At 70.5% G+C, this 57671-nt stretch carries 51 protein-coding genes (2 of these 51 cut by a window edge); 26 read left to right on the forward strand and 25 right to left on the reverse strand.

All coding sequences use genetic code 11. The features are described 5' to 3' along the window. Together ABZ911_RS02950 and ABZ911_RS02955 are read right to left on the reverse strand one after the other, a co-directional pair. On the reverse strand, window positions 1–519 hold the 5' portion of the coding sequence (locus tag ABZ911_RS02950; protein WP_358051078.1) for an AmiS/UreI family transporter. Its footprint begins 99 nt before the window's first position; the window shows 519 of its 618 coding nt (coding positions 1–519); its start codon is at window positions 517–519; the stop codon falls past the left edge of the window. Between the two features lie 23 nt (window positions 520–542). Next, window positions 543–761, reverse strand: coding sequence for a zinc ribbon domain-containing protein (locus ABZ911_RS02955; RefSeq protein WP_358051081.1), 219 nt, complete (start codon window positions 759–761; stop codon window positions 543–545). 224 nt (window positions 762–985) lie between these two features. Here ABZ911_RS02955 and ABZ911_RS02960 point away from each other — a divergent pair, with 224 nt between their 5' ends. After that, entirely contained in the window at window positions 986–1360 is a 375-nt protein-coding gene (locus ABZ911_RS02960) for a MarR family transcriptional regulator (RefSeq protein ID WP_358051084.1), read from the forward strand. A gap of 3 nt (window positions 1361–1363) precedes the next feature. Here ABZ911_RS02960 and ABZ911_RS02965 read toward each other — a convergent pair whose 3' ends face one another. Next, window positions 1364–4141, reverse strand: a complete 2778-nt coding sequence (locus tag ABZ911_RS02965; RefSeq protein WP_358051087.1) for a DUF6493 family protein — start codon at window positions 4139–4141, stop codon at window positions 1364–1366. Window positions 4142–4399: 258 nt separating this feature from the next. Between ABZ911_RS02965 and ABZ911_RS02970 the strand changes: the two genes are divergently transcribed. After that, window positions 4400–4912 (forward strand): NUDIX domain-containing protein, encoded by a 513-nt coding sequence (locus ABZ911_RS02970; protein ID WP_358051090.1) that lies wholly within the window; start codon window positions 4400–4402, stop codon window positions 4910–4912. Window positions 4913–5173: 261 nt separating this feature from the next. On the opposite strand, the gene ABZ911_RS02975 is transcribed toward ABZ911_RS02970, so the two are convergent. Then, window positions 5174–6346 carry an acyl-CoA dehydrogenase family protein gene (locus ABZ911_RS02975; RefSeq protein WP_358051093.1) on the reverse strand — a complete coding sequence of 391 codons (1173 nt, stop codon included), beginning with the start codon at window positions 6344–6346 and terminating at the stop codon, window positions 5174–5176. Next, window positions 6343–7530 carry a CoA transferase gene (locus ABZ911_RS02980; RefSeq protein ID WP_358051096.1) on the reverse strand — a complete coding sequence of 396 codons (1188 nt, stop codon included), beginning with the start codon at window positions 7528–7530 and terminating at the stop codon, window positions 6343–6345. Before ABZ911_RS02980 ends, ABZ911_RS02975 begins: the two co-directional genes overlap by 4 nt. 206 nt (window positions 7531–7736) lie before the next feature. Between ABZ911_RS02980 and ABZ911_RS02985 the strand changes: the two genes are divergently transcribed. The 3 genes from ABZ911_RS02985 to ABZ911_RS02995 all read left to right on the forward strand — a co-directional run bounded on the left by ABZ911_RS02985 (window position 7737) and on the right by ABZ911_RS02995 (window position 12990). After that, a complete protein-coding gene (locus tag ABZ911_RS02985; protein ID WP_358051099.1) occupies window positions 7737–8402 on the forward strand; it encodes a GntR family transcriptional regulator in 666 nt (221 codons plus the stop codon). A gap of 662 nt (window positions 8403–9064) precedes the next feature. Further along, window positions 9065–11761 carry a hypothetical protein gene (locus ABZ911_RS02990; protein WP_358051102.1) on the forward strand — a complete coding sequence of 899 codons (2697 nt, stop codon included), beginning with the start codon at window positions 9065–9067 and terminating at the stop codon, window positions 11759–11761. 365 nt (window positions 11762–12126) lie between these two features. Beyond that, window positions 12127–12990: an LLM class F420-dependent oxidoreductase gene (locus ABZ911_RS02995; protein WP_358051105.1), complete on the forward strand. Its 864-nt coding sequence runs from the start codon at window positions 12127–12129 to the stop codon at window positions 12988–12990. 57 nt (window positions 12991–13047) lie between these two features. On the opposite strand, the gene ABZ911_RS03000 is transcribed toward ABZ911_RS02995, so the two are convergent. Next, complete coding sequence (locus ABZ911_RS03000) at window positions 13048–14196, reverse strand: adenylyl-sulfate kinase (RefSeq protein ID WP_358051108.1); 1149 nt, start codon at window positions 14194–14196, stop codon at window positions 13048–13050. 25 nt (window positions 14197–14221) lie between these two features. Then, window positions 14222–15190, reverse strand: coding sequence for a LysR family transcriptional regulator (locus ABZ911_RS03005; RefSeq protein WP_358051111.1), 969 nt, complete (start codon window positions 15188–15190; stop codon window positions 14222–14224). Between the two features lie 63 nt (window positions 15191–15253). On the opposite strand from ABZ911_RS03005, the gene ABZ911_RS03010 reads away from it, so the two are divergent. The 3 genes from ABZ911_RS03010 (at window position 15254) to ABZ911_RS03020 (ending at window position 19359) form a co-directional block, all read left to right on the forward strand. After that, on the forward strand, window positions 15254–16453 hold the full coding sequence (locus ABZ911_RS03010) for an MFS transporter (protein WP_358051114.1): 1200 nt from the start codon (window positions 15254–15256) through the stop codon (window positions 16451–16453). A gap of 72 nt (window positions 16454–16525) precedes the next feature. Then, window positions 16526–18547: a M14 family metallopeptidase gene (locus ABZ911_RS03015; protein ID WP_358051117.1), complete on the forward strand. Its 2022-nt coding sequence runs from the start codon at window positions 16526–16528 to the stop codon at window positions 18545–18547. A gap of 110 nt (window positions 18548–18657) precedes the next feature. Next, window positions 18658–19359, forward strand: coding sequence for a helix-turn-helix domain-containing protein (locus tag ABZ911_RS03020; protein WP_358051120.1), 702 nt, complete (start codon window positions 18658–18660; stop codon window positions 19357–19359). 72 nt (window positions 19360–19431) lie between these two features. Here the strand turns inward: ABZ911_RS03020 and ABZ911_RS03025 are convergent, their stop codons facing one another. The 6 genes from ABZ911_RS03025 to ABZ911_RS03050 all read right to left on the reverse strand — a co-directional run bounded on the left by ABZ911_RS03025 (window position 19432) and on the right by ABZ911_RS03050 (window position 25730). Beyond that, window positions 19432–20271, reverse strand: coding sequence for a DUF2797 domain-containing protein (locus ABZ911_RS03025; RefSeq protein WP_358051123.1), 840 nt, complete (start codon window positions 20269–20271; stop codon window positions 19432–19434). Between the two features lie 112 nt (window positions 20272–20383). Continuing rightward, window positions 20384–21028, reverse strand: a complete 645-nt coding sequence (locus ABZ911_RS03030; RefSeq protein ID WP_358051126.1) for a hypothetical protein — start codon at window positions 21026–21028, stop codon at window positions 20384–20386. A 62-nt stretch (window positions 21029–21090) separates the two neighbouring features. After that, a complete protein-coding gene (locus ABZ911_RS03035) occupies window positions 21091–21771 on the reverse strand; it encodes an HIT domain protein (RefSeq protein WP_358051129.1) in 681 nt (226 codons plus the stop codon). 29 nt (window positions 21772–21800) lie between these two features. Further along, window positions 21801–22472, reverse strand: coding sequence for a hypothetical protein (locus tag ABZ911_RS03040; protein WP_358051131.1), 672 nt, complete (start codon window positions 22470–22472; stop codon window positions 21801–21803). A gap of 29 nt (window positions 22473–22501) precedes the next feature. Then, the gene (locus ABZ911_RS03045) at window positions 22502–24493 is read right to left on the reverse strand and encodes a hypothetical protein (protein WP_358051134.1); all 1992 of its coding nucleotides are present in this window, start codon (window positions 24491–24493) and stop codon (window positions 22502–22504) included. Window positions 24494–24557: 64 nt separating this feature from the next. Then, window positions 24558–25730, reverse strand: a complete 1173-nt coding sequence (locus ABZ911_RS03050; RefSeq protein WP_358051136.1) for a radical SAM protein — start codon at window positions 25728–25730, stop codon at window positions 24558–24560. A 726-nt stretch (window positions 25731–26456) separates the two neighbouring features. On the opposite strand from ABZ911_RS03050, the gene ABZ911_RS03055 reads away from it, so the two are divergent. The 9 genes from ABZ911_RS03055 (at window position 26457) to ABZ911_RS03095 (ending at window position 36273) form a co-directional block, all read left to right on the forward strand. Then, window positions 26457–27737, forward strand: a complete 1281-nt coding sequence (locus tag ABZ911_RS03055; protein ID WP_358051139.1) for a nucleotidyltransferase family protein — start codon at window positions 26457–26459, stop codon at window positions 27735–27737. 53 nt (window positions 27738–27790) lie between these two features. Then, window positions 27791–28825: a pyruvate kinase gene (locus ABZ911_RS03060; RefSeq protein ID WP_358051142.1), complete on the forward strand. Its 1035-nt coding sequence runs from the start codon at window positions 27791–27793 to the stop codon at window positions 28823–28825. 38 nt (window positions 28826–28863) lie between these two features. Beyond that, entirely contained in the window at window positions 28864–29850 is a 987-nt protein-coding gene (locus tag ABZ911_RS03065; protein WP_358051145.1) for a pyridoxal phosphate-dependent aminotransferase, read from the forward strand. Next, window positions 29847–30806, forward strand: a complete 960-nt coding sequence (locus ABZ911_RS03070; protein ID WP_358051148.1) for an ABC transporter ATP-binding protein — start codon at window positions 29847–29849, stop codon at window positions 30804–30806. The genes ABZ911_RS03065 and ABZ911_RS03070 overlap by 4 nt, the downstream gene beginning before the upstream one ends. Next, the gene (locus ABZ911_RS03075; protein WP_358051151.1) at window positions 30806–31540 is read left to right on the forward strand and encodes an ABC transporter permease; all 735 of its coding nucleotides are present in this window, start codon (window positions 30806–30808) and stop codon (window positions 31538–31540) included. Before ABZ911_RS03070 ends, ABZ911_RS03075 begins: the two co-directional genes overlap by 1 nt. Before the next feature lie 3 nt (window positions 31541–31543). Next, a complete protein-coding gene (locus ABZ911_RS03080; RefSeq protein ID WP_358051154.1) occupies window positions 31544–32272 on the forward strand; it encodes an ABC transporter permease in 729 nt (242 codons plus the stop codon). Window positions 32273–32502: 230 nt separating this feature from the next. Then, entirely contained in the window at window positions 32503–33576 is a 1074-nt protein-coding gene (locus ABZ911_RS03085) for a hypothetical protein (protein WP_358051157.1), read from the forward strand. Further along, window positions 33573–34940 (forward strand): TldD/PmbA family protein, encoded by a 1368-nt coding sequence (locus ABZ911_RS03090; protein WP_358051160.1) that lies wholly within the window; start codon window positions 33573–33575, stop codon window positions 34938–34940. The genes ABZ911_RS03085 and ABZ911_RS03090 overlap by 4 nt, the downstream gene beginning before the upstream one ends. A 1-nt stretch (window position 34941) precedes the next feature. After that, window positions 34942–36273, forward strand: a complete 1332-nt coding sequence (locus tag ABZ911_RS03095; protein ID WP_358051163.1) for a metallopeptidase TldD-related protein — start codon at window positions 34942–34944, stop codon at window positions 36271–36273. Between the two features lie 41 nt (window positions 36274–36314). Here ABZ911_RS03095 and ABZ911_RS03100 read toward each other — a convergent pair whose 3' ends face one another. From ABZ911_RS03100 to ABZ911_RS03110, 3 genes are all read right to left on the reverse strand, one after another. After that, window positions 36315–37160 (reverse strand): fumarylacetoacetate hydrolase family protein, encoded by an 846-nt coding sequence (locus ABZ911_RS03100; RefSeq protein ID WP_358051166.1) that lies wholly within the window; start codon window positions 37158–37160, stop codon window positions 36315–36317. Between the two features lie 31 nt (window positions 37161–37191). Further along, on the reverse strand, window positions 37192–37971 hold the full coding sequence (locus ABZ911_RS03105) for an IclR family transcriptional regulator (RefSeq protein WP_358051169.1): 780 nt from the start codon (window positions 37969–37971) through the stop codon (window positions 37192–37194). Between the two features lie 100 nt (window positions 37972–38071). Continuing rightward, window positions 38072–38728, reverse strand: coding sequence for a cupin domain-containing protein (locus ABZ911_RS03110; RefSeq protein WP_358051171.1), 657 nt, complete (start codon window positions 38726–38728; stop codon window positions 38072–38074). Window positions 38729–38777: 49 nt separating this feature from the next. On the opposite strand from ABZ911_RS03110, the gene ABZ911_RS03115 reads away from it, so the two are divergent. Beyond that, on the forward strand, window positions 38778–40016 hold the full coding sequence (locus ABZ911_RS03115; RefSeq protein ID WP_358051174.1) for a helix-turn-helix domain-containing protein: 1239 nt from the start codon (window positions 38778–38780) through the stop codon (window positions 40014–40016). On the opposite strand, the gene ABZ911_RS03120 is transcribed toward ABZ911_RS03115, so the two are convergent. Continuing rightward, window positions 39999–40871: a bile acid:sodium symporter family protein gene (locus ABZ911_RS03120; RefSeq protein WP_358051177.1), complete on the reverse strand. Its 873-nt coding sequence runs from the start codon at window positions 40869–40871 to the stop codon at window positions 39999–40001. The two genes, ABZ911_RS03115 and ABZ911_RS03120, sit on opposite strands and share 18 nt — an antisense overlap. A 189-nt stretch (window positions 40872–41060) precedes the next feature. Here ABZ911_RS03120 and ABZ911_RS03125 point away from each other — a divergent pair, with 189 nt between their 5' ends. From ABZ911_RS03125 to ABZ911_RS03140, 4 genes are all read left to right on the forward strand, one after another. Next, a complete protein-coding gene (locus ABZ911_RS03125; RefSeq protein ID WP_358051180.1) occupies window positions 41061–43034 on the forward strand; it encodes a hypothetical protein in 1974 nt (657 codons plus the stop codon). 19 nt (window positions 43035–43053) lie between these two features. Beyond that, entirely contained in the window at window positions 43054–44151 is a 1098-nt protein-coding gene (locus ABZ911_RS03130) for a histidine kinase (protein ID WP_358051183.1), read from the forward strand. Then, window positions 44151–44756 (forward strand): response regulator transcription factor, encoded by a 606-nt coding sequence (locus ABZ911_RS03135; RefSeq protein ID WP_358051186.1) that lies wholly within the window; start codon window positions 44151–44153, stop codon window positions 44754–44756. Before ABZ911_RS03130 ends, ABZ911_RS03135 begins: the two co-directional genes overlap by 1 nt. Before the next feature lie 80 nt (window positions 44757–44836). Then, window positions 44837–45760, forward strand: a complete 924-nt coding sequence (locus tag ABZ911_RS03140) for a sugar kinase (RefSeq protein WP_358051189.1) — start codon at window positions 44837–44839, stop codon at window positions 45758–45760. 33 nt (window positions 45761–45793) lie between these two features. Here the strand turns inward: ABZ911_RS03140 and ABZ911_RS03145 are convergent, their stop codons facing one another. Then, window positions 45794–47179 carry an LCP family protein gene (locus ABZ911_RS03145; protein ID WP_358051192.1) on the reverse strand — a complete coding sequence of 462 codons (1386 nt, stop codon included), beginning with the start codon at window positions 47177–47179 and terminating at the stop codon, window positions 45794–45796. A gap of 152 nt (window positions 47180–47331) precedes the next feature. Beyond that, complete coding sequence (locus ABZ911_RS03150; RefSeq protein ID WP_358051195.1) at window positions 47332–48438, reverse strand: serine hydrolase domain-containing protein; 1107 nt, start codon at window positions 48436–48438, stop codon at window positions 47332–47334. Between the two features lie 181 nt (window positions 48439–48619). Between ABZ911_RS03150 and fxlM the strand changes: the two genes are divergently transcribed. After that, complete coding sequence (gene fxlM, locus ABZ911_RS03155) at window positions 48620–49828, forward strand: methyltransferase, FxLD system (protein ID WP_358051198.1); 1209 nt, start codon at window positions 48620–48622, stop codon at window positions 49826–49828. 9 nt (window positions 49829–49837) lie between these two features. Here the strand turns inward: fxlM and ABZ911_RS03160 are convergent, their stop codons facing one another. The 4 genes from ABZ911_RS03160 to ABZ911_RS03175 form a co-directional block, all read right to left on the reverse strand. Further along, window positions 49838–50530 carry a maleylpyruvate isomerase family mycothiol-dependent enzyme gene (locus ABZ911_RS03160; RefSeq protein WP_358051201.1) on the reverse strand — a complete coding sequence of 231 codons (693 nt, stop codon included), beginning with the start codon at window positions 50528–50530 and terminating at the stop codon, window positions 49838–49840. Between the two features lie 56 nt (window positions 50531–50586). Further along, window positions 50587–51042, reverse strand: a complete 456-nt coding sequence (locus ABZ911_RS03165) for a GNAT family N-acetyltransferase (RefSeq protein ID WP_358051204.1) — start codon at window positions 51040–51042, stop codon at window positions 50587–50589. Window positions 51043–51113: 71 nt separating this feature from the next. Further along, entirely contained in the window at window positions 51114–51827 is a 714-nt protein-coding gene (locus tag ABZ911_RS03170; RefSeq protein WP_358051207.1) for a DUF4344 domain-containing metallopeptidase, read from the reverse strand. A gap of 166 nt (window positions 51828–51993) precedes the next feature. Further along, a complete protein-coding gene (locus ABZ911_RS03175; protein ID WP_358051210.1) occupies window positions 51994–52740 on the reverse strand; it encodes a hypothetical protein in 747 nt (248 codons plus the stop codon). Between the two features lie 186 nt (window positions 52741–52926). On the opposite strand from ABZ911_RS03175, the gene ABZ911_RS03180 reads away from it, so the two are divergent. The 3 genes from ABZ911_RS03180 (at window position 52927) to ABZ911_RS03190 (ending at window position 56589) form a co-directional block, all read left to right on the forward strand. After that, window positions 52927–53814 carry a sugar kinase gene (locus ABZ911_RS03180; protein ID WP_358051212.1) on the forward strand — a complete coding sequence of 296 codons (888 nt, stop codon included), beginning with the start codon at window positions 52927–52929 and terminating at the stop codon, window positions 53812–53814. A gap of 118 nt (window positions 53815–53932) precedes the next feature. Beyond that, the gene (locus ABZ911_RS03185) at window positions 53933–54946 is read left to right on the forward strand and encodes a LacI family DNA-binding transcriptional regulator (protein WP_358051215.1); all 1014 of its coding nucleotides are present in this window, start codon (window positions 53933–53935) and stop codon (window positions 54944–54946) included. Window positions 54947–55059: 113 nt separating this feature from the next. Further along, the gene (locus tag ABZ911_RS03190; protein WP_358051218.1) at window positions 55060–56589 is read left to right on the forward strand and encodes a glycoside hydrolase family 13 protein; all 1530 of its coding nucleotides are present in this window, start codon (window positions 55060–55062) and stop codon (window positions 56587–56589) included. On the opposite strand, the gene ABZ911_RS03195 is transcribed toward ABZ911_RS03190, so the two are convergent. Beyond that, on the reverse strand, window positions 56577–57584 hold the full coding sequence (locus tag ABZ911_RS03195; protein ID WP_358051221.1) for a LacI family DNA-binding transcriptional regulator: 1008 nt from the start codon (window positions 57582–57584) through the stop codon (window positions 56577–56579). The two genes, ABZ911_RS03190 and ABZ911_RS03195, sit on opposite strands and share 13 nt — an antisense overlap. Then, on the reverse strand, window positions 57581–57671 hold the final stretch of the coding sequence (locus ABZ911_RS03200; RefSeq protein ID WP_358051223.1) for a carbohydrate ABC transporter permease. Its footprint extends 860 nt past the window's final position; the window shows 91 of its 951 coding nt (coding positions 861–951); its start codon lies beyond the right edge, outside the window; the stop codon is at window positions 57581–57583. The genes ABZ911_RS03195 and ABZ911_RS03200 overlap by 4 nt, the downstream gene beginning before the upstream one ends.

Here is a 57671-nt window from a genome sequence, read left to right on the forward strand (position 1 = left end):
GAACGCCACCGAGGGCGTGTAAAGGCCGGTGAGCAGAAGGAACGCGGGAATGACCGCGGTAAGCCAGGCCTCGATGAGCGTCACCCAGCCGGTGTAGCGGGTGAGTTCGGCGCGTTTGAGGCCGAGCACAAGGAAGAAGAGCAGCCACAGGAACGACCACAGCGCCCAGATGACCGCGAAGGGGTAGTCCTGCAGAGTGAAGGCGCTGTACGCCGCGTAGACGAGCGCGGCGATCGCCACGAAGAGGGAGAACCAGCCCACGCCGGTGGTGTCCAGCCCGGCGAGCAGGCCGATGCCCACATAGAGATAGGTGAAGCCGAACAGGTAGAGCCCGGACGCGCCCATGATGGTGCGCAGGTCACCGTCGGCGGTCATGATGAGGAAGGTCGGCGTCACCACCTGCAGGGTGCCCACGAACAGGTTGATCGGGGCGGCCGCTTTGCCCTCCACCTTGCCGAGCAACAGCAGCGCGTTCATGAACAGCACGGCGCCGACGTACAGGAGGCCAACACTGCCCATCGCCGTCACCTCCAGACGGTGTGTCAGGGACGCGTGACGACCTTGGGCTCGTAGGCGCTGGCGGCCTGGGCGTCGAGCGCTCTGCCGAGTGCGGGCGACACCTGCCGTACGGCGGGCGGCGAGAACCTGCGCGGTGCGGAGGCGCCGCACTGCCCGCAGGAGGCCTCCGCAGGGGCCTGGCCGATCGGATGTCTTACCTCGAAGGGCCCGCACTCCCGGCAGTGATACTCGTAGGTCGCCATAGCGCCCACCTGCCCAAATAGTCGAACTACTTCCTTTAAAAAGTATTACTGTGGGAAATGTCGGTCAAGGGGGTGGGGCTGTTGGAGTACCCGGAAGTCCGTCCCCGTCGCCTCGATCGCCCGGCGCGGGGCCCCTATCGGTAGTACTCACTTTTTCTGTGAAGTATTTGGTGGTGAACTGTTAAAGTGGGATGAAGATGGAAACATCACGGCTCCTCACACTTGTGGAACGACAGTTCACCCGGCGGATCGCGACCGCTCTGGAGCCGGTCGGCGGCACGGTCGACCAGTGGCGGGTGCTGAGCCTGCTCTCCGACGGGGCCGGCCACGCGATGTCACAGGTGGCCGAGCACGCCCTCCTCGCGGCGCCCACGATTACCAAGATCGTTGATGGCCTCGTCTCGCAGAACCTGGTCTACCGGCGCGTCGACGAGACCGACCGCCGCCGGGTGCTGATCTTCATCTCGGCCCGCGGCCGTACGGCCCTGCGCCGCTGGGACGCCGCGGTCGCCCGGGAGCGTGCCGCGATGGAAGCCGAGACCGGCGACGACCTGGCCCTGCTCGCCGAACTCCTCACCCGCCTGGCCGCCCGCCTCTAGAGATCAGGTCGCTGCCCTCTCGCCGGTCAGTTGCTCGTGGAGCGCCCTGGCGTACAGCGAGATCCGGCTGGAGCTCTTGCGCGCCGCGAGGGCGGTCACCGCGGGGATCTCGCCCCGCGCCGCCGACCAGCGCGCGAGGCGGGCGGCCAGCGCGACCAGGTCGGTGTGCACGGCGGTGGGACGGGCGCCCGGCGCGGGCAGCAGCAGCGGCAGGGCCGTGGTGAGGGCGCGCCACACCTGCTCGTGGGTTCCGTGCATGGACTCCTCGGCGAGCGCGTTCACCAGGGCCCGCAAGGTGATCTCGCCCCTGAGCACCCGCGCGGCGAACTCCTCGCCGAACTCCTCGGCGGGCAGACCGCCCGTCGCGGCGAACCTCCGGAAGACCCAACGCGCCGGGTTCGGGTCGTCCGGGAGAAACCGGTGCGCGAGCAGGACCGCGACCGCCCGCCCCGCCGGGCCGGTGGTGTCCGCGAGGTCGGCCAGGCGCCGCGTGGGCAGCGCGACACTCCAGTCAGGTATCGGCTGATGCGCCACGAGGTGGGCGGCGACCACCTCCCGGTGGGCGGGCAGGACGGCGGCCCACCAGTCCATGTGCTCGCCTAGGTGCCCGCCGGTCACCGCGTTGACGTGCAGGGGCTGCGCGGCGAGCAGTTCGTCGACCAGCGGCAGCCCGGTGGGTTCCGCGTGCACGGCCACCGCCATCCACACCCGTCCCAGCTGGCCGTCGTCCTCGCCCGACCAGGTCACCCGCACCTCGGGATCGGGCAGCCCGCCCTCGGCCATCCACCGGGCCGCCGCACGCCCCTCCTCGGACACCAGCCCCCCGGCGCGTACGGCCACCGCCGGGTCGATCTCGCGCGGCAGCCTGAGCAGCGCCTGCTGGAAGTCGGCGGGCAGCGGCCTGAAGCCCGCGAGCTCCAGGGACTCCAGCCTGGTCACCAGCTCCGCCGGGTCGAGCAGGCCGTTCGACAGGGTCGGCGTGGCGAGCAGCAGCGGCGGCAGGGTGCCCGACCGCAGCGCGTCGAGGATCTCCGCGTAGCGCCGCAGCAGGAACAGGTGCGGCGGCGAGCCGCCATGAGGCCCGGGCAGCAGGTCCGGTTCCTTGAACACCATGGGCGGCAACCCGTCCTCCCGCCTGGACTCGTTCGCCATCGCGGCGAAGGGCGGCACGATCGCCCAATCGGGCGTGACCAGCACCGCCGCGAAGGCGGCCAGCCAATGGTGGTGCCTGGGCCAAGGGGTACGGGCCCGAGGCCGGGCGAACGGGGCCACCGCCTCCCGCAGTCCCTCCCGGTCCAGCGCGGCCAGCCGGACGAAGGCGGCCAGCGCGCGTTCGGCCTGCCGCCAGTTCTTCTCCGGGTAGATCGCGGCCAGTTCCGCCGGAGACCGCGGAGGCGCGACGAGCGGCACCGGCCCCGGGGGAACGGGCAGTGTGCCCGGAACGAGCACCTCCTCCGGCTCGGGCTCGGGCTCCGGCTCCTCGACCCGCTCCCCGCCGATGACCGCCACCAGCCGGTTGTACAGCTCCGGCGGCAGCATCCCCGCCGAATCGCGCAGCACCTCCACCCCGCCCGGACCGACATACCTGGCCAGCCGTACCGCCCGCTCCTGCACCGCCCGCGTCCGGTGACCGAACACCACCGCCAGGGCGGGGGCGAACTCGTCGGCCCGGTGCGGCTCCAGCCGGACCACCTCCTCGAACCAGCTCAACCCCGCCCGAACCAGCCCGCCCTCCGTGCGGAACAGCAGCCCCTCCACCGCCTCACCCGGGTCGAACCCGGGCAGTCGCCGCACATGCTTCAGCGCCATCTCGGCGACCGGGCCCGGCGCGGCGGGCAGCAGCCGTACATAGTCGACGGTGTGCGGCCTGATCTCGGCCGGAGTGGGGGCGAGCTGCTCGTGCAGGCGGACGAAGAAGCGCAGGTCCCGGCCGTCGCCGCCGAGCAGGAAACGGCGTCGGCACCCGTCCAGCAGCGCTCCGCGATCCACCCGCCCCTCCGCCGCCAGAGCGCACAGGGTATCGGACCACGAACCCGGGTCACCGCTCAGCAACCGGCCGACACCCTCGGTCTCGAACAGCCGCGGCAGCAGGTGATCGAGCAGCGGATCGTCACGCAACTCGTCGAGCCGCACCCCCCACGCCACCCAGCCGGTCACCAGCGGGTCATGCGCGGGCGGCACCACCTTGGTACGGCGAAGCAGGCCCAGCGCCGGCGCCAGGTTCGGGTCGGGAATGCTCACCTGGCGCTGACGGCGGACCTTGAGCGCCAGCCGTACCGCCAGATCGGCCTGCCAGGCCGTCGGCCGTGCGGCGATCACCTCCAGCAGCAGGTCGGTCGCGCGGCCCACGTTCCAGCGGTCGAAGCGCCTGTTGTTGATCCACGCCACCACGGCCGCGGCCCCGCCGATCGTGCCCGCACCGGCGAGCCGCATCGGGTCGATCCAGCCGTCCCACCGGGGCGCCTCGCCGTAGCCGCCCCGGTTCCAGGTGGCTGCCCAGAGCTGGTGGTGCCGCTCCTCGCTGATCTCCCCGGCATCCCGCAGCCGCCGCAGCTCCTCCTGCTCGGCCAGCATGGCCCGCTCCTGCTCAGCGTCCCAGTCCGCTCGCGCCTGACACTCCCTGTCCCAGGCCACCGCGATGTAGCCCGGCAGCTCCCCGGCCACCTCCTTCCGGCCCACCTCGTCGAGCGCCGCCACCTTCCGCACGATCCCGGCCGAGTCTCCGGCATCGATGAGCTCACGCACCTCGTCCCAGTCCGAACGCTGGGGGGAGTTATCCATGATCGTGGAGCGTAGGACGCCGCACCGACAAGTTCACCCCGCGACGGCGGCCCGGCGGAACAGGTGGGCGGGCATCTCCGCGTCGAGCTCCCAGGTGATCGGCATGGGCCGCTCCCCCCCGCGATGCGTGACGTAGCGCGCCGTGCCGGTAGGTCTTGCGGATGGATTTCGTGGACATGCGCAACGACGGCACCGAGGTGGCGAGCGTCCTGTGGATCTGCAGCCCCGTCAGCGGCGGCGGCCAATAACCTTGTCCAGGTGACCGACCCCATCCAGCGGCCCACCGCCCGCATCCTCCTGGCCGACCACCGCGACCACCTGCTCCTGTTCCAGGGGGCGGACGGCACCTGGTTCACCCCCGGCGGCGGCGTCGACGAAGGCGAGTCCGTCGACGCGGCGGCGGCCCGCGAACTCCGCGAGGAAACCGGCCACCACGTCACCCCCGCCCTCCTGGGCCCGCTGGTCGCCACCACGGCAGGCCACTGGCTGGGCGGCTGGGACGGCCTCCTGTACTACTCCGTCGAGTCCTACTTCTTCCTCCGCGTCCCCGACTCCACCATCGACACCTCAGGCTTCACCGACTACGAACGCACCGACATCACCACCCACCACTGGTGGCCCCTCCCCGACCTGCGATCCACCACCGAAAACATCATCCCCTGGGGCCTGCCCGCCCTCCTGGAACGCCTATTCGCCGGAGACATCCCCACGAATCCAGTCAAACTGCCGTGGCATCACCCGGAATACGCCCACCTCGTCGAAGGCGCATAGGTCTTGGAGCACCCAGCGGAGGGGGTTGAGGGTCCGGCCATGCACCGAGGAACTTGTAGACGGCCCGCAAGTGTGTCCTGAGTTCTGTCGGAGGACCAGGCGATCGACTGCGGCGACGGTACGGCGGGCCGCGCCGCGTTCGACTGCGGCACGGAGGATCGTCAGGTGTTCGGCAAGTTGGTCGAACACCTGACCCGCCGTGGTCCGGTCGATCCGGCGAAAGCGCCATCGGGCCAGGTGGCGGCGACAGCCTCTGAAGGGTTATCTGAAAGCAGAGCTCCCGGTGAGCGCCTGTCCGAGGGTGAGGGCGTGGACCTCCTCGGTGCCTTCGTAGGTTGCGACGCTTTCCAAATTCAGCATGTGCCGCATCACCGGGTACTCCAGGGTGATCCCGCTTGCCCCGTGCATCCCCCTGGCGATCGCCGCCACCCGCTGGGCCGACCGTACGTTGGCGAGTTTGCCGAAGCTGATGTGTGAGTGGTGCGCCTGTCCCGCGTCCTTGAGCCTGCCGATGCGGAGCGCGGTCAGCATGGCGTGGTTGACGTCGATGAGCAGGTCGGCGAGCTTGCGCTGGGTGAGCTGGAAGTCCGAGATCGGCCGCCCGAACTGTACGCGGGCCTTGGTGTAGTCGAGCGCCGACTCGAAGCACGCCCGGGCCGCGCCCGCCGCCCCCCAGACGATCCCGTACCGGGCCTCCGACAGGCATGACAGCGGCGCCCTGAGCCCGGACGCCTCCGGCAGCAGCGCGTCGGCGGGCAGGCGGACGTCCTGCAGCACCAGCTCGGACGTGATCGACGCGCGCAGTGACAGCTTCTTGTGGATCACGTTCGCGGTGAAGCCGGGCGTCCCGGCCGGGACGAGGAAGCCGCGGATCCCGTCGTCGGTGGCGGCCCAGACGACGGCCACGTCGGCGACGGAACCGTTGGTGATCCACATCTTCGTGCCGTTCAGCACCCAGTCGGACCCGTCGCGCCGGGCCCGGGTGCGCATGGAGCCGGGGTCGCTGCCGGAGTCCGGCTCGGTCAGGCCGAAGCAGCCGATGGCCTCCCCGGCCGCCATCCTGGGCAGCCATTCCTGGCGCTGCTCCTCGCTGCCGTAGTGGTGGATCGCGGTCATGGCCAGCGAGCCCTGCACGGAGACGAAGCTGCGCAGCCCGCTGTCGATGGCTTCCAGCTCACGGCAGGCCAGGCCGTAGCCGACCGCGTTGGTCCCGGCGCAGCCGTACCCCTCCAGGTGCATGCCGAAGACGCCGAGTGCGCCGAATCCCTTGGCGACCTCGCGGACGGCGGGGATGGTGCCCGCCTCGAACCAGTCGGCAACGTGCGGGAGCAGTTCGGCGGTGCCGTAGTCGCGCACGGCGTCGCGGATCGCGCGTTCCTCCTCGGTGAGGTCCTGGTCGACTGCGAGGAAGTCGTGGGCGTCGGGGTTGTTCAACGGTTCGCACCTTCCATGAGGGCCTGGCGGACCACGCCGTCGCTTTCGAGGCGGCGGATCTCTTCGTCGGTCAGGTCGAGCTCGGCGAGCACCTGCCTGGTGTGCTGGCCGTGCAGCGGCGGGGGTTCGGTTCGGGGGGCGTCGCCGGTCACGGTGAAGCCGGTGCGGACCAGTTCGAGCAGGCCCGCGGTCGGGTGGTCGACGGTGATCGTCGCGGGGTCCTCGGCGGCGCGGACGGCTTCGAGCACGCCGCGGATCTTACCGACGGGCACGCCCGCGCGCAGCAGCGCCTCGGTCCACTCGGCGGCGGTGCCGGTGCGGAAGTGCGCGCCCAGCTCGGTGACCAGCTCGTGCCGGTGCCGGACGCGCAGCGGGTTGGTGGTGTAGCGCGGGTCGGCGGCCAGGTCGGGCCGCCCGATGGCGGCGCACATCTTGCGGTACAGCGCGTCGTTCCCGGCCGCGACGGTGAAGCCGCCGTCGGCGGCCTGGAAGGTCTGGTACGGCACGATCGTCGGGTGCGCGTTGCCGTACGTCTCCACCTCCTGGCCGGTGACCAGGGCGTTCTGGGCGACGTTGGTGAGCGCGGACAGCGCCGACTGCAGCAGGGACACCTCGACGCGGGCGCCGACGCCGGTGAGCGCCCGCCGGTAGAGGGGGCCGAGGATGGCGACGGCGGCGTTCAGCCCGGCGAGCACGTCCGACATGGCCACGCCGATCTTGGTCGGGTCGTCGCCGGTGATGTGCATGAGGCCGCTCTCGGCCTGGACGACCGCGTCGAAGCCGGGGCGCTGGGAGCGGCCGAAGCCGGTGATGGAGCAGTAGACGACACCGGGGTTGGCCTGCCGTACCGCGTCGTAGTCGATGCCGAGGCGGGCGGCGACGCCCGGCCGGAAGTTCTCGATGACCACGTCGGCCCGCTCGCACAGCAGTGCGGCGACGCGGCGGCCCTCGGGGTGCTTCAGGTCGACGGCGATGTCGCGTTTGTTCCTGTTGACGGCCAGGTAGTAGGCGGCCTCGCCGCCGACTTCGGGCGGACCCCACGCGCGGGTCTCGTCTCCCTCTCCGGGGCGCTCCACCTTGACGACGTCGGCGCCCAACTCGGCCAGCAGCATGGTCGCGTACGGCCCGGCGAGCACGCGGGAGAAGTCGGCGACCCTGATCCCGGCCAGCGGCTCTCGATGCAAGTGATCTTCTCCATGTCATGAAAAAGGAGGGATGGAAGGATGGTCAGCCGCAGGGGCGATGATCCGCAAGCCTTCCCGCCAGATATTTAATTTCGGATCCAATATTCTCAGACTCATGGCGCACGCGCAGCCGTCGGAGGGAGCGGGTACGCCTTGTCATGATGAACGGCAAGATCAGGCGGAACCACAGAGCGGACTAGACACACATGGACATCGAGGCCAGACCGCCCCAGACGACCCAGCAGTACGTCTTGGACCAGCTGCGCAGGGCGATCCTCACGGGCAAGCTGGCGCCGGGCGCCCCCATCCGGCAGGACGCGCTGGCCGAGCAACTCGGCGTCAGCAGGGTCCCGCTGCGCGAGGCGCTGAAGATCCTCGAGGGCGAGGGTCAGGTGACCTACCGGCCCAGGCGCGGCTACGTGGTGGCCGAACTCGCCCTGGAGGACTTCCTCGAGGTCTACCGGCTGCGGCGGATCCTTGAGGAGGAGGCCGCCCGCCAGGCGCTCGACAAGATCACTGACGCGGACGTGACACGGCTGGAGGAAGCGCACGCCGACGTGGTCAACGCCGGGCAGGCCGGCGACATCACCGCGATGGCCGCCGCCAACCGGCGCTTCCACTTCACGCTGATCGACGCGGCCGGGATGCCGCGCCTGCGCCGCTTCCTGAGCATCCTGTGGGACGCCACGGACGTGTACCGCTCCCTGTACTACAGCGAGGAGACCAACCGGGACCGGGTCGACCACGAGCACCACGGCATCATCGAGGCGGTCCGCGCCCGCGACGCCGACGAACTGGTGCGCCGCCTCGACGAGCACCGCGCGGGCACGGTCTCTACCTTCCGCGATTTCACCGCGAAACGGGAGACGTGACACTCACCATCACCAACGCGCGGCCTTTCCACACTCCCGGGCTCAGGACGGTCACCGTCACCGGCGATCGGATCGCGGCCGTCGGGGACGCCGCTCCCGTTGGTCGCGAGGGTGTGCCCGGCATGAGAGTCGACCGTAGAGAGGCTGAATATCCCCCGGATACGCCCAAGTGTCGCCGCGATGTCCAGGACCTTACCGGAAATGATCAATCTCTGACCGGGCCGAAGAACCATGATTATTCTCGGCGCCGACCACTGTTCCTGGATTCCTCATCCCCGGGAATCTCTCGCCGCCCCGTTCGCGAGTCGGCTGACGGGGGAGTGGCCGGATGAGGCCAGACGATGGCACTGCTTTCGGCGATCTCCTTTCGTTACTGGAGGGGCGGAAGCGTCAGATGTGTCGCTGAGGGGACGAGTAAAAGGTTTGCGGGGCCTGGTTTTCGATCTCGGAGCTGCGGCTTCGCGCCAGGTCGGCAAGGGTGGCGCGGCCGCACCGGGGGATGGAAGAGGGGCAATTGGGTGGTCCGTAATGAAATCGGGTGTTAACTCCGTTTGTTTGCGGTCTGGCCTGACATGTTGTGGTCATTGTGAGTATTGAGGTGGCTTCCTAACCTCGTCGAGGTGGGCCCTCAGGGCCCGGCCGGGAGGCGAACAATGGCGTTCATGCGGGCCAAGACCACAGGCTTCACCGGGATCATCCCGACACGGGAAGCCCCGTGGAGAACAAGGTTCCTGCGGGGCGAGCGGGTCGCACAGATCAGCGAGACGGCGCTGGAGTGGGAGGGGCCGCTGACAGACATCCAGCCACTGAGACTGTTGCCCGAGCCGTACGCCAGCTGCAGCGAGGCCGCGCTCGACCTCCACGTGCCGCATACCACTACGCGGCACGTGTTCATCGCCGGGGACCGGTGCCTGGACTGGGATTGGCGCGAGGGACAGAAGTATGAAGGGCTGGTCACCGACCTGCCCAACTTCGGGCGCCACCTCCCAGCCGAATACCGCAGCGACGTGGACGTCGCGATGCAGGTGGCGGGCACCCCGTGGAAAACCCTCCTGATCAAGGGCGAGCGGTGCGCACTGATCGTCTGGGGTCAGGGCGTCGAGTACGAAGGGCCGTTGACCGCACGAGGTGAGGCGGGGTGGAAGATGCTGCCCGCGCAGATGCGCGGCGACTTCGACGACGCCCTGATGCTCTATGCCGGAGGCAACAACCGGACTGTGTTCATCAAGGGCGACCAGGCGATGGACTTCCACTGGATCAACGGCCCTACGAAGATCGGCACGTGGGCGGAGGTCCTGCCGGGGCTCGGCGCCTTACCCGCCGCCTACCAGACTCCCCGGCTGCCGGCTGCGGGGCGTTTCTCCGGCACAACCGACGATGTGCGGGTCGACCTGCGCGTCGATCTGGTAGGCGCGCTGCCGGTGGTGTCCGGTGACCTGTTCGACGTCGCCGACGGCGACTACCTCAACTCCTTCGTCCTGGAGGGCGGCCAGCCCGTCACGCTGCCCGCCACCATCACCGGAACCGCGAAGTTCGCCTTGCCCACCACTACGCCGAAGGTTTCGGTGGAGGTGGACCTGCTCGCTCCCGGCGGCACCGCCACCCTCACCTACAGCGCGGCCGACGGATCGGACGCCACCACCTTCACCTGCTCCTACGTCTCCCGGTTCCTGCGCACCATCGACTGGGAGGTCGACGCCGTGGTGGGCACCGAACTGGCCCCCCAGTACTTCACCGGCACCGATCCCCGCCCGCCCGGCCTGGCCGAGAAGCTGATCACCGTCCAGTCGGCCTACGCCGAGGTCGGGATCGAACTGCGCGCGGCCGGTACGGTCAACGAGATCGGCATCGACAAGGCAGATAAGGACCTGTTGTGGTCCGATGCCGAGCTCCATGCCGCGATGGTCAGCAACTTCAGCGGCCACCGAGACACCCGGCAGTGGAAGCTGTGGAGCTTCGTCGCCACCCGTCACGTCGAGGATAACCGGGGCATCCTGTTCGACTACCACGATGACTTCCAACGTCAAGGGATGGCCGTGTTCTACGACGAGCTGAAGGAGGACGGGCCGGAAACACGCAAGACGATGCGCACCTGGGTGCACGAGATCGGCCACGCCCTCAACCTGGAACACTCCTGGGAAAAGCACCTGGCCAAGCCCGCGCAGCCGCTCGGGCCGCGGAAGGGCCACGGCGACCTGTCGTGGATGAACTACGACTGGCAGTACTGGCCCGAGGGCGATGATACGGGCAGCATGGCCAAAGCGGACCGCATAAAGGCCTACTGGGATGCCTTCGCCTACCAGTTCACCGACAATGAACTGCGGCATCTGCGCCACGGCTTCTACAAGAACATCGTCATGGGCGGCGAAAAATGGGGGACCAACTCCGCCGACCGCTCGGCCGATCGTCCTGCCCGGACGCAGTACGACCTGCCCCCGGCCAGCCGATCCGGGTTGCGGCTGGAGCTGTACGGACGCGAGTCCTTCTCCTACGGCGAACCCGTCGTCACCGAGATCAAACTGGCCCTGGACGGCGCCACCGGCCAGACAGACGCCTTCCCCAGCATCAGCCCCCGCGGCGACAACCTGACCATCCTGGTCACCGACCCGGCCGGGGCCATCCGCCCATTCCGGCCGATCGCCCGCGCCTGCGGCAGCCTCGACCGCCGCGTCACCCTCGACGCCGGCGCCCCCGCCCTCTACGACAGCGCCTACCTCGGCTACGGCGCCGGCGGCCTCACCTTCCCCACCGCCGGCACCTACCGGTTGCGCGCCCTCTACAACGCCCCTGACGGCTCCACCGTCACCTCCCCCGAACACACCATCCAGGTCAGCGCGCCGCGCAACGAGCAGGACCGGCAGGCCGGCGACCTGCTGATCGGCTCCCAGCAGGGCACCCTGCTGGCCCTGCTCGGCTCCGACGCCCCGCAACTGGCCAAGGGCAACGCCGCCCTGGATGAGCTCATCACCTCCCACCCCGACCACCCGCTGGCCGTGTACGCACTGATGGTCAAGGGCACCAACGCCGGCCGCCACTTCCTCACCCTCGGCAAGGACGGCATCGCCGTGCGGCCCGCCGAGACCACCACCAGCATCGAACAACTCGGCACCGTCGTGGAGACCACCATCGACCCCGGCACCGACACCGGAGTCGACAACATCACCCTCAACACCACCATGCGCCGCCTGGCCAGAGCGCACGCCCGCGCCGGAGACCTCAAACAGGCCGACCTCGTCCTGGACCAGCTCGTGGACACCTTCCGCGACAAGCACGTCCCCGCGCCCGTCCTGGCCACCATCGCCGAACAAGCCGAAACCGCCCGTACCGAGCTCCACTCGCCCGCGACTCCTCCCGCCTGAGCGCCACCGGTAGATAAGTGAGCCCACTTTCTGCGATGGAACAGAGTCCGGCGTTGACCATGTTCAGGCTGACGGCGAGCTAGGGCTCGCTGACCAGTAGGAACCGCGTTAACACCGGATTCCGTTCCAAATCTCTCTGCCCAATGACTCCAGGAAGCGCAGCACCGCGTGCCGCAGCCCGGTGAACCTTCCCGGTCACAGCACCAGCGCCCGCGGGCGCGGCGGGCCGTTGTGCGCGGCTCATGAGATAATCAGTTCTACGTAGCCCTCTCGGCCTCGGGTGCAAGCAGCCCCGGGCGAGAGGGTTTTTTCGTGCCCGCGTTCGCGGTGCCGCATCTCCCGCTCAGCCGTTCAAGGAGTCCTCGATGAAGCTCGGCCTGACCTGCCCCCGTTTCACCTGGCCCGGTGGCGACGCCGCCATCGCCGGGCGGTTCGCGGCCGTCGCCCGCGGCGCCGACGAGGCGGGGCTGCACAGCCTGTGGGTGATGGACCATTTCTTCCAGATCCCCAACTTCGGCTCGGTGCAGGATCCGATGCTGGAGGCGTACGGCGCGCTGTCTTACGCCGCCGCCCTCACCAGCCGGGTCACGCTGGGCGCCCTCGTCACGGGCTGCTGCTACCGCGAGCCCGGCCTGCTGGTGAAGCAGGTCAGCACCCTGGACGCGCTCTCCAATGGCCGTGCCGTCCTCGGCATCGGCGCGGGCTGGTACGAGCGGGAGGCCCGCGGCCTCGGCCTCCGCTTCCCCTCCCTGGCCGAACGCTTCGAGCGACTGGAGGAGACGCTCCAGATCGCCAGGCAGATGTGGAGCGAGGACGACAAGCCGTACGAGGGCCGCCACTACAGGCTGGAGCGCACGCTCAACGCGCCGCAGGCACGCCCGCCGATCCTGGTCGGCGGCAGCGGGGAGCAGAAGACCCTCCGCCTCGTCGCCGAGTACGCCGACGCCTGCAACCTCCTGCACGGCGCGGACGTACGGCACAAGCTCGGCGTGCTGCGCACCCACTGCGAACGACTGGGGCGGCCCTACGAGGAGATCGAGAAGACTCTGCACCTGCGCATCCCCGACGGCCAGAGCGTTGAGGAGAGCGTCCAGCGCTGCGGCGACCTGGCCGCCTTGGGCATCGACCACGTCATCGTCGCCGTCCCCGACGCCGCCGCCGACTCCTCGCTCACCCACCTGGCCGCACTCGCCGCACAGATCTCCGTCATCACCCCGGCCGGGCGCTGAGGTCCGGCGGGATCGTGCCGGAGCCGAGCCGGTCGCGTAGAGCTTCGAGGTCGGCATTTAGGTAAGAATAGGGTTCCATATGCCTCGTACCTCTGCGGCCACGTCTTGCGCCGACCGGCCGTCGGTGTCGATGCGCAGGTCACCGGTCGCGGCGCGTTCGAGTGCCTCGGCGTCGCGTGCCGCCCGTTCGGCGATGCGGCGCAGGGGTTCGGGGCCCAGACCCCTCAGCTCATCACCCGGCATCGCCGGGCCCTCCCCCCGGCCGCGCCGCGCGACGCGATCGGCCAGCGTGGCGGGCCCGGCGTGCAGACGGCACACCGTCACCGACGATCCGGGAAGCAGTTCGGCGTAGCCGCGGACGGTGTCGTCGGGGTCGGCGTCCCCGGAGACGATCAGGCACCGGGCGCCGGCCGCGCGATATCCCGCCCAGACGGCCGCGAGGTTGCGCGCCTTGAGGCGGTGGCGGCCCGGATCGTCGTCCGCGGCGGGACGCAGCGCGCCGATCTGCTTCACATCGACGTAGGCGGCTCGCACTCCAGCCCGGAAGACCTGCGAGAAGACCTCGTAGCCGACCGTCGACTTCCCGACCGCGGTGGCACCGGAAAACCACAGCACCGGGATCGGGGCGGCGTCGCCGCGCGACGCCGGCGGGTGGGGAGTGAAACCGCCGGGAGTCGCGGCCGAGGCGGCGCGCGGCCATCCACCGGCCCGCTCGCGGACCAGCCGGGCCGTCTCGGACACGGCCAGCCCGTCGGTGTCCACACAGAGCTCGGCGAAGGCGCCGCGGTCCAGCGACTCCGCCTCGGCGACGGCCTCGTCCGCCAGATCGGGGCGCCACCCCCGAGCGAGAAACCGCTCCTTGAGCTCGGCGGTGCCGACGCGCAGCCGACACAGTGTCAGCGCGGCGTCCGGGAGAAGCTCCGTGTACTCGCGAACCTCCTCGGGGGTGTCGACGAAGCCCGACAGGACCACGCACTGAGCCCCCTCCCGGCGAAGGTTGGGCCACATCGCGGCGAGATTCCGCGCCCGGACCCGATGAGGGCCGCCCTCCGGGACGGGATGGCACAGGCCGATCTGGTCGCCGTCGAGAAACACCGTCCTGACGCCGCTCCGGCTCAGCTGCGCGAACACCTCCCAGCCGACCGAGGATTTCCCGACACCGGACGGCCCGTACAGCCAGAGCAGGGGCAGCGGATCGTTGTTCATTCGCGTGACGGTAGCTGGCCGGAGCTCACGTCCACCACGGAGTAAAACCCCCAAGACGCTCAGGCTCGGCCGGGAGGGTCTGGGGGGCCGAGTTCGCGGGCCAGGTTGGGATGGCTGACAGGACGTGGTCGTGGAAGGCGCGGACGGCCGGGGTGAGGCGTCCGGTGGCGGGTCTGACCAGGCCGATCGTTCTGAACAGGGCGGGCTCCAGGCGGATCTCGGCCACCCCGGGCGGAGGCGCGGGCTCGAACCTGGGCAGCAGTGCCACCCCGAGCCCGGCGCCGACCAGCCCGCGAACCGTGTCCGACTCCTGGCCCTCGAAGGCGATTCTCGGCTGGAAGCCCGCCGCCGCGCACAGCTCGTCGGTGATCTGGCGCAGGCCGTACCCCTGTTCCAGGGTGACGAAGGGCTCGTCGGCCAGTTCGGCCACCCGTACCCGGCGGCGGTGGGCCAGGCGGTGGGTGCCCGGTACGGTCAGTACGAGTTCCTGGTCGGCCAGTGGCACGCCGCTGAACTCGGGGTCGTCGGACGGCAGCGGCGCGACCATGACCAGGTCGATCTCGCCGTGGCGCAGCCGCCGCAGCATCTCCTGCCGGGAGCCCTGTACCAGGCTGAGCCGTACCCCGGGGTGGTGCTCGCGGAAGCCGCGGACCAGGGCGGGCACGAGTGAGCGGCCGAGCAGGTGCAGGAAGCCGAGCACGACGCGGCCGGTGGCCGGGTCGGCCTCCTCCCGCACCTCCCTGGCCCCGGCCTCGACGACGGCGAGCGCGCGGGCGGCGGCGTCGGCCAGCGTCCGCCCGGCCCTGGTCAGCCGGACGCCGCGACCGGCGGGCACGGTCAGCGGCGCGCCGACGGCCGCCGACAGCGCGGCCAGCCGTCTGCTGGCCGTGGGCTGCGGGATCCCGAGCAGCTCGGCCGCCCGGGTGACGTGCTCGGTCTCCCTGATCGCGACCAGCAGGGCGAGGTTGGGCGCGAGCCCCCATTCATCCACCACAGTATGAATTCTCGCATATTTCGACATTGGACGTATTTATTAGCTTGGCTTAGTTTCGTGGATGTGGTTACCGATGTTCTTGCCCGTCCGATTCCCTCCACCGGCCGGGGCCGGGTGACGGTCGCCGTGGCGGCGGCGGGGTTGTCCTCCTTCGCCCTGCTCTACGCGCCGCAGGCGGTGCTGCCGCAGCTCGCCGCCGAGTTCGGGCTCGATCCAGGTGGCGCCTCGCTGGCGGTCGGCGTGGCCACGGGAGCGCTCGCGGTCGCGGTGCTGCCGCTGGCCGCGCTGTCGGAGATCGTGGGCAGGCGGCAGATGATCCTGGTCTCGGTGATCGCCTCCGTCCTACTCGGGCTGCTGCTGCCGCTGGCGCCGTCCTTCGATGCGCTGCTGGTCATGCGGGCACTGCAGGGCGTGGCCATCGCGGGCTTCCCGGGCGTCGCCTCCGCCTACCTCATGGAACGGCTGGGCGCGAAGGGCGTCGCCGCCGCGGTCGGCGCGATGGTGGCGGGCAACTCGGTCGGCGGCATGGCGGGCCGGCTGGGCGCCGGGTTCGTCGCCGAGCCGCTCGGCTGGCACGGCGCGCTGCTGCTGGTCGCGGCGGTCTCCCTGGTGTGCGCGCTGGTGACAGTCTGCACGCTGCCGCCCGCCGGGCCGCGCTCCCGGGCGGGCTCGGCCGATCTGCTCGCCGGCCTGCGCGCCGCGCTGAGCCGCCCCAGCCTGCTCGCCCTGTACGGCGTGGCCGCCGCGGGCGCCGGCGCGTTCGTCGCCCTCTACAACGCCGCGGGCTTCCGGCTGATCAGGGACCCGTTCGGCCTGGCCCCCGCCATCGCCTCCCTGCTCTTCCTCGCCTACGCCATGGGCACGCTCTCCTCGGCGGTCGCCGGACGGCTGGCGGGCAGGTTCGGCCAGGGCCGGGTCCTGACGGCCGCGATGCTCGTCACCGTCCTCGGCACCCTGCTCACCCTGCCCGACTCGCTCCCCGTGGCGGTGGTCGGCTTCCTGCTGCTGACCGGCGGCTTCTTCGCCGCGCACGCGGTCGCCAACGGCTGGTCGGCGGCCCGCGCGCCGGAGGGGGCCCGCGGCCAGGTGTCCGGCATGTACACGCTCTTCTACTATCTGGGCAGCAGCGTCGGCGGCACGGTGGGCAGCGTCGTGTACGCGGTCGCGGGCTGGGCCTGGCTGGTCGCCCTGACCTCCGCCTGGCTCCTGCTGGCCACCTCGGCCATCCGCCTGGCCGCCCGCCCTGAGATCACCAAAGCCTGAAATATCAACTCTTGCCCGGTTTGTCGTGGTGGCTTTGAATGATCTCCAGATGGCTTGAATCAGGAGGAGCCGATGCATGGCTTACGGACGCCCGCAGTTGTCCTCACGCTGATCCTCACCACGGTCCTGGCCTCGGCGCCCTCCGCGCCCGCGGTCGCGGGGCCGCCTGAACCCGAGACGGCATCCCTCGTCACGATCTCCGTCCCCGACCGCGCCGCCATGGAACGGCTCGTCGCCTCGGGCGCGGACCTCACCGAACGGGTACGGCCCCAGCCGGACGGCAGCGTCCAGGTCGACGCGGTCCTCACCCCGAGCCAGCTCGCCGCCCTGCAGCCCCTCGGCATCGGCCTGGCCCCGTCCTCACCGGCCCAGGAGCGCCGCACCCCCGGCGCGGCCGCCCAGGACCAGATCGTCATCGAACGCGCGGTCTGGTTCAAGAACCGCGACGGCTACTTCCTCTCCGTCGAGGCGACCAGCAGCGCGGGCCCCGGCGCGGCGCTCACCGTCACCTGGCGCGACAGGAACGGCACCACCGGGGAGACGCCGATGGTGCCCTACACCGACGCCGGCGCCTACCTCGGCCACCAGCTCGCCACGCCGGTGCCGCTGGACGCCAAGCCGCCGCGCGGCGTCACCGTCACCTCGGCGGGCGGCGGCAAGGCGGAGGCCCGGCTCAAGGAGTGGCCGGACGGCGAGCGGCCCGACCGCAACGGCCACCGCTACCAGAAGGACTTCGTCAGCCAGTACATGACCCCGGCCCAGCTCAACGAGCGGGTCAAGTCGCTGCACCAGCGCTTCCCGAAGCTCACCGACATCATCACCCTGCCGAACAGGACCAACGGCTACCGGCGGCACGCGCAGGCGCAGTTCGGCGCGGTCGTGGTGACGTCCACCGCCTACGGCTCCGAGGGCGGCAACGACCTGGCCGTCGAGCTGGTCGACCCCGGTGCCCCCGGCCGGGCGCTCCGGGTGACGGTGAACGGCAAGCTGATCACCGTCAGCCTGGCAACCGACGGCTCTGGCGCGCTCACCAGCACCGGCGCCCAGGTGATCGCCGCGATCAACGCGGGGGCCGGGTCGCTGGTCAAGGCCACCGGCTACCGCGCCGACCCGGGCACGGGCGTCGTCGCGGCAGCGCCGCTCACCCAGCTCAGCGACTTCCTGAAGGCGCCCGCCGACGTCTCCCGCGCACCCCAGCAGGTGCTGGCGCTGCGGGTCGGCACCCGGCGCGACGGCTCGCGCACCGGCGTGCTCGCCTACGCCCAGGAGCACGCGCGCGAGTGGGTGACCCCGCTGGTCACCATCGAGGCGGCCGAGCGGCTGCTGCGCAACTACCAGCGCGACCCCGCCACTCGCAGGCTGCTGGAGCGGACCGACATCTTCATCGTGCCGACGGTGAACCCGGACGGCGCCAACTACAGCTTCTACGACTACAACCTGCAGCGGAAGAACATGACCAACCACTGCCCCGCGCAGCAGGCCGACCCGGCGCTGCGCAACACCTGGGGCGTGGACCTCAACCGCAACTACGCCGCCGGATCGCTGTTCGACGGCTACTTCGGCGCCTCGGCCAACTGCCAGAGCGGCAGCTTCGCCGGTCCGGCCGAGCACTCCGAGCCGGAGAGCCGCAACGTCATCTGGCTGGCCCAGCGCTACCGCAACATCAAGTTCGCGATGAACGTGCACAGCTACGGCGGCTACTTCATGTGGCCGCCCGGCGCCTACAAGCTCGACGGCCGCGTCACCCTGCCCAGGCCGACCGCCTCCCAGGAGGCGTACTTCCTGCGCTCGGCCCGCACCATCGAGGAGGCCATCGCCGCCGAGCGCGGCACCGTCACCTGGCCGCAGCAGACCGGGCCGGTGACCGACGTGCTCTACTCGGCGGCCGGGAACTCCGCCGACGAGCTCTGGTACGACTTCGGGATCTTCGGCTGGGACTTCGAGGTCGGCAGCGACGTGTGGAACCCGACGACCCGCCGATGGGAGGGCGTGGGATTCCAGCCCCCGTTCAGCGAGGGGCACGAAGAGGCGATGGAGTTCGCCTCGGGCCTGATCTCGCTGATCGGGGTCGCCGCCGACTACCGCGACCGCTGACCCGCGGCCCGTCCCCGTCAGCTCCTGACGGGGGCGGGCTTGCCAGCGAGTCGACGAACGGGGCCACCGCCACCGCCCGCGCCCTGATACGTCGATAAGGTCGGATTTCTATGGACAACGCAGAGCTTCTTACGCGGGTGCGCGAGCTGCGCGCCCAGGGCCGGTCGCCCAAGGAGATCGCCCGCGCCCTCGGCGTCTCGCCCTCCACGGTGGCGCCGCTGGTACGCGCCATCGCGGCGGAAGGCGACGGCGGCGGCCGGGCCGGAGAGGTCTTCGGCTGCTGGGTCAACACCGGGTGGAGCGTCGGCCTGGGCGTGGATGCCACGCGCGGCTGGACCGACGAGGCGCCCGGCGCGCAGGACACCGCCGGGATGGTCAGCGTGCTGGTCGCCCGGCGGCACGGCTGGGACAAGGTGTCGATCTGCGGCTACCTCGTCGACGTGTACTGCCTCGGCGTGAAGAACGTGCTCGGCCCCGACGTCATGGACGAGGTCAGCCTGCGCAAGACCCGCGAGTTCTTCTTCTCCGACTACGCGGGCTGGCAGGAGGTGCCCCTCGAACTGGCCAGACACCTCGTGTTCGGCGGCGTCGAGTACGCCAGGGGCCTCGGTTTCGAGCCGCACGAGGACTTCCCGCAGGTGTCCGGGCATCTGGGCGACCAGCCCGCCCCGCCGATCACCTTCGGCCGAGAGGGCAGGCCGTTCTACATGGCGGGCCCCCGGGACGACGCCCGCAAGGTCATCCGTACCCTGGAACGCGCGGTGGGCTCGGACGGCTTCGACGCCTTCGTCGGCGCCCGCCCCACGATCTGACCTCCGGCCCGGCTCGGACGCCGCTTCCCGGGCTCACCTCACGCCGGCGCGTGGGTGGGCCCGCGGTATCCGTCAGAACAGGGCGGATTGGGTCATCGACTCGGGCGACACGAAATCGCCGGTGGTGATCCGCAGCCCCTTCAACCCGCCGAGATCGATCACGAACCGCGTCGCATCGTCCGACGGCTGGGTACGCGCCAGAACCGCGGGTCCGGCGCACGCGTCGACGTGGAACCCGTGCTCTCCGGCCTGCAGGTCGTGCGGGTACCTGGCCCACCCGCCGGCGGGCGGTGAGTCCAGGAACATGTCCACCCCGGCCGGAGGCGTCCAGGGCTCGGCCTTCGGCGTCAAACCGGCGGTGTGGTCCCAACCGGCCAGCAGTTCGGAGACCTGCCCGACCGTCCGCGCGTGCTGGGCGGCGATGTCACGACGGGGGGCCGGTGCGGCCAGCGCGGCCACCTTGGCGTTTCGCCGCTTGGTCTGGGGCACGTTCAGGGCGCGGGTGATCGCGTCTTCCACGTTCCGCGCGACCTTGCCGTCCGAGGTCCTCGCCACGTAGGAGGCCATGGCGGCCCCCTGCTCGTCGACCCGTGACCTCTTTCTGAGCTCGGCCGCCGTCCCCACTTTGCTGGTGGCGTCGGCGAACGTGGCGATGTACAGCCAGTGCGGCTGGGCCATGTACCGGACGAGCGCGGACGAGGTGGAGCCGCCGATGTGGAAATGATGGGCCTGCCGGAATTCGTCGCGCGTCGCGCACTGCGCGCACTGGCCTCCCGACGCGGCCGGCTGGTGGGCCGGACACGGCACGAGTTCGGTGCCGATCTCGTCGACGAAGCCATATCTGCCCGTGCAATAGCGCTCGGGCGCGGTGACCCGAATACCCAGTCGCCGATTTCTTAACGGGACTTTCACGGTGGCCACCGTATTGATGTCGACGAGCTCGATCGCCGGGTTCTCCCGTTTCCAGGAAACCCCCAGGCACAGGTATTCCGAATTCCTTGATTCCATCGATGATCCGCCTTACTCATCGGGAGCCGCCAGGAATTGTGCATCGTACGCCATCAATGGAGAGGCAGGTGCGGGATCGGAGGCCGTCGACGAGGTCCCCGGCCCATGCGTCGAGCCGCTCCCGGGAGTCGGTCCCGCTGATCACGGACACCTGCCGCGTACGGGCCCAGCCCAGATACTCCCGCCGGACCTGTTCGAGGTAGCCCGCCCCGTTGGTCTCGAAGCGGTTGGCGTCGGCCTGGGTCGCCAGGCGGCGGGCGGCGACCGCTCCCGGCACGTCGACCAGGAGGGTGCGATCGATGGGCAGCGCCGCGGCGAGCACCGTCTCCAGTGCGTGCAGCAGGACGGAGCTGGTGCCGGCGACCGTACCGTAGGCGACGACGCCGCCCGCCCACCGCTCCAGGATGGTCAGATCGGCCTCGGGCCCTCGGAGAAGAGCGGCCGCGTGCAGGCGCGCGCTGGCGAAGGCGAGGGCTTCGGCGTCCGCGTCCAGGTCGGCGGTGCTCATGATGGCGGTGCGGACCCGGCGGCCGAACTCCGTGCGCTGCACCGGTTCGGCCATCGCGGCGGCCCGGCCCTCGGCCGCGCGCCAGCGGTCGGCGATGGCGGCGGCCAGCGTCGTCTTGCCGGCCCCGTTGATGCCTTCCAAACAGATGATCATTTGCCTGTCTCCTGAGGAAGGTGGGCGTGGTCTCCCAGGGATTCCGGCTCTTCGGAGAGGTCCTACAGCCCGGCCTCGATCATGCCGCGCAGGCGCTCGGTCTGCGGATAGACGAGCCAGTCGTGCTCTCCCTCGTCGGCCTTGAGCCAGCTGACGAGCGCCTTGCGGAAGAAGGCGGAGGGCGCGTTGTGAGCCGGAGCGATCATGGAGCCCGCCGAGCTCTGGATGGCGAGATAGGAACGGCCCGACTTCCCGACGATCTCCGCGGCGGACTCGATCCAGTCGTCACAGGGAGCCAGTCGGACGGCCGCCGACACGTCCTCGATGAACTCGCGCACGGGCTTCTCCGTGGCCACGAGATGCACATGCGCGTGGTCGTGGCACGAACCGCCCTTGTCCCGGAAGCTGAAGCTGCCGTGCTCGAACAGCACGATCTCGTGCCCTGTCCGCTCCGCGATCCGCTTGGCGACGTCGTCGCAGAGCGTGCGGAGCTCTGCGCGCTCCTCTTCGCCGAGCCAGCCGGTGGACAGCACATGGCGGCGGGGCACGATCAGCACATACCAGTCCGTCAGCGCGCCGACGCAGGGCACGACGACGAAGTTCGCGCTCTGGTGGAGCAGATAGTCGTCAGGGCTGGTCGCGACGCCGAGATCGTAGAAACTGTTGGCGGCACCCGAGATCTCATTGCAGAACGTGCAGATCTCTTCGTACGTGGGCGATGCGACTTCTGCCGGATTGGTCATCCGAAGCTCCCTCCGTCTCAGACGCGAGATCAGGCGTGATCGCCGGCTTCTGTGAACCGGCTGTCCAGGCGGGCGTGCACCAGCTGCGCGATCTCGTCGGCCACCTCGGCGGCGCTCCTGTCGAGTGGGGCGACGACCGTCCAGTCGAAGTGGTCGGCCATGTGCAGCAGGGAGTCCCGGACGACGCTCTGGAAGCCCACGAAGTCGAGGCGTCCGTCGTGCAGGGTGCCGCGCTCCAGGTGGGAGAACTCCTTCCGGGTCACGGCCGTGGCGGGCGGGACGTCGAGTACGAACACCATGTCCGGCTGCGGCAGGAGATGGAGCGTCTGGAGGGCGTCGTCCAGCTTGAACTTGCCGTTGCCGGTGATCCTGGCCACGAACTTGTTGATCCAGTTGTCGAACACGGCGATCTCACCCGGGCCGAGGTCCTCGGACAGGGCGTGGTGCGCGCCGGCGAAGAAGGCGGCGTTGAGGTAGATCCAGTGCAGGGTGCCCAGCGAGTCGAGCCGATCGTCGTGCGGAACCCGCCACAGGCGATCGGCGACCGCCTGAAGCTGCTCCTGGGCGAATGGAGACTTGGCGGTGAAAGTGCGTTTGGTGGCCTCGGTCACCGTATAACCGAGGTCGGACAGTCTTGCGGCAACCAGCGGAGCGGTGGTGGTCTTTCCCGCACCGTCGATGCCTTCAAAGGCGATGAGCATGCTGCTCCTTGTAGAGGTGGAAACGCAGGTCAGCGATCGCGGCGGCGCCCGCGTAATTGCATGTCGAAATGGACGGGCGGGCTCCCCGGCAGCGTCTCCGCCACCAGTTCGTCCAGCCATTCCCCGGTGTCCTTTCCGGCGGAAAGCTCGTAGCTCGTGGGCAACGAGGTGAATTCGTCGGAGAACTCGGGGAGTCGCGTGCGGGTCAGGCCGACGAGCAGGCTGAAGGTCGCGTCGCGATAGCGGGTCACGAGTTCGGCCGCCGCCACGGCGTCGGCCGGCTTGCCCGACGCCCGCGCCGTCATGCGCGCCTCGTAGACCGGGGTGAACATGCCCTCCGTCCACACCCGGCACCAGCCGGCGATGTCCTCGATCCGGCCGTCGCGATATCTGACGCCGTGGCGGGCGAAGCTGGAGTCGTAGGCGCCGTCGAGCAGGTCGGGGTGGAGGCGGCGCAGGTGGTCGGCGTAGCGGCTGTGCGCGAGCACCTCCAGCTCGGTCGCCATGTAGGAGACGTACCGGTAGAGGGGAATCCCGGACGAGGGCAGGTCGCCGCCGTCGAGATAGCGGGTGACCTGCTGCACCTGGTCGTCGAGAGTGCCCTGGCCGCGTACGGCGATGACGTCCCGGCGGGCGAGGAACCGGAGGTTCTCCGCCAGTTCCAGCGGGGTCACCAGCGGGTCGAACGTGATGAACCCGAACTCCATCGGGGTTCCCAGCGCGCTGCCGATCCGCAGCGCGTCCACGGTCTGCTTGACCGTCTGGCCCTTGCCGTACCGGCGGAGCTGGCTCGGGCTTCCGGACTCCACCCCGACGAAGATCCGCCGCATGGAGGGGGCCTCGGTGGCGAGCAGGCGGGCTCGCTCGATGTTCCACGCACGGGATTTCCGCCGGTCGAACAGCTGCTCCAGGCGCGTGTAGATCTCGTAGGAGATCTCGAGGCGGCGACAGGCCGCCAGCACCGTGGCGGCCGGCAGTTCCGCCATGGGCGGGTCGACCAGGCCCTCGCTGCCGAAGAACTCCTCGTCCACCAGTGAGACCACGGCCCCGGAGGCCGCGACCCGTTCGAGGATCGCCACCGCGGTGGAGTGGTGCCCGCGTTCCCAGCCGTCGCCCCGGTGGTCCCGAGGGCAGAACGTGCAGGCGCCGTACTGGCAGCCGAACGAGGTCTCCAGGGCGATCTGCCCGCCGCGCTCGGCGACCGTCAGCACCAGGGAGTCGTCCGGATAGACGAGTTCCGGCAGCTCGATCCGGCGGAGCAGCGCCGGGGCCGGGGCCGGTTTGAGCGGCCGGATCAGGCCGTCGATCGCGTCCCAGGACTCGGGGTGGCGATACTCGCGGCACAGCGTCTCCAGGGGGCGTTCACCCAGGCTGGTCGCCACGAACACGGCGTCGTCCCGGGTGGCGTCGAACAGCTCCGCGGCCCGGTCGGGCGAGAAGGCGGCAAGGATGTTGCCGAGTACGACGAGGGACGGCTGATGCTTGTTGACGACGACGGCCAGTTCTTCGAGCATCTGCCACTGACCGAAGTTGACCGACACTCCGACGATGTCGAAGTGCTCGCCGCCGAGCCGGTCCGCGACCGCCTGGAGTGGGGCGTCGACGAAGTTGTAGTCGATGACGGTGACGTGCGCGGAGTGGGTGAAACGCAGCCACTGGCTGAGCCTCGCCACCCCCAGCGGGAGCCGCGCTCCTCTGTACCGCTCGGCGTCACCCAACCCGATCAGCAGGACCTTCGGGACGTCGAGCCGCCGCGCCAGCGGTTCGCTCAGCGCCACGTTCGCGACGTACCCGCGCGGATCCTCGGTCTCACGACGGAAGCCCGCGAGGCCGTAGCCCCCGCCGAGCAGCTCCCTGACCAGCGGGGGGAGCGGCAACCCGGCCGGGTCGACACCCGCCAGGCGCATGGTCGAGCCCTCGACCCAGGAGACGTACGGCCGCAGGCCGTCGCCGCCGAGATAGAGCCGCGCGTCCGGCAGCACCTTGGCCAGCGCGGCCTCGGTGTCCGGCCAGGGAGCCATTCGTGCTGCCAGATCCGCCAGTATGTCCTGGACCGGAGCGGTGGTGAGCATGGTTCCCTCGCCTTCAGTTGAAGTCGGGCGGACTGCCGCGGAACATGCCCAGGGAAGCCTCGTAGTCGAGAGCGTTGCGTCCGCAGCCCTTCCAGTACGGCTGGATCGGGTAGAGGTCGTGCAGTTCCTGCAGGCCGGAGGCGACCTCGGCGAGATGGCGGTAGCTCGGCCGGATCGTCAGCCCGAGCGCCGAGTGGCGGTCGCTGTGGTAGGAGTTGATGATCGGCGATATGCCGTCGGCGGCGAGCTTCCTAGCCCCGTCGAGGGTCGAGTTCGCCGGCTCCAGTCCGGCGATCAGGATGGAGTGCGCCCGGTAGGGGCCGACCGCGTCACGGAGCCGGCCGAGGGCGGCGAGGATGTTCGCCTGCCCGTAGTCGGCGGTCTTCCCCGGGGCGATCGTGGTGAATCGGTCGGGATCCCAGACCTCGAGGTTGAATCCGGCGTGCACGTTCGGCACCTCGGACAGCCGGTCGATGAGATCCAGGTCGTGCGGTGGCATGGCGATGAGATGCACCGAGATCTCGTCGACGAGCCCGGCGTCCGCCAGCGCCTGCGTGGCGGCGTCCACCAGGGCGAGCTGGTGGACGAAGCCCCGGTCGAGGTTGCGCTCGTTGCCGCCGACGATCATCACCTGGTTCAGCGACAGCGAGTCGGTGGCGACGACGGCCGCCACGGCGGAGCGCACCTCGTCGGGCGTGACCCGTCCGGCGTACTCGTCGTTCTCGCGGGCGGTGCCGTCCAGGGAGCAGAACCGGCACTGGGTTCCGTCGGCGAAGAAGTAGCAGGCGCGGGGCGAGAAGAACGACAGTGCGCTTCCGCCGTACAGGTTGGAGACTCGGGCGAGGTCGGTGTCGCCGCGGATGGAGGCCAGGTCGTTCACCAGCTCGATGGGCAGGCCGTCGGGCCGCGCCTCGGAGACGATGGCCGGGCCGCCCGCCTCGGACCAGGTGAGCTGCCAGGACGACGAGCCGTAGTTGTTGACCGCCACGACGACCGGCCTGCCGCCCGTCAACCGGATCTCCTGCGGCAGTGCCGCCGAGGTGCCGCTCTCGTCCCAGTTCGGGCTGTTGTAGAAGTTGCGGCGGCGAACGTAGCCCTCGGTGCCGGCGAACCAGTCGCCGAATTCGGGGCTCGCGGTAATACCTTGGGATAAGAGGGCGAGCTTGATCCATGCTGTGTCGTCCATCACGTAACCCTTCGGCGAGTGATTGCTGGCGGAGTCTCCTGGGTGCGGGGCCGGAGCCGCTGGTGGCTCGTCACTGCCGAGGGAGGAAACCGCTGCGCGTAGGGTTTCGTGCCCGGGACGTCGTTCGGGCGTGCTCGTACGGAATTTCGGAAGTGATCCCCGTGCATGTGATCCCCGTAGTAGTGATACTCAACGCGTGATTACTGTCCCCTGAATCCGAGCGTTGTGAGTACCTGCGTAATCATGCCTCTGCTGATACGGCCCCCTGGGCGTATCGCAAGGTCTATTTGCAGCGAAGTCCATCCCCTCTCGCCGTGTCGGTCAACATATCCATCGATCTCGTGATCGTTCCGTTATATAATTTCGATATCCCCCATCCCGCCGGGGAGCCGGCTCGGCAAAGAAGTGCATCTGTCCGTGGAGAGTGCCCTCGATCTTGGCATATCCGCTGGTCACGGGCTTGATCCTGAAGAAATGGGTGGACGGGTTCGCTGCGGCCTCGTTTGCGGAAAACGACGTCTCCGGGACGTAAGAGTCTTCTTTTGGGGCTGGACATGAGCGGCCGGGCGTGACAAAAATGCGTGATCAGGCCGGGATGTCAGTCGTCACGGAGCGTGCGGCCGGCCATCCGTCATCGTGCGGCGTCGGAGTAATTGATCCCCGGACCTTACGGCGATTCTTCTTCTCCCGGTTGGAGATCAGATGAATGCATCTCATGATGAGGAATTGACAGCTCTCGGCCATATCGCGCCGGGCGAGCGACTTTCGGCCGCGCTCACCGCGGCCCGGTCGAATTCCGCGCAGGCAGTGGAATTCCTCCGGCGGCATCGCGTCGTGGGGCTCGGCGCCTCCAGGCTGCTCGACCCGCCGGGCGCGAGTGCCGAGGGCGAGGTCGGGGACATGGTCACCCGCCGGCGAACGCTGTCCGCACTCCTGGCGGACGCGTGGCGGGAACTGGAGCTGACGGTCGCCGAAACCGGGGTGGCCGCGGCGGGAATCAAGGGATACTCCACGGTCGGCCTGTACGCCCGGCCAGAACACCGGGACATAGGCGACATCGACCTTCTGGTGGACGACGTCGACGACGCCTGGAATCTGGCCGGACGACTTCGCGAACAGGGCTACGACTGGTGCGAGTACGAACTGCCCTGGTTGAAGAGAGACGGCCGTTCCGGGCAGATCTACGGACAGGTGCAGGTGTGGAAACACGTCGGCGAGATACCTGTGCGCGTCGACGTCCACTTCGGGGGGTACTCGATCCGGCACTGCCGGCTCGCCCCGCACCGGCTCGACCAGAAGGGGTTGCACACGCTCGACGCGATGAGCAACCTGCCCTTCCTGCTGGGGAACGCCGCCGGCGACTTCCTCATCAAGCTCAAAGACGTCAACGACATCGTGCTGATGCTGGAAGCCGATCCGAAACTGGACTGGCGTCAGTCGATGGACGAGATCCGCGCGCACGGTCTGGCCGCCTTCTGGAACGCGCTTCTGGACGAGGTGACCCGGACCTCGCAACTGTCCGCGCGCGCCCAGGCGATCGCCGAGGAGTTACGAGTCGACGGGGTCAAGCCGGAGCGGGTGCCGTTCGGGCGGCCGGAATGGCGGGCTCGCTGCCGGGCCACGGTCGCCGACTCCTACCGGGCGGGGCGGCGGGAGCGAGGGTTCGCGGCGGGGTTGTCGCTGGCCTGGAGTGCGTATCGCTACTACCGGCGGCCTTTGAAGCTCGCCGTACAGGCGCGGTGTGCGCACGGCCGGAAGGATCTGAGCCTGGTCGACCGGATGCGCAACGATGTGTGCGTCCGTCTCGTACCCACCCGGCTCATTCGTGAGCGCTCGGCCGGATCGCCTCAGGACACGCCCCCCGCCGCAGCCCAGCACGCCGTTCCCGGAACGGACGCCCTTCGGGTGGAGACGGCGGACGGGCACGCCTTCGTCCGCGCCGCCGGAGAGGCGTTCGTGCCGACCGTCTACTACAACCTCTGCGAGGCCCAAGGCGGTTACCGCTAGATCGCACCACACCTCATTCCCTCCCCGCGCCGGAAGGCGAGATTGGCGTTGAGATGACGAGCATCTTCGCTACGGTCGGCCCCTCTCTGAGGACACCCGAGGCCGTGCGCGCGGCCGTCTCCCGGGGCGCTCGCGGTTTCCGGTTCCCCGCCTCGAAACACGATCCGGCCACGCTCGACACGCTGGCCCGCGAGGTGGCCGCCGTCGCGGCGGAGCTGGCCGTCGAGGTCGATCTCTTTCTCGACCTTCCCGGCCGCAAGGTGCGGTTGATCAGCGACGAGGAAGTCGCGCTGAGCGAGGTCGCGGGCCTGAACATCCGCTACGAGGCGGCGGGCGCGCCCGAGGGGGGCGACCCGTCGATTCCCGGCGTGCGGCTGGTCGGAGCCGCTCATATGGCGCCCATCGCGGTAGGGGACGTGCTGCTACTGGGCGACGGCGAGGACGCGCTCCGCGTGGCGGAGGCCCACCCCGGGCACTGCTTCGCGGTGCCCTTGACAGGTGGCCGGTTGGGATTTCGCCGGGGAATGGCCGTGCAGGGGAAGCCGCACGCACTGGCCGGACTGACCGAACGGGATATGTCGACTCTCTCCACGCTGTCGACCACATCCTTCACCGGGGTGTTCGTGTCGTACGTGGAAAGCGCCTCCGAGGTGCGGAAGGTCCAGGAGATTCTGGCCGATTCCCACAGGGAACCTCCCGTTGTCGTGGCGAAGGTGGAGACCTCCGCAGGGGTGGCCGACATCGAGGAGATCGCCGGCCAGGCGGACGGCGTCCTGCTGGGGCGCGGCGATCTGCTGATGGACGTGGGAGTGCTGGACTTCCACGCCGCCTCCCAGCGGGTCGTCGACCACATGGCGAAGTCCGGCAAACCGCTGATCGTCGGCACTCAACTGCTGACCAGCCTTTCCGATTCCTGGCTTCCTCATCGCTCCGAGATCTCCTGCCTGTGCGATCTCATCGCCAAGGGCGTGACCGGACTGCTGTTGTCCGACGAGACCACGGTCGGGCGCGATCCCGGCCGCACCGTACAGGTGCTGGCGGAACTCATCTCCACTTACGGAACCGTGGGCGGCGCCCTGTTCCGGTGAGATTCGACGGCTCGGCACAACCATGGAACGAGGCGGGGATGTCCATCATCGACCTGACCGGCACGCATGCGGCGATACCCCAGGGCGCGGCAGAACTCTTACGCGTCTGCTGGCACGAGGCTGTGGATCAGGTCGATCCGAGCGCCCCGGCTCCGCCCCTGGGTCTTCCGGCCCTCCGGCGCGCTCTGGGCGAATTGGTGGCGGACAGTCCGGAGAACATCGTGGTGACCGGTGGTGTGCGCGCCGCGGTAGCGGTCCTGGGCCGCCGCTTGGCGCACACCATGGTGGAGACGCCCACTTTCGAGGACATCCCCGCACTCATGCGGTCGCTCGGACACCGGGTGGAGCGCCGCCCATGGGACCGCTTCACCGCCGGTCCCGGTGTCGCGGCGTGGGTGACCCATCCGGCACGCAACCCGGACGGGGCATCACTTCCGGACTCCACGCTCACCGATCTCCTGGACGGCGGCTGGGAAACGGTCGTCATCAACGAAACGTATCGACACCACGCCAAACCCTGTTCCGGCCCGGCTCCCCCCGAGTGCTTCATCGTCGGGTCGCTCAGCAAACTCATCGGCACCGGAACCAGGATCGGCTGGATTCGCGGCGTTCGAGCCGCCGAACTGCCGACACCGAGCTTGAGAGTCTCCGGCCCGCCCATGGTGGCCCAATGGGCGTGGGCCGCGTACCTTTCCCGAGGCGGAGCCGCCCTACTGGAACCGGTCCATCGAGGCGCGGAAGAAGCGAGAGACGCCTTCCGGGCCACAGCCGGAGCCTCCCTCGTCGAACAGAACACAAGCGAGGGCCCTTCTCTCCTGGCGCTCCTACCGAAGGGCCTTTACGCCGAGGAAGTGATTTCCAAACTCGCGGCCGAAGGCGTATCCGTTGGCGCGGGCCATGATTTCGGATCACCCGATCCATCGCTCAGGCTGTGCTTCACCGGCATCACCAAGGCTGACGCGGAAGAAGCGGGGAGTCGTTTCCGGCCGGTCTTGATCCGACGTCCTAGGCGGCGAGCTTCGTGATCTCCTTCGGTCCGACAAGCGACAGGGGCGTCACCGCCCATTCGCTACGCCGAGAGTTCAGGAACAAGGGCGGCTCGCCGCGTACCGCGGTGGCGGGCCTCGACCTCTCCGTGGAACCCGGTCAGCTCGTTTCCGTTCTCGGCCCCAACGGCGCGGGGAAGACCACGATCGTCCGCATGCTCACCGGCCTGCTCCGCCCCACCTCCGGCCACGCGACCATCGACGGATTCGACGTGGTCCGCGAGCGCCGTAAGGCCGCCGCGGCCTGCGGATCGAGTCTCGGCGGAGAACTCGGCCTCTATCCACGACTCACCGCCCTCCAGAACCTCACATTCTTCGGCCTCATGTACGGCGTGCCGACCCGCACCCTGGATCGGCGGGCACGGGAACTCCTGGACCAGGTCGAGCTGTCGGACCGGGCCGGCGAAGTGGTCAGGACGTTCTCGCGGGGCATGAAGCAACGGCTCCATCTGGCCCGCGCCCTCATCCACGATCCCCCCGTCCTCATCCTGGACGAGCCCTCCGCCGGACTCGACCCCCACTCCGCGGCCGCCATGCGCACCTCCGTCCGCCGCTTCGCCGACGAAGGCCACTGCGTGCTCCTCACCACCCACGACATGCGGGAGGCCGAAGAACTCAGCGAGCGCGTGATCCTCGTGAACGACGGCGCGGTCCGCGCCGAGGCCACACCGGCGGAGCTGAGGCTCGGCGCGGCCCAGCGATTCGGCTTCTCCATCGAGGTCATCTGGAACGATCTCGACATCCCGGACGACTGGGCGGGCTGCCCCGGGCTGCTGGACGGCCGGACCGAGCGCGGGACGACGCGCCTGCGGGTCACCGACGGCGGGGCGGCGGTGCAGTGGGTGCTCGCCGAGTACGGCGACCGCACCGCCAGTGTCTCGGTGTCGCCCCCGACCCTGGAGGAAGTGTTCCTCGAGATGACCGGGGCCCGCTGATGCTGCGAACGATCCGGCGGGCGGCGTTCGACCAGGCGCGAACCCAGTTGCTCAGCCCGCTGTCGCTGCTCGCGGCGCTCGCCATGCCGTGCGTGTTCGCCTTCGTGCTGCACAGCTTCGCGCCGGGCAGGACCACGCCGGACATGGCGGTGGGCATCGCGGGCATCGGCATGCTGAACGCCGTGATCGTCGACCTCCTGGGCGCGATGTCGAAGGAGAAGGTGTGGCGCACGCTGTACCCGGCGCTCGGCAGTCCGGGCGGGCTGGTGCCCGTGGTGCTCGGGCGCCTGGCGGGAATCGCGGCGCAGGCGCTCGTCTCGCTGCCGGGCACGCTCCTCGTGCTGGTGCTCGCCTGGGGCATCTCGCCGGACTTCGACTGGTTCCGCTGGCTGGCCGGAGGACTGCTCCTGGCGATCGCCACGACCGCGGTCGTGGGCCTGCTCGCCTACTTCCTGCTCCGCTTCCCGTCCTCGCCCGGCATGACCAACGGGCTGACCGGCATCCTCATAGCGCTCAGCGCCCTGCTCGTGCCGAACGCCGCCCTGCCCGCCGTCGTCCAGCCGATCGCCTGGCTGATCCCGCAGTCCCATGTGATGGCGTGGACGCGCGGCGGCGACATCCCGCAGATCCTCATCGCGCTGGGGCAGGTGGTCGTCTTCTCGGCGGTGGTCCTGGCCTCCCTGCGGCGACTTGAGCGCATCGCCCGCGAACAATCCGTCCCGCTGGAGTACTGAGTCATGACGAACCGCATCGTTCAGGAATCCCTGCTCTCCTACCGGGCCCTGTTCACCTGGCTGAACCCCCTCGGCTACCTCAGTTCGCGGATCGTCAGGCCGATCGGCCTCGCGGTCACGTTCGGCGCTCTCAGCTCGCACTACGGCGGATCCATCGGGGCCACGCTGGCCGGCGCCAGTCTGCTCGCGGGCGCCCACGCGGTGATCTATGGAATGGCGCTCTCGGTGGGGAACGAACGATCCTTCGGCACCTTCGACCTGTGGATGGCGAGCCCGCAGAGCAAACTGGCGGCGATCTGCCGCCGGGCGGCGCCGCATGTGGTGGACGGGTTTCTCGGGGGAATGGTGACCTACCTGAGCTGTTGTGCGCTCTTCGGCATTCTTCCCATGCCCGTTCACCTTTTCGCCGGAGCGTTACTCCTGGCCCTGGTCAGTAGCTTTGGCTATGGGCTGATGGTCAGCGGCGCGTCGATGTGGATAAAAGACCACTTTGTGCCGCCTAATTTCGCCTATCTGACTCTCATGGTGCTGTCCGGCGCACTGGTCGGCAGCGACAGGCTTCCCGAGGCGTTGCAGCCCGTCATGGCGTTCTTTCCGCTCAGCGATGTCTCGGACGATCTGCTGCGTCCCGACTTTCTCGCGGACGGCCTCGGGGAATTGGCGGTCGGCGCGCTGTGGGCGGTGGCGGGCGTGCTGCTCGTGCTGTCGGCGCTGCGGCGTGCCCGCCAATAAGGGACTCCCCAGTCGCAGGGACGGGGGTGCTCACAGAGGAAAGGAGGGTTGTCATGACGAAGATTGTGGAAGCGGTTGACCCCGTGGACGCCGTAGATGCGGTGGACGCGGTAGATGCGGTGGATGCCGTAGACGCGGTGGACGCGGTGGATGCCGTGGATGTGTGACGAGTCGATTTCAACGGGGGCGTGAACGCCTGGCGTTCGCGCCCCCTGGAAAGTGTGGAGTGAATGACATATCGCGAAGAGAAACTGGCCGTCGCCAGAAACGCGGTCGCCGAAGTCCTCAACGATGACGAACTCGACGCCGTGTACCTCGCCGGCAGCCTGACCGCCGGACTGGGCAGCCCGACCAGCGACGTCGACGTGTTCGCCGTGACCTCAGGCACGGGCAGGACCGCCATCCGCCAGGCCAAGGTCGGAGCCGAACGCCTGGACATCGAGACCTACACCGGCGAATGGTTCGACGGCGCCCTGCGCAAACTCGCCGCATGGGAGGCCACCCGCTCCGACCTCCGTTCCAAACGCCTCAGCGAAACAGAGCTGGACGTACTCATTCGTTTACGGCAGAGCGAGGTGGTGAAGGACTCGCCTCGGCTGGCGGCGTACCGGCGGCTGCTGGCCGAAAACGAGCACAAGCTCCGTCAGATGGCGCTGTCGGGCTGGGGAATCGACGCGAACGCCCAGCTCTCCGATTTCCGGGGCTCGTTTCAGGACGGCGACCTGGAAACCGCCGCGCTGCTCGGCCAGTATCTCGTGGTGTGCGGAGGAAAGGCCGTGGCGGCAGCCGCGGGCGACCTTTACCACGGGCGCAAGTGGGTTTACTGCCAGTTGCGCCGGTCCGCCGGAGAATCATTCCCCTACGAACGCTTCTCGTATCTGCAGTCCGGCGCCTGGGCGCGAGACGAACCCGCCGCCGGAGCCCTGGAACTGCTGAGCTTCACGCAGACGCTGATGGTCGCCGCCCAGGTCCTCGGCTGGGCGGAACCCCAGGTCACCGCCTGGCCCTTCTGGTCCACCGGCACCGACGGCTACCGCCGTAACCCCGATTTCAACGTCATCCGCCTGTCGAACGGGGTGTTGCTGAACAACGAGCTGAGAAGTCAGTTCGTCGTGCAGCCGCACGTGGCACTGGTCTGGGGGCTCTGCAACGGCCGTACGGAGAAGGAGGTCGTCGAGGCGGCGCTGGAGCTCGGGCGGTACGTGGGCGGCGACACGCAGGTGGCGCTGACGGCGGAGCGGGTGCGTCAGATCATCGAGACGCTGGACGCCCGCGAGCTCGTCTCGCAGACCCGGTTCCGGTGAGCCGCGCGACGGCGGAGTTCGACGCGGCCCTGATGGACATCGCGGCGCACTGGTGCGCGGAAAGCCTCAGGCTGGGGGCGCAGTACGCGCAGGTTTTCGTCGAGGCCAGCTCGGACCTGCGGCTGGAGACCCGGCTCCGGGACGGCACCGCCACCACCTCGGCGGCCTCGGTGAGCCGCCGCCACGGCGTCGGCCTGCTCTTCCGGCACGGAGGAACCTGGAAGTACGGCTTCGCCCCCCTGCACGAGGCGCAGACGCTCGCCGCCAGACTGCGGGCGCTGGGACTCGGCGCGGCGCGGATACCCGGCGACCGGCCGGGCCCGCAGCCGGGCGAAGCCGAGCCGGTGACGGCCGCCGACCCGTTCGATGAGGTCGCCACCGACCTCCCCAAGGGCGGTTCGGTGCACTTCATCCAGGACTTCTACCGGCAGCACCGCCTGGTGGTGGACTCCGACGGCGTCCGGAGCGCCCAGTTCGTGGGCGGGGGACGGCAGCGAGCCAGTGCCACGGTGCTCGGCGAGCAGCGGCTGAGCCGTGCTTTCACCCGGGCGAGCGACCCCCGCTGGCGGATGTCGGAAGGCGGGGCCGAACTGGCGGAATCGGCGGTCGGCCTCGTCCGGTCCGCCCTCACCCAGGCGGAGGCGCTGACGGAGGCCCGCAGCCTGGGGGCCAGGAGCAGCCCCGTCGTGCTCGGGCCGAAGGCGGGCGCGGCCCTGCTGCACGAACTCGTGGGCCACGCCCTGGAGGCCGACAACCTCGCCAAGAATCCGAACGCGGCCACCCTGAACGGCTCACGCATCACCCGCACGCCGCTGAACCTGCTCGACGATCCGTCGATCCCGGCCGGGATCGGCAGCCGCCGTACCGACGACGACGGGCGCGAATGCCGTCCGGTCCCCCTGGTGGACGGCGGTGTGGTCGTGGGCGCGCTCACCTCCATGCGCACGGCCCCGGCATCCACCGGCACCGCGAACGGGCGCAGGGAAAGCTATCGCCACGCCTGCCTGCCCCGCGCCTCCAACACCTCGGTCCTCGCCGGGACGGACAGCGTGGCATCCCTGCTCGAACCTTCACCCGAAGGCGTGCTGTACATCTCCTCGCTGGGTTCGGGCGAATTCTCCTCCGCCACCGGCGAGTTCTCCTTCACCGCCGCCGCGGCCCACTTCATCACCCCCCTGGGCGAACGAATCCCGCTCCGCGACGTCGACCTGTACGGCGACTCACGACAGACCGTCGAGCGCCTGGCCGGCATCGCGGACGACGTGCGGGGCGACAGCGCCACCTGCGGAAAACAGGGCCAGTCAATCCTCATCGGCCTCTACTCGCCCACCCTGCGCTTCGATCGACTCGATTGGCGATGCTGACGTGGACCACGGCGAAGCCCTCACCCTGGCGACGACCGGCGCACACGACCTGGCGACCCTGGCCAGGCCCCGCGAACGAATCGACGCCGTCTCCCTGACGACCTCCCGTCGAGAACACAAGCTCTCCACCGGCCGCCCCCAGCGAGGCCCCTTCCTGTCAGAGGCGTTCACCCTCGTACGGCTGGCACACCGAGGGCATGACGTCTACTTCGGCAGTGACGGCCTCACCGGCACCACCGGCCCCGACCTGCTCAACGCCATGCGCGCCCTCGTCCCACACGGCCGGACCTACCGGAAGGCACCGCCTCTCCGACCACCCTCCACCTGGAACGGCGACCGCTTCAAGGACATCGAGCTGTCCACGACCCCGGACAAGACCCTCGAATGGCTCGAAGCCGACCTCAACCTCCGGGCCGAGCAAGAGAGAAGCCGCAGCCGCCTGACGATGAAGGTCGCCGGCATCGTCGTCACGGAGCAGATCAGCGCGGAGGCGTTCGCCTCGTCGGAGGGGGAGTCCGACGGGTTCGCCCGCACCTGGTCGGAGGTCAAGGTGCTCTACGAGGTGGGCAATGGCGACCGGACCCTGAAGATCTGGGCGGCGAGGAACACCTGCCGGATCCGGAGCCTGGACACCGCCGACTTCACCGCCGAGGCGGCATGGCGGGCCGGCGCCCTCCTCGCGGTCGAGAGCGGGGAACGGCCCGAAGGCGACGTGCTGCTCCCCCCGCGTACCTCGGCCACCGTCCTCCGTCTGCTGACCCAGGACCAGTTCGAACGCGAACCGCCCGGCGGCCAGGCGAGGAAACTCCCGCGCTCGCTGATCGACGATCCCCACGCCTCCGCCGGAGGCCACGCCCGCCCCTTCGATCACGAGGGCACCCGGACGGCCGTCACCGTCCTGCTCGACCGCACCGGCACCCGAGCCGCCCTGGTCGCGCGCGGGAACCTGTCCCCGCAAGCCCCCCACCTCACGGGCCACGCCCTGCGCTCCACGAACAGCCTGACCCCGACCCCCCTCCCCACGAACGTCCGCCTCGACGACGACGCCTACACCGTCCCGCCCGACTACACCGGCCTGCTGGGGTACGGCGTGCGCGGAGGCGGAGGGCGGGGAAGGCACCGGGCCGGAGACCGCCTCGGCTTCCGCCTGGACGTGGCCCGCGTCAGCCAGGGCGAGGTCGTCTCGCGATGTCCCCCGCTGGCCGTCTCCGCGAGCTCACCTGACCTCCTCACCGCCATCGCCGCCGTCAGCGCCCCCACCTGCTACTTCCCGGGCCGCCACTACTCGACGGCCGGTTCCTGGATGGTCCTCGCCACCCCAACTCGGGGGTGACCAGCGACCGGACCGACCCGGCCGGCCGGGTGGTAGGCCGGTTACGGGGCGGCGACCACGGGCTGGCGCTGGGTGCCGAGGTGGGAGATGCCGAGCTCCATCACGTCGCCGGGCCGCAGGTAGATCGGCGGGTTGAAGCCCATGCCGACCCCGGGCGGGGTGCCGGTGTTGATGAGGTCGCCCGGCTCCAGCACCATGAACTGGCTCAGGTAGTGCACCACGAACGCGGGCCCGAACAGCATGGTCGCCGTCGACCCCTTCTGCCTGCGGGTGCCGTTGACGTCCAGCCACATGTCCAGCGCGCCCACGTCGGGGATCTCGTCAGGCGTGACCAGGTACGGCCCGCACGGGTTGAACGTCTCGGCCGACTTGCCCTTCACCCACTGCCCGCCACGCTCCAGCTGGAACTCCCGCTCGCTGACGTCGTTGACCACGACGTACCCGGCGATGGCGTCCAGCGCCGCCGCCTCGTCGGGGAGATACCGGCAGCGCGAGCCGATGACGATGCCCAGCTCCACCTCCCAGTCGGTCTTCACCGACCCTCGCGGCACCCGCACCTCGTCGTATGGCCCGACGAGCGTGTTGGGCGACTTGTTGAACACGATCGGCTCGGCGGGCACCTCCATCCCGCTCTCGGCCGCGTGGTCGCTGTAGTTGAGCCCGATGCACAGGATCTGGTGCGGCCGGGTGATCGGCGCCCCGATCCGCCGGCCGTCGATCGGCGTGACGGGCCGCCCCGCCACGATCCCGCGCAGCCGCTCCACCCCTCCGGACTCGAAGAACGCGGCGTCGAAGTCCGACACCACATCCGACACGTCGACATAGCCGTCCCCGGCTCGTACGGCGGGCTTCTCCGCCCCGGCGGGACCGATCCTCATCAGGTACACGACAACTCCAAGGGGTTGGAACCTACAGAAATCAGCGGGTCTCGGCGACGATGTCGCGGATCTCCGCGACCGCGGCGACCAGGTCGGCCAAGGGCGTCCGATACGCCAGGGCGCTCACGCTCACCGCTCCGCTCGGCACGACCGACGAGGTGAGGAAGGCGGGCACCGCCAGGCAGTTGACCCCCTCCTCGTTCTCCTGGTCGTCCACGGCGTACCCAAGCTCGCGGACCGTCGCCAGCTCCGCGCACAGCTCCTCCACCGCCACCTTGGTCCGCCGGGTGGGACGCGACAGCGGCCCTTCGGCGGCCCAGGCGCGGACGGCGTCGTCGTCGGGCAGCGCCCAGGCCAGCAGCACCTTCCCGACGCCGGTGTTGTGCGCGGGGTTGCGGCCTCCGACGGTGGAGCTGAGCCGCACCGCTCCCGAGGGCGAGTCGACCTTGGCGCGGTAGACGACCTCCCGCCGGTCGAGCACCGCGTAGTGGGCGGTCTCCCCGAACCGGTTGGCGAGCCGCTCCAGGGCGGGACGGATCCGCGCGTGGTCGGGCCGCGCTTCGTGGTGGGTGAAGGCCAGCCGCAGGAACTCGTCCCCCAGCAGGTAGCGCCCTCTGCCGTCCTGGATGGCGAACCCGGCCCTGCGCAGGGCGGCCAGCGCGCGGTGGACGGTCGGCTTGGGGCTGTCGAGGGCCTTGGCCATCTCCTCCAGGCCGACGCCTTCGGGCCGCTCGGCCAGCACCCGAAGCACGACGAGCACCCGGTCGGACCCGACGAGCCGCTCTTCTCCAGGCGGCGAATCCGGACTAGGCTCGATCATATTCCAAATATTAGATCAGAGTTCCGTTAATTGGAAGAAGCTCTCCGTGGCTCTCCGACCAAGGCGCCGACCTGGGCTTCCTGTTCGGCTCTGAGGCGCCCTAGGAGTGGTAGGCGCGCAGGTGGCCGCACATGCCGAGCCGGTCGGTGGGGCTGGCCGAGGAGACGGCGGCCTCGGCCAGCAGCGCGGTGCTGGCCTTGCCGAGGTGGTCCAGGCGGGTGCCGGTGAGCTCCGCCTGGGCGAGGGCCCGGTCGCGCCACAGCTCCCGCCACCGGCCCAGCCGGGGAGCCACCAGGGCCACGGCCAGCTCGTGCAGCTCGGCCAGCGCGCCCGGCCCCTCGGCGGTCACCCGGTCGCGCCAGCTCTCGTAGCCCTCGACGGCCAGGTCCCGGCGGCGGGCGGCGGCGGCCTCGTCGGCGGGCGGGGCCGCCGCTTTCGCGTACTCCTCGGCCGAGGCGAGCACCCGCGTGGGGAACGTCATGACCGCGTCGCCCGCCTCCGGCAGGCCCGCGTTCTCCATGACGACGAGGATCTCCAGCTCGCCGCGGACCCGGTGCACGGTGCCCGGGGTGAACCACAGCACGGTGCCCGGGGTCAGCGGGTGCTCGCCGTACCCCTGGGCGCTCAGCGTTTCCAGGGTGCCCTCGCCGCCGACCACGACGTACCCCTCGGTGGAGGCGGTGTGCAGGTGGGGTGAGCCACCGCAGTCGTAGGGGCGAAGGTGCGAAAGGCCTACGGCGCCGGGGAATCCGCTCATGCCTGGGACCCTACTTGAGGGCTTTGGAAAGGTTTGAGAGGGTTCGCCCGTGGCCGACACGCCTGACCCGCTCATCCTGGCCGGGCGCCCCGCGCACGAGGTGCTCGAACGCCAGACCGCCAGGCTGGCGCGCCGGCTCGTGCGCGCGTTCGCCGAGGAGATCCCGATCTACCGGCGGCTTCCCCAGGAGGAACTCGACGGCGACATCACCAGGATCACCGAGCACAACCTGCGGATGATCTCCCACATGCTCCGCGACCGCTGCCCGCCCACCAGGACCGAGCTGGCCCCGCTACGGGCCTCGGCGGCCCGGCGCGCCCAGGAGGGGGTGCCGCTGGAGGCGCTGCTCGCCGCCTACCACCTCGGCGCCCGCAAGATCTGGGAGCACCTGTTCGCCTCCGCCACCGCCGCCGACTTCGACGACGCCCTCACCGTCAACCGCCTCTTCCTGCTGTACGTCGAGTCGGTGACCGCCGCCGTCTGCTCGGCCTACGTCGAGGAACGCGAAGGCATGCTCAGCCAGGAACAGCACGCCATGCACGCGATCGCCTCGGCCCTGCTCAGCGGCGACCGCACCGCCCTGGCCGCGGTACGGCTCGCCCCCCGCTACCTGATCCTGGCCATCGCCGTCGGCCCGCACGCCGACGAACGCTCGGCCGAACCCGGCGGCGCCATCGCCGGCCGTCGCAAGATCCACCGGATTCGCGGCGCCCTCCAGCGCGAGGCCGCCGACCAGGTGCTGTCGGTCCTCGACGCGGCGGGCGGCCTGGTGCTGGTGCCGCTGCCGGGCGACGGGCTGGAGTGGGCGGCCGTCGGCGAGATGGCCGAGGCGATGGGCCGGGCGGCCGGGGCCCCGGTGTGGGCCGCCGCGGAGTTCGCCGTGCCCACCGGCGTACCGGCCGCGGCGAAGCTCGCCGAGGAGGTGCTGGAGGTGGTGCGCCTCTTCCAGCGCCCGCCGGGCGTGTACCGGCTGACCGACGTGCCGCTGGAATACCAGCTCACCCGGCCGAGCGAGGCCACCGCCGCGCTCGCCGGGCTGCTGGACCCACTGCTGGACAACCCCGACCTGCTCAGGACGCTCAAGACCTACCTGGACAGCGGCCTGGACCGGCGGCGTACGGCCGAGCGGCTGCACGTGCACCCGAACACCGTCGACTACCGGCTGCGCAGGGCGGTCAGCCTGACCGGGCTCGACCCCATGGACCCCGCGCAGCTCCAGCGCATCGGGGCGGCGCTGGCGGCCAGGCGCCAGCTCGCCCACCGGGGCTCCTCAGGCCGCGGGACCTGAGACCGGCTGCGCCGTACGCGACCTGAGCAGGAACCCGGCCGCGGCGGCGGTGAAGAACATCAGCACCCCGTAGGTGGCGGCGGGCACGGCCATCTGGTTGTTGTTCAGCAGCGTGAGCGCCACCGCGATGGACAGGGTGGCGTTGTGGATGCCGATCTCCATGCAGGAGGCGATGGCCTGGCTGCGCTCGATCTTGGCGAGGCGCGGCACCCAGTAGCCCACGGTCAGGCTGAGCACACTGAACACCAGGGTGACCAGGCCGGCCGACCGGATGTACCCGCCGAGGTTGTCCAGCTCCTGCAGCAGGACGCCGGCGATCACGACGGCCAGGATGACCGCCGAGGCGATCTTCACCGGCGTGCTCATCCGCTCGGCGAACGCGGGCAGCGCGGCCCGGACCGCCATGCCGATCGCCACCGGCACCAGCACGATCGCGACCACCTGCAGCGTCTTGTCGAACTGCAGGCCCAGCGTGCCGGAGTCGGCGGCGAAATAGGACAGCGACAGGTTGGTGACCAGCGGCAGCGTCACCACGGCCAGCACCGAGTTGATCGCGGTCAGCGTCACGTTGAGCGCGACGTCGCCGCCGAACAGGTGGCTGTAGAGGTTCGCCGTGGTACCGCCCGGCGAGGCGGCCAGCAGCATCATGCCCACGGCCAGCGCGGGCGGCAGGCCGAACAGCAGCACCAGCCCGAAGCAGACGGCGGGCAGCAGCAGGATCTGGCAGAGCAGCGCGATCAGGGTGGCCTTGGGGTAGGCGACGACGCGGCGGAAGTCGGCGACCGTCAGGCTCAGGCCGAGGCCGAACATGATGATCGCGAGGGCGATGGGAAGGAAGACTTCGGCAAGGGCCATGGGGGGCGGATCCTCGTTCCTTTGGGTGCGGGTGCACTCCAGACACACCATGGGCCACAGGGCCGAGCCTGTGAATTGGACAGGGCCGCAAACCCCGGCAGCCGGACCTGTGATCGATCACAAAGTCATTGACGGCGGAAGATCGGCGCGCCGACGATGGGCGCACCCTTCCGGATGTCGAGGTGCCGCGTGCGTGCCGTCTCCCGCCTCCTGCCCGTCTGTCTCGCCCTGGCGTTGACCGTGGTTCCGGCCCCCGCCGCCGCCGCGCCCGACGCCGTCTGCGACCCGATCGACCCCGCGGGCTGCCTGCTGCCCTTCCCCAGCGACTACTTCACCGTCGCCGACCGCGGCACCGACACCGGCCGCCGGGTCGCCTTCCCCGCCGAGGCCATGCCGGTCTCGGCGGCCGGGGTACCGATCGCGCCCGCCGAGTGGAACCGGTCCGACGGCTTCTCGCCCGGCTCCGCGCTGCTGGCCCGGGTGCCCGGCCTGGACCTGGCCAGGACGGGCGCGGCGCCGATCACCGACATCGGCAGGTCGCTGGACAGGAGCGCGCCGATCGTCCTGCTGGACACCGCGACGGGGGAGCGCTGGCCCTACTGGGCCGAACTGGACGCGAACGCGCCCGCCGACCGGCAGGCGCTGATCATCAGACCCGCCCGCAACCTGCGCGAAGGCCACCGGTACGCCGTCGCGCTGCGCGACCTCCGCGACGCCGCGGGCACCGTGATCGCGCCGAACCCGGCCTTCGCCGCCGTCGCCGGACCCCCGCTGCCACCCGGCCACGACCTGCGCGAACGCCAGCGTCAGCTCCAACCCGCGCTGTCCGCGCTGCGCCGGCGCGGCGTCGGGACCGAAGGGCTCTACCTGGCCTGGGACTTCACCGTCGCCAGCGAGCGCGGCCTGGCCGGACGCGCGCTGGCCATGCGCGACGACGCCCTGCGCGCCCTCGGCGACCGCTCACCGGCCTTCGAGGTCACCACCGTCACCGACTTCACCCCCGAACAGGACGCCCGCATCGCCCGCCGCGTTGAGGGCTCCGTCCGCGTCCCGAGCTACCTGAACCAGCCGGGCGGCCCACCCGGCTCCGGCCTCAACTACGGCCCCGCCGGGCTGCCGGCCCGCCTGCCGGGCAACGAGCAGGTCGCCCCGTTCCGCTGCGAGATCCCCCGCGTCGCCTTCGACCGCCCGGTCAGACTCTCCCTGTACGGCCACGGCCTGCTCGGCCGCCACACCGAGGTGGGCGCCGGAAACGTCAAGACCATGGCGCAGACGCACGGCTTCGCCTTCTGCGCGACCAAGTGGATCGGCATGGCCGACGAGGACATCCCCAACGTGATCTCCACCTTCACCGACATGTCCCGCTTCCACACCGTGCCCGACCGGAGCCAGCAGGGCTTCCTGAACGCCATGTTCCTCGGCCGGGCGATGCTCGCCAGGGACGGCTTCGCCGCGCACCCGGCGTTCCGCACCGCCGAGGGCCGCAAGCTGGTCGACGTCCGCAAGGGGCTGGTCTTCGACGGCAACAGCCAGGGTGGCATCCTGGGCGGCGCGCTGGTCGCCCTGTCCAAGGACATCAGGTACGGAGTGCTCGGCGTGACCGGGATGAACTACAGCACGCTGTTCAACCGCAGCTCCGACGCCGCGCCCTTCCAGGCCGCCTTCGACCGCGGCTACCCCGACCGGCTCGACCAGCAGGTCATCCTCGGCCTCATGCAGATGCTGTGGGACCGGGGCGAGGCCGCCGGCTACGCCGCGCACATGACCGGCGACCCGTACCGGGGGACGCCGCGGCACCGGGTGCTCATGCACGTCGCCTTCGGCGACCACCAGGTGGCGATGGTCAGCGCCGACGTCGAGGCGCGTACCGTCGGCGCCCGGGTGCTGGCCCCGGCGCTCGCGCAGGGGCGCAGCCCGGACGTCGTGCCGTACTGGGGGATTCCGGAGATTCGCGGGCGGGCGCACGCCGGGTCGGCGATGGTGGTCTGGGACAGCGGCACGCCCGTGCCGCCGCTCACCAACACCCCGCCCACGCAGGGCGAGGACCCGCACGAGGACCCGCGCCGGACCCCGGCCGCGCAGTTGCAGAAATCCGTCTTCCTCAAGACCGGGGTGGTGATCGACGTGTGCGGCCGTGCGCCGTGCGCCGCCGACCCGCGCTGACCGGCGTTACCGTGGGCCGGTGGGATGGCTGGAGCCGCTGGGCGGCGGGAACGACGGGCCGGGCGTCACGGCGCTCAGCGTCCTGGCGCTGCTCGCCGCCGCGCCCGCCTGGGACGTGGCCGAGGGACGCCACCAGCCGGCCTGGCTCGCCTGGCTGGTGCTGGCCGCCGCGACCGTGCTGTACCTCGCCGCGATCCGCCTGGCCTTCGCCGAGCGCAGGGGACCGGCCACGGCGCTGCTCGCGCTGCTGGTCGTCGTGGTCGCGCTCGCCTGCCTCGCCTACGGCGGCTCGTGGTTCTACCTGTTCCCCGTCGCCGGCGTCGCGGTGGCCGTCGTCCTGACCGGGCGGCGGGCCGTCCGGGCGCTGGCCGCCGTGACCGCGCTCGCCGGTCTGCTGGTGTGGCGCGACGGCGGCGGCCTGAGCGCGGTGCTCGCCTTCGGCTGGGGCACCTTCGGCGCGGGCGTCGTCATCGCCGTGATCCTGCACCTGTACGCCGTGGTCGGCGAGCTCGAACGCACCAGGGAACGACTCGCCGAGGCCGCCGTCGCCGAGGAGCGGCTGCGCTTCTCCCGCGACCTGCACGACCTGCTCGGCCACACGCTCTCGGTGATGGTGGTCAAGGCCGAGGTCGCCCGCCGGGTCGCGGACCGCTCCCCGGAGGAGGCAGGGCGGCAGGCCACCGACATCGAGCGGCTCGGCAGGACCGCGCTCGCCGAGGTCCGCGCGGCCGTCACCGGCTACCGGGGCCGCGGGCTGGCCGCCGAACTGGACACCGCCCGCGCCACGCTGCCCGACGCGGGCGTCCAGGTGACCGTCCAGGTCGCAGAGGTACGGCCCGCGCCCGAGGTCGACGCGCTGCTCGGCTGGGCGGTCAGGGAGGCGACGACCAACGTGCTCCGGCACAGCGACGCCACGGAGTGCCGCATCTCGCTGGCCGTACGCGAGGATGGGCCGGTGCTGGTTCTGGAGATCGAGGACGACGGGCCCGCGCGCGAGGCGGGCGGCGGCGCGGGCCACGGGCTCGACGGCCTGGCCGAGCGGGTCGCCGCCGCGGGCGGCAGCCTGGTGTACGGCCCGACCCCGCGCGGCGGCTTCCTGGTCAGGGCCGTCGTTTGATGATCAGGGTGCTGCTGGCCGAGGACCAGGGCATGATGCGCGGCGCGCTCGCCCTGCTGCTCGGCATGGAGGACGACATCGAGGTGGTCGCCCAGGTCGCGACCGGCGACGAGGTGGTGGCCGCGGCGCTGGCGGCGCGCCCCGACGTGGCGCTGCTCGACATCGAGATGCCCGGCCGCGACGGCCTGCGGGCCGCCGCCGACCTGCGCGAGGCGCTGCCGTCGTGCCGGGTGGTGATCCTGACGACCTTCGGCCGCCCCGGCTACCTGCGGCGGGCCATGGAGGCGGGGGCGGTGGGGTTCCTGGTGAAGGACGCGCCCGTGGAGCGGCTCGCCTCCGACGTGCGCCGGGTGCTCGCCGGAGAGAAGGTCGTCGACCCGGCCCTGGCCGCCGCCGCGCTGAGCACGGGCGCCAACCCGCTCACCGCGCGGGAGCGCGAGGTGCTGGCCGCCGCCGCGGACGGCGCCACCGTCGCCGACCTCGCCGCCCGCCTGCACCTGTCGGAGAGCACGGTACGCAACCACCTGTCCATGGCGATCGGCAAGACCGGCACCCGCAACCGCATCGAGGCCGCCAGAACCGCGCGGCACAACGGCTGGCTGTGAGCCACCCGCCCACCAGGCACAACGGCCGGGAGGGGACCCGAATAGGTCTTGCCGGGGCAATACATGGAAGAGTTCGCACCATGGCTGAAGTGATCACCTTTGGTGAGGCGATGGTGCTGATGTACGGCGAGCGCGGCCTGCCGCTCGCCGAGGCGACCTCCTTCACCCGGTCGGTGGCCGGGGCGGAGGCCAACGTGTCGGTCGGGCTGGCCCGGCTGGGACACGACGTGGCATGGTTCGGCAGGGTGGGCGACGACCCGTTCGGGAGGGTGGTGCTCAACACCCTCCGCGGCGAGGGCGTGGACGTCTCGCGCGCCCGGGTCGACCCCGACGCGCCGACCGGGCTGCTGGTCAGGGACTGCCTGGCGGAGCGGCGCATCTCGGTGGCCTACTACCGGGCCGGGTCGGCCGGAAGCCGCCTCGACGCGGCCGACGTCGACCACGACTGGATCGGCGGGGCGAAGCTGCTGCATGTCACCGGCATCACCGCCGCGCTGTCGGAGTCGGCGCGGCAGGCCACGCACGCGGCGGTCGCCGCGGCGAAGGCGGCCGGAGTACCCGTCTGCCTCGATCCGAACCTGCGCTTCAAGCTGGCGTCGGCCGAGCGGTGGCGGGAGCTGATCGAGGAGCTGGCCGTGCACGCCGACCTGGTGCTCACCGGGGACGAGGAGACCTCGGTGATCGCGGGGGAGGAGGGGGAGCGCTGGTTCTTCGAGCGGGGAGCCGGTCTGGTCGTGACCAAGCTCGGCGCTCGGGGGGCGAAGGCCACCGACGGGCGGTCCTCCTGGGAGGTGCCCGTGTGGCCGGTCACGGCCGTGGACTCGGTGGGGGCGGGCGACGCTTTCGCGGCCGGGTTCCTGTCGGGGTGGCTGCGGGAGCTTCCGGTTCCCGAGGCGCTGCGGGTGGGGGCCCGGGTGGCGGCGTTCGTGGTGGGCACGCCTGGGGATCAGAGCGGCTTGCCGTACCTCTCCGAGATTTCGGGTGGGGCCGACGTCGACCGGTGAGGTGCGGTTTCGCCGGCCGTGCGCTGAAGGCTCTCACAGGCACGGGTTGGTGCTGCTGTCCACGACCTTCCCCTTGAGCGAGTCAGGGATCGCGGACGCGACCCGGACCCCGGGCCAGTCGGTGCCGATGACCAACTGCACGACGGGACCGGTGGGCGCCTGCGCCTTGGGGGTACGGGCTTCGAGGGTGAGCGGCCTGATCTTGCCCGCCGTGGGGGTGCGCTTGTCCTTGGACAGCCTGGCCGCCACGGTGCCGGCGTACGCGGCCCCCTCGGCGTCCTTCTTGCCGTAGCGGATCGCGGTGACCTCGGTCGGGGCGACGTTGCCGACGTGGGTCACCACGAAACCCTGCGCGGTCAGCTCGTCGGCCACCTGGGTGGCCCTGCCCCCTTCGCCGGAGCCGTTGAAGACCTGCACCCGGACCTGCTCGTGCGTGATCTTCGGCGCGGCGGAGGCCGAGGCGGTCGGCGTGGTGGAGACCTCGACGTCGTCACGGATCCGGTCGAAGAACTGGCGGGCCTCGGGCTCCTTGAACTGGACCCTGTTCTTGTCCGCCGGATACGCCTCGACGGGCACGGTGATGCCCTTGAGCTCCTTGGCGGTCAGGCCCTTGACACTGGTGGCGATGTCCAGCATCCGGGAGAGCGTGAGACCCCGGTCCACGGTCACCGCGGAGGTCGCCGCCTTGAGGAAGCCGTCCAGCTTGTCCGGCTCGGTGAGCAGTCCGCCGTCGGTGACCTTCTCCAGCACCTTGGACACGAAGACCTGCTGGCGCTGGATCCGGCTCAGGTCGCTGCCGTCGCCGAGCTTGTACCGGGTGCGCACATAGCCCAGCGCCTGCTCGCCGTTCACGACGTGCTTGCCCGGCCCCAGGACGAACTTCGCCTTGGGGTCGTCGACCCCTTTGGGCAGGCAGATCTCGATGCCGCCGATGTTGTCGACGATGCCTTTGAAGCCGGTGAAGTCGACCTTCACGAAATGGTTGATGTGAATGTCGGTCACCGCCTCGATCGTCTTGATCGCGCACGCGGCCCCGCCGTCGTTGAAGGCGCTGTTGATCTGCCGCAGCCCTGCGGCGATCACCCCGCCGCCCGGCCGGTCGCACTGCGGCATGGACACCATGGCGTCACGCGGGAAGCTGATCACGATCGCCTTGTCCCGGTCGGGCGAGATGTGCAGCATCATGAGCGTGTCGCTGCGTTCGCCCAGTCCCTGGGACTTCGCGCCGTACCGCTTGTTGTTGCCCTCGCGGGAGTCCGACCCGATGAGCAGGACGTTGAGGGCGCCCGTCTCCGGGGGGCGGTCGGTTCCCAGGCCCGCGTCGACGTCCTCGCGCTTGATCCTCTCGTCGAGCGCGCGGTAGTAGAAGTAGCCCGTCAGGCTGGCTGCCACGAGGACGCAGGCCGTGGTGACGCTCACCCAGCCGAGCACGCCTAAGCGGCCCCGCCGTACACCCCGCGCGGACCGCGGCCCGGCTGGGCCGCGGTCGAAGCCGGCAGGGGCGTCATGGCGGTCTCCGGTCGCGACTCCTCCGCGAGGGCTGTCCACTTCGGTCACACTCGCCCCACGTTCTACTCCTCGCTTAGCGATCGATCGCACAGCATAGTGCGCGTCAGCTGGGGGGATCTTGAAGTGTCGTCAACCGAAGTGGCGGAGATCGTTTTGAGGGCGAGGGAGCGCAGCGGGGCGATGCGGGCGCGGGCGGTGGGGTGGTAGGCGGCGTTGGTGCAGATGACCAGGTAGCGGCCGTCTTCCGGGGCCAGGAAGAGGCTGGTGCCGGTGAAACCGTGGTGGAAGGCGGTACGGCCGCCGGCGGCGAGGATCCAGGCGAGCCCGCGGTCCAGGCCGGGTTTGATGGCGGCCTGCCGTACCAGGCTGGCGCGCAGCCATTCGCCGAGCGGGGCGCCCGAGGCGTAGGCGGCCAGCAGGTGTTCGGCGTAGGTGGCGAGGTCGGCGGGGGTGGAGAAGACTCCGGCGTGCCCGGCGACGCCGCCCAGGATCGCGGCGCTGTCGTCGTGGACGACGCCCCAGACTCTGGGGGCGCCGGGGATGCGCTGCTCGGTGGGGGCCACCCGGTGGCTGCGGGTGACGGGGCTGAACACGGTCGAGTTCATCCCCAGCTCCCGCCACAGGCGGTCGGCCAGATGGTCCAGCGAGGAGCCGCGCAGGTACGGCAGCGCCAGGCCGAGGAGGATGTAGCCGCGGCTGATGTACCGGTGCCGGCCGGGGGTGTCCTCCAGCGGCTCGCGGCAGAGGAGTTCGTGCAGTGGCGCGTCCGCTCCCCGGTAGTGGTCCAGGCGGGTGGCGACGCGCAGGCCCGCGGTGTGGGCGAGCAACTGGCGGACGGTCGCCTCGCCGCTGGGGGCTTCGCCGTTGATCGGGGGGAGGAAGTCGCGTACCGGGGCGTCGAGTTCGAGCAGACCGGCGTCCAGTGCCTGGCCGACGAGGGGCCAGGTGGCGATGACCTTCGTCAGGGAGGCGACGTCGTACATGGTGTGCTCGGTGGGGGTGAGATCGCCGTGCTCGGGGGCGACGGTGCCCGCGGTCAGGACCTGCCGGTCGGCGCCGAGGGATCCGCAGACGACGACCCCGCCGGGGGTGACGCCGTCGGCCACCACCTCGGTCAGGGTCTCGGCGAGGCGGGCTGTGTCTTCGGAGGTGAACGGTACGGGTGTCAAGGTGCCTCCGCGTCGACGCTGATGTCGGCCGCCCGCGTGGTGGCGGCGGCAGGCGGCCGGAGCCGCACCTGGGGTGGTACATCTCTCGGATCGTAGGCCCCACGCCGAACGCGAAGCCGATCAGCGTGTCCGGGGACCATGCGCGTCCACACGGCGACGGTCAGTGACTAGGCTGCGGCAGATGGACGACGAAGCCCAGTTCGCCGCGCGGCTGCGCGCGGCCCTGGTCGACCGGCTGCGCGACCAGGGGGCGATCCGCGACGACCGGGTGGCCGAAGCCTTCGCCACGGTGCCCCGGCACGTGTTCGTCCCGGGGGAGTCCCTGGAGACGGCGTACGCCGACGAGGTCGTGGTCACCAAGCGAGACCGGCGCGGCATCGTCGTCAGCTCGGTGTCCGCGCCGCAGATCCAGGCCGTGATGCTGGAACAGGCCAGGCTCGCCCCTGGCATGCGGGCGCTGGAGATCGGTTCCGGCGGCTACAACGCGGCACTGATGGCGGAACTGGTCGGCGAGGAGGGCGAGGTCACCTCGGTCGACATCGACCCGGAGGTGATCGACCGGGCGCGCCGCTGCCTCGCCGAGGCCGGATACGCGCGCGTGCGCGCCGTACTGGCGGACGCCGAGGACGGCGTGCCGGAGCACGCCCCCTACGACCGGGTGATCGTCACCGTCGCCGCCTGGGACATCCCGCCGGCCTGGGTGGACCAGCTCGCCGAGGACGGGAGCATCACCGTCCCGCTGCGGATGTGCGGGCTGACCCGGTCGATCGCCTTCGCGCGGGACGGCGGGCGGCTGGTCGGCGAGTCGGTCGAGCCGTGCGGATTCGTCGCGATGCAGGGGTCCGGAGCGCACGCGGAGCGCCTGCTGTTCCTGCGGGACCGGGAGGTCGTCCTGCTGTTCGACGAGGGCCTGCCGGATGAGCCCGAGTCGCTGGACGGCGTCCTGGACCTCCCGAGAGCGGAGGCGTGGTCGGGGGTGATGGTGGGTGGCGTGGAGCCGTTCGACACGCTGCACCTGTGGCTGGCGACAGCCCTGCCCGGCTTCTGCCTCCTCGCCGTGGACCCGCTGCTCGACAGCGGCGTCGTCAGCCCGGCCAACCGCCAGGCCTGCGCCGCCGTGGTCGACGTCGGCGCGTTCGCCTACCTCACCGTGCGGCGGGTGAGCGGAAGGGGCCGGTCGAGGTACGAGTTCGGCGTGTACGCCCACGGACGGGACGCGGACGGCCTCGCGGACCGGATGGCCGAGCAGATCGGCCACTGGGACCGCCGCCACCGCTCCGGACCCGGACCGCGCATCACCGCCTACCCGGCGGGCACGCCCGACGAGCGGCTGCCCGGCGGGCAGGTCGTCGACAAGCGGCACACCCGGCTCGTCATCACCTGGCCCTGACCAGAGCGCTCAGGCCAGGACGCGGAGAGCCGCCTTCACCCGCGGGTCGACCGGATGGTCGTAAGGGATCCGGCCCACCGTGGCCTCGACGAACAGCGGGTAGGTCAGCTCCTGGGTCACCCCGTTCACGTGCACCCACACCTGCTCCCCCTCCACCTCCACCTGGGCGTCGCTGCCCGTCTCGGCCAGCACGTGGATGCCCACCTGCACACGCCACCAGATGCGGCCGTCCTGCTCCTCGGCGGAGACCGGAGCGCTCACGTCGTCGGCGTGCGTAGCGAGCTCGGAGTCGTAGTGGAAGGTCTGCAACCCCACCGGGTACGGCCCCGCGGACGTCTCCAGCAGGGCGTCGGCGCCCAGGGCGCGCATGCGGGCACGGGTCTCGCCGTTCCGGTCGCGCCATTCGGCGAGCACCTCGTCCACGGGCAGGTCGCGGCGTTGCCGTACGCACCACTCGTTGAAAGCCTCGTAGCCGGACACGCCCTCGCGATCCAGCAGGGTGTTGAATCCGGTGAGGTCGTCGTCCAGGCAGGCGTGGTTGTACAGCTCCTCGCCCGCGAGATGGGCGAGGACGTCGCGCACCGACCAGCCCGCGCACCTGGACTGCCGGGCCCAGCCCTCCTCGTCGAGCGAGGCGAAGAAGCGGTCGAGCCTGGCGGCCTCGGTGTCGAAGATGTCGAACGGGTCGAACTCTTTCAGCATGTGTCCACTGGTACCCGGGCGGGCGGTGCTTCACGCCGGGGCCGTGACCTGCGACTTCACCTCGGCGCAGGGGCCAGGTCGATCTGGTACCTGAGGAAGCCCCGGTTCTCCGCCACCTTGTCGTACAGGCGGCGGGCCGTGGCGTTCGACTCGTGGGTGTTCCAGTAGACGCGGAAGCAGCCCTGGGCGCGAGCCCGGTCGGTCACGGCGGCGATCAGCGCGCGGGCCACGCCCCTGCCGCGCACGTCCGGAGCGGTGAACAGGTCCTGCAGGTAGCAGACGTCGGCGTCGGGCGACGAGGTGCTGGGGTGGACGAGGAAGTGGGTGATGCCGACGAGCCTGCCGTCCAGCCGCGCCCCGAGGGCGTGCATCCGGGTGCCCGCCTGGAACTCCTGCCACGCCCTGGCGTACATCTCGTCCGGCTCGGAGCGCTGGTAGAAGTCGATGTAGGCGCGGAACAACCCTTCCCAGGCGGCTCTGTCGGAGGGGTGGAGTTCGTCGATGCTGACCATGCGGGCAACCTTAGGGACAAGTGGCCCGGCGTAGTACTGCCACTTTTGGGAGAAAGCGGGATACCACTTCGTCAGTCGACGTAGCCGCCCAGGTCGGTCTTGAGCCTGCTGTACTCCTGGGCGCAGCCGGGGGCGCGGTCGGCGGGCAGCCAGCCGGCCGAGGCGATGCGGCCGTGCGCCTTCGGGGAGGCGCCGTAGAGGTGGCAGGCGAAGGTCGCGGACTCGGTGGGGCCGCCCAGGTGGTGCAGCGGGGCGTTGGAGCCCAGCAGGTGACGGGCCTCGGCGGCGGCGATCACGGTCTTGGGCTGCCTGCCGTACTCGGCGGTGAGGGTGAGGGCGGCGAAGCGGTCGGGGAGGGCTTCGGCGGAGGGGGAGCGCATGCCGTACAGGGAGGTGGCGGCGTGGCCGAGTTGGTGGTGGAAGAGTACGGCGAGGGCGGCGTCGACGCGGGTGTCGTGCCTGCGGTCCAGGGTCTCCTCCGTCTCGGCGATGCCGGTCAGCGTCTTCGAGAGCTGTTTGACCAGCTCGTAGCAGAAGGTGATCCGGCGCCGCTCGTGGTCCCAGGAGGCCTTGGGAGCGCCGCAGTCCTTGGCGACGACGGTGACCTTGTCCGGCAGCCGCAGCCTGGTGCGCAGGACGCCGCTCTCGCGCAGCAGCAGGGCGGCCTTGGCCGTGCTGCTCGATCCGGGGCGTTCGTAGCGGACCTGCACCGGGTCGCCGGTGGCCGCCTGCGCGGGCAGGCCCAGCACCAGGGCGGTCGATCCGGCGAGCAGGTGGTGCAGCATGCGGTCTCCTCTGTTCGATCGGGAACGGGGCTATCCATGCAACGGTTCCGAGATCGTCAAACGCGTGAAGACGCGTTTACCCAAAGATTTCCGGGTCATGCCGGGAGGCGGAAACGGCCGAAGCCCGGCCGCCTGAGGGCGGGCCGGGCTTCGGTGGTGACGCTGATCAGTGGCGGTAGCCACGGTAGACGCGCACCCAGTCGTGACGGCTCTCCGAGGCGTTGGTGTCCTCGTCGCCTTCGTACACGGCCTTGAACGTGCCGCTCTTCCAGGCCTTGGTCCTGGTCACGAAGTTGCCGCGACGGTCGGTGTCGGCGTCGGCGACCCACTTCCAGCCGCTGGAGCCACTGGCGCGGAAGTAGATGCCCACCTCGGCGTCGTCGTAGCCGGACCAGTGGTGGTCCTCGTCAACCTGAAGCCTGCCCTTGAACCAGAGCGACTTGCCCTTGCGGACCGGGTCGGGGCTGGCGCGGAAGCGGCTGATCCGGGTGTCGGCCTTGCCCTGCTCCTCCTCGACGGCGAAGTAGGCCTTGTCGGTGTCGCTCTTCTTGTCCTTGTCGTAGGCGGTGGCGGTGGCCCGCCACTTGCCCACCGGGTCTCCGGCGCTGAACGGCACCGTGAAGATCCAGTGCTCGCCCTTGTGGTCGACCTTGACGTCCTTCGCCACGAGCGTGCGCGGCTGGTCGCCGGTCGGCCTGACCAGGAGTTCGACCTTCTCGGCCGCCTCGGAGGCGACCACGTCGAACCTGGCGGTGGTCACACCGTTCTTGGTGATGATGACCGGGTTCGGGTTGATGTCCTCGATCTGTACGTCGAGGGTGGCGCGGGAGGCCGTGGCCGAGGCCGAGCCACCCGAGATGAGCAGTGCGCCACCCATGGCGGCGGCGAGAACTCCTGCTGCGATCTTCTTCATGAGGGTGCTGATTCCTCTCCCCGTATCGATGGTTTCGGCGCGGGATCGCCGAGCCCGTCTAACAGTTAGAGGCACCATACGGGGAAAAGGTTGACTCAAGATACGGAAAAGTTTTGATCACAAAGCCGACATGTACGTGACCAGCGAGTTTCCTGTGAAAATTTATGACTCGATAGAGTTCATCCCATGACCGACGTCTACACCCTCGGCGAGCCCTTGGGAGTGGTGTCCAGCGGCAGGCTCCGTCACGACAGTGAGGCCAGGCTGGACGTGGGTGGGCCCGAGCTGAACCTGGCGATCGGCCTGGCCAGGCTGGGGCACGCGGTGAGCTATCTGGGCAAAGTGGGCGCCGACGAACTCGGCGTCAGAATCCTGACCGTCCTGCGCGGCGAGGGAGTCGACGTCTCCGACGTCAGGATCGACGAGAGCGCGCCCACGGGATTGTTACTCAAGGAATCGCGAATCGGTCATGTGAGCAGGGTCACTCATTACCGCACGGATTCGGCGGGCTCCCGACTTTCTCCCGGGAACGTGCCCATCGACCGGATCGCGGCCGCGAAAGTCCTGCACCTCAGCGGGATCACCGCCGCGCTTGGCCGCGATCCGCGCGACGCGGTGCACGCGGCGATCCGGGCGGCCCGTACGGCCGGCGTGATGATCTCCTTCGCCGTCGACTACCGGGCCGACCTCTGGCCGTCGCTGGGCGAGGCCCAGGAGGTGCTCGGCGAGCTGGCCGGCTACTCCCATCTGCTGTTCGCCGGGCAGGACGAGCTCGACCTGGTCAAGCCGGCGCTGATGCCGGAGCGCGAGGTGGTGGTGACCCGGGGCGCGAAGGGGGCGAGCGTGCGGGCCGACCGGATGCGCTACGACGCGCCGAGCGTGCTGGTGCCCGTGGTCGACACGATGGGAGCGGGGGAGGCGTTCGTCGCCGGGTACCTCAGCGCGGCGCTGGACGGGCTGACCCCGCAGGAGCGGCTGAGCAGGGCCACGCTGCTCGGCGCGTTCGCGGTGACCAGCGCCAGCGACTGGCAGGGCCTGCCCACTCGCGCCGAACTGCCTCTGCTCGCCCCATGAGAGAAAAATTCTGACTTGTTCGCGCAAAAAATGTCTGGGACGTGCCCGCTGCTGGGTGAGGACGCTGATATATCCACGCAAATCATGACGTTCGCCCTACGCAAGCGACTGCAACGAGTTGCGTAGGCGGTCGTATAGTTTGCGCATGACGCGACGACTGGCAGAGGTGGCCAAGAAGGTCGGGGTGAGCGAGGCGACCGTCAGTCGCGTGCTCAACGGCAAGCCCGGGGTCTCGGAGGCGACCCGCGAGGCCGTGCTCACCGCCCTCGACGTCCTCGGCTACGAGCGTCCCACCCAGCTTCGCGGCGACCGCGCCCGCCTGGTCGGCCTGGTCCTGCCCGAGTTGCAGAATCCGATCTTCCCCGCCTTCGCCGAGGTCGTCGGCGGCGCGCTCGCCCAGCAGGGCTTCACCTCGGTGCTGTGCACCAGGACCGCGGGCGGCGTCTCCGAGGCCGACTACGTGGACCTGCTGCTGCAGCAGCAGGTCTCCGGCGTGGTCTTCGCCGGCGGCCTCTACGCCCAGGCCGACGCCTCCCACGAGCACTACGCGCTGATCACCGAAAGGCGGTTGCCCGCCGTCCTGGTGAACGCGGCCGTCGAGCACCTCGACTTCCCGCAGGTCTCCTCCGACGACGTGGTGGCCGCCGAGATGGCGCTCGGCCACCTGCGGGCGCTCGGCCACGAGCGGGTCGGCATGGTGCTCGGCCCCAGGGACCACATGCCCTCGCGGCGCAAGCTGGCGGCCTTCCTCGCCAAGGGCGGCGATCCCGAGCTGGTCGAGCACACGATGTTCTCGCTGGAGGGCGGCCACGCGGCGGCGGCCCGGCTGGTCGGGCGCGGGGTGACCGGAGTGATCTGCGCCAGTGACCTGCTCGCGCTCGGCGTGGTCAGGGCGGCCAGGCGGGCGGGCCGCTCGGTGCCGGGCGACGTCTCGGTCATCGGCTACGACGACTCGGCGCTGATGAACTGCGTCGACCCGCCGCTGACCACGGTGCGCCAGCCGATCGACGCGATGGGCCGGGCCGCGGTGGAGCTGCTGGTGGCGCTGATCGACAAGGCCGAGGTGGCCTCCGACGAGCTGCTCTTCGAGCCCGAGCTGGTGGTCCGGGCCTCGACGGCCAGAATCGCCTGAAGGCACGCCTTTTCTATTCACAACATAGCTCGGTCGTTATATTGCACTATCTTGTCGAAGTCTTGCGCTGCATCTATCGTCATGGCAATGCTCCCCTTCAGAAGGGCCAGACCATGAGGAGATCCGACACGTGGTGGCGGGGCGCCGCGATCTACCAGGTCTACCTGCGCAGCTTCGCCGACGGGAACGGCGACGGGGTGGGCGACCTGGCCGGGCTTCGGGGGCGCCTGCCGTACCTGGCGGAGCTCGGGGTGAACGCGGTCTGGCTGAACCCGTGGTATCCGTCGCCGATGGCCGACGGCGGGTACGACGTGGCCGACTACCGGGACATCGAGCCGGTCTTCGGCACGCTCGGTGAGGCCGAGCTGCTCATCGAGGAGGCCCACGCGCTGGGCATCAGGATCATCGTCGACGTGGTGCCCAACCACAGCTCCACCGAGAGCGCCTGGTTCCGGGAGGCGCTGGCCGGGGGGCCGGGGTCAGCGGCCAGGGAACGGTTCTGGTTCAGGGACGAGCCGGGCGGCTGGCGGTCCATCTTCGGCGGCCCCGCCTGGACCCAGGCGCCCGACGGCCAGTGGTACCTGCACCTGTTCGCCCCCGAGCAGCCCGACCTCAACTGGGACAACCCTGAGGTGCACCAGGAGTTCCACGACGTCCTGCGGTTCTGGTTCGACCGCGGCGTGGACGGTGTCCGCATCGACTCGGCCGCGCTGCTGATGAAGTCGGAGACCGGCTTCGAGGACCTCGACGAGGTGCACGAGGTCTACCGGGGCTGGCGCCGGATCGCCGACGAGTACGGCGGACGCGTCCTCATCGGCGAGGTCTGGCTGCCCGACCAGGAACGCTTCGCCCGCTACCTGCGCCCCGACGAGCTGCACACCGCCTTCAACTTCGACTTCCTCGCCTGCCCCTGGGACCCCGAGGCGCTGCGCCGGTCCATCGACCAGACCCTGGCCACCCACCTCCCGCTCGGCGCCCCGCCCACCTGGGTCCTGTCCAACCACGACGTCACCCGCGTGGTCACCCGGTACGGCAGAGCCGACACCTCCTGGGACAACGGCGCCCGCCGGGACGGCGCCCCCGCCGACCTGGAACTCGGCCACCGCAGGGCCAGGGCGGCGGCGCTGCTGGCCATGGCGCTCCCCGGCGGCGTCTACGTCTACCAGGGCGAGGAGCTCGGCCTGCCCGAGGTCGAGGACATCCCCGGCGAGCTGCGCCAGGACCCCATCTGGAGGCGCTCGGACGGCACCGTGCCGGGCAGGGACGGCTGCCGGGTGCCGCTGCCCTGGTCGGGCGAGCACCCGCCGTTCGGGTTCGGCGCCGGCGAGCCGTGGCTGCCGCAGCCCGGAGAGTGGCGCGAGCTCACCGCCGAGGCCCAGGACACCGACCTCGGCTCCATGCTGAACCTCTACCGCACGGGCCTGCGCCTGCGTCGCGACCACCTCGGCGACGGCACCCTCACCTGGCTCCCACTGGGCCCCGGCGTCCTGGCCTTCACCAGGGAGTCCGGCCTGACCTGCGTCGTCAACCTGGGCCCCGACCCGATAGGGCTCCCGCCGCACGATCGGGTACTGCTGGCCAGCGGCCCGATCGAGGGCGACGCCCTGCCCGCGGACACCGCCGCCTGGATCTACGCCCGCTGAGGGGCGGACTCGCGCACGACCAGCTCGGTGGGCAGGATCACCGGGTCGGCCGGGCCGCCCTCGAAGAGGCCGAGCAGCAGGCGGACCGTCGCGGCCGCCTGCTCGTAGACCCGGTGGCGGACGGTGGTGAGCGGCGGCTCGGTGTACTTGGCGGCCTCGATGTCGTCGAAGCCGACCACCGCCACGTCGCCGGGCACCCGGCGGCCCGCCTGGCGCAGCGCCTGCAGCGCGCCCACCGCCATCAGGTCGTTGGCGACGAACACCGCGTCCAGCGCGGGGTCGTCGCCGAGGAGCCGGCGCATCGCCACCGCGCCCGACTGCCGGGTGAAGTCGCCCACCGCGACGATCGAGGGCAGGTCGGAGTCGCGCAGCACCTTGCGGTAGCCGCTCATCCGGTCCTGCCCGGCGATCATGTCCGGCGGTCCGGCGATGGTGGCGATCCGGCGGCGGCCGGTGTCCACCAGATGCCGGACCGCGGCCTCGGCGCCGCCCATGTTGTCGTTGTCGACGTAGGGGATGTCGATGGGGACGGCGGGCCTGCCGTAGGAGACGACCGGGACCCTGAGCCGGGCGATCGCGGCGGGGAGCGGGTCGGCGCCGTGCATCGAGATGAGCATGACGCCGTCGACGTGGCCGCTGGAGATGTACCGCTCGACCCGGGTGTGGCTCTTGGGGGAGCCGGTCAGCATCAGGACGACCTGCTTGTCGGCCGCCTCCAGCTCGACGCTGGCCGAGCGGATCACCGTGGAGAACATCGGGTCCTCGGAGAAGACCCTGGTCGGCGGTTCGGAGAAGACCAGCGCGATCGAGTCGGTGCGTTGGGTGACCAGGCTGCGGGCCGCGGAGTTGGGCACGTAGCCGAGCTCGTCGACCGCACGCTGCACGGCCTCGCGGATGTGCGCGGCGACCGTCTCCTGGCCGTTGACGACCCGGGAGACGGTCGCCCGCGAGACTCCGGCCCGTGCGGCGACGGCCTCCAGCGTGGGACGCCTCATCCCTTCACGCTTCCGGCCAGCAGGCCGCGGACGAAATAGCGTTGCATCGACAGGAAGACCACGAGAGGAATGATGACAGAGACGAAA

Origin of the sequence: Nonomuraea sp. NPDC046570, from assembly GCF_040645915.1 — a bacterium.
In the GTDB taxonomy this organism is placed as follows: domain Bacteria; phylum Actinomycetota; class Actinomycetes; order Streptosporangiales; family Streptosporangiaceae; genus Nonomuraea.

Excerpts from the sequence above, each read along its gene's own strand:
- ABZ911_RS03135 (WP_358051186.1), top strand. The coding sequence starts at position 44,151 with ATGATCAGGGTGCTGCTGGCCGAGGACCAGGGCATGATGCGCGGCGCG.
- ABZ911_RS03110 (WP_358051171.1), bottom strand. The coding sequence starts at position 38,728 with ATGAGCGGATTCCCCGGCGCCGTAGGCCTTTCGCACCTTCGCCCCTAC.
- ABZ911_RS03015 (WP_358051117.1), top strand. The coding sequence starts at position 16,526 with ATGCATGGCTTACGGACGCCCGCAGTTGTCCTCACGCTGATCCTCACC.
- ABZ911_RS03120 (WP_358051177.1), bottom strand. The coding sequence starts at position 40,871 with ATGGCCCTTGCCGAAGTCTTCCTTCCCATCGCCCTCGCGATCATCATG.
- ABZ911_RS03080 (WP_358051154.1), top strand. The coding sequence starts at position 31,544 with ATGACGAACCGCATCGTTCAGGAATCCCTGCTCTCCTACCGGGCCCTG.
- ABZ911_RS02955 (WP_358051081.1), bottom strand. The coding sequence starts at position 761 with ATGGCGACCTACGAGTATCACTGCCGGGAGTGCGGGCCCTTCGAGGTA.
- ABZ911_RS03045 (WP_358051134.1), bottom strand. The coding sequence starts at position 24,493 with ATGGCTCCCTGGCCGGACACCGAGGCCGCGCTGGCCAAGGTGCTGCCG.
- ABZ911_RS03105 (WP_358051169.1), bottom strand. The coding sequence starts at position 37,971 with ATGATCGAGCCTAGTCCGGATTCGCCGCCTGGAGAAGAGCGGCTCGTC.
- ABZ911_RS03175 (WP_358051210.1), bottom strand. The coding sequence starts at position 52,740 with ATGAAGAAGATCGCAGCAGGAGTTCTCGCCGCCGCCATGGGTGGCGCA.
- ABZ911_RS03050 (WP_358051136.1), bottom strand. The coding sequence starts at position 25,730 with ATGGACGACACAGCATGGATCAAGCTCGCCCTCTTATCCCAAGGTATT.
- ABZ911_RS03160 (WP_358051201.1), bottom strand. The coding sequence starts at position 50,530 with ATGCTGAAAGAGTTCGACCCGTTCGACATCTTCGACACCGAGGCCGCC.
- ABZ911_RS03000 (WP_358051108.1), bottom strand. The coding sequence starts at position 14,196 with ATGAACAACGATCCGCTGCCCCTGCTCTGGCTGTACGGGCCGTCCGGT.
- ABZ911_RS03075 (WP_358051151.1), top strand. The coding sequence starts at position 30,806 with ATGCTGCGAACGATCCGGCGGGCGGCGTTCGACCAGGCGCGAACCCAG.
- ABZ911_RS03190 (WP_358051218.1), top strand. The coding sequence starts at position 55,060 with ATGAGGAGATCCGACACGTGGTGGCGGGGCGCCGCGATCTACCAGGTC.
- ABZ911_RS02990 (WP_358051102.1), top strand. The coding sequence starts at position 9,065 with ATGCGGGCCAAGACCACAGGCTTCACCGGGATCATCCCGACACGGGAA.
- ABZ911_RS03195 (WP_358051221.1), bottom strand. The coding sequence starts at position 57,584 with ATGAGGCGTCCCACGCTGGAGGCCGTCGCCGCACGGGCCGGAGTCTCG.
- ABZ911_RS03180 (WP_358051212.1), top strand. The coding sequence starts at position 52,927 with ATGACCGACGTCTACACCCTCGGCGAGCCCTTGGGAGTGGTGTCCAGC.
- ABZ911_RS03170 (WP_358051207.1), bottom strand. The coding sequence starts at position 51,827 with ATGCTGCACCACCTGCTCGCCGGATCGACCGCCCTGGTGCTGGGCCTG.
- ABZ911_RS03085 (WP_358051157.1), top strand. The coding sequence starts at position 32,503 with ATGACATATCGCGAAGAGAAACTGGCCGTCGCCAGAAACGCGGTCGCC.
- ABZ911_RS03065 (WP_358051145.1), top strand. The coding sequence starts at position 28,864 with ATGTCCATCATCGACCTGACCGGCACGCATGCGGCGATACCCCAGGGC.
- ABZ911_RS03060 (WP_358051142.1), top strand. The coding sequence starts at position 27,791 with ATGACGAGCATCTTCGCTACGGTCGGCCCCTCTCTGAGGACACCCGAG.
- ABZ911_RS03140 (WP_358051189.1), top strand. The coding sequence starts at position 44,837 with ATGGCTGAAGTGATCACCTTTGGTGAGGCGATGGTGCTGATGTACGGC.
- ABZ911_RS02995 (WP_358051105.1), top strand. The coding sequence starts at position 12,127 with ATGAAGCTCGGCCTGACCTGCCCCCGTTTCACCTGGCCCGGTGGCGAC.
- ABZ911_RS03035 (WP_358051129.1), bottom strand. The coding sequence starts at position 21,771 with ATGACCAATCCGGCAGAAGTCGCATCGCCCACGTACGAAGAGATCTGC.
- ABZ911_RS03030 (WP_358051126.1), bottom strand. The coding sequence starts at position 21,028 with ATGATCATCTGTTTGGAAGGCATCAACGGGGCCGGCAAGACGACGCTG.
- ABZ911_RS02985 (WP_358051099.1), top strand. The coding sequence starts at position 7,737 with ATGGACATCGAGGCCAGACCGCCCCAGACGACCCAGCAGTACGTCTTG.
- fxlM (WP_358051198.1), top strand. The coding sequence starts at position 48,620 with ATGGACGACGAAGCCCAGTTCGCCGCGCGGCTGCGCGCGGCCCTGGTC.
- ABZ911_RS03165 (WP_358051204.1), bottom strand. The coding sequence starts at position 51,042 with ATGGTCAGCATCGACGAACTCCACCCCTCCGACAGAGCCGCCTGGGAA.
- ABZ911_RS02965 (WP_358051087.1), bottom strand. The coding sequence starts at position 4,141 with ATGGATAACTCCCCCCAGCGTTCGGACTGGGACGAGGTGCGTGAGCTC.
- ABZ911_RS03020 (WP_358051120.1), top strand. The coding sequence starts at position 18,658 with ATGGACAACGCAGAGCTTCTTACGCGGGTGCGCGAGCTGCGCGCCCAG.
- ABZ911_RS03040 (WP_358051131.1), bottom strand. The coding sequence starts at position 22,472 with ATGCTCATCGCCTTTGAAGGCATCGACGGTGCGGGAAAGACCACCACC.